Here is a 55,008-nt window from a genome sequence, read left to right on the forward strand (position 1 = left end):
GTGTCTTCCTCGGCCTTCGCGGCCGTGGTCGCCACGAGCGCGGACAGCACCGCGCCGGCCACCAGCAACTTGGAAATGCGCATCGGTCGGAACCTGGACGGAGAGGGAACGGGTTGCCCGCAGGACTACCACCCCGCCCACCGCCTGTGGCGGCGAGCCGGGACGATCCGCGGGGACGAGTGACTCTGATCCCTTCGACGATGCCGCCGCCGCACCGGGCGATCAAGCCGGATGTCGGGCGGTTTCCCCCCGTCCGGGAGCTTGCCGCCGCGGTGTTGCACATCCGCAACGCCGCGTACGTCCCCGCGATTCCCGAGTGTTGACGAAGGGTTGACGAATGGTTGACGACGGGTTGCCGTTTGGTCGGCGGCGCGCCGGACGCGTCGGATTTCCGAGCCCTCGGATCTCGCGCCCGGGCCCGTGCGTTCCCATATGCGAGATCGCGCCCGGTCGTCCCGGGCGCATCGAGAGGAACGACGTCCGAGATGCTCTTCACCCGTTTGCGCGCGCTGCCGGCGCTTCTCGCCCTGGCCCTGACGCTCACCGTCGTCGCGGTCGACCACGCCGAGGCCCGGCGCGGCGGCAGCTTCGGCAGCCGCGGCACGCGCACCTATGCCGCTCCCCCCGTCACCTCCACCGCCCCGCGCGAGGTCGCGCCGGTCCAGCGCACCATGACGCCGCGCCCGGCCCAGGAGCAGACCGGCTCGACGCTCGGCGCCCAGCAGACCCGTCGTCCCGGCCTGCTCGGCGGCTTCGGCGGATCGCTGCTCGGCGGCCTCGTCGCCGGCGGCCTGCTCGGCATGCTGCTCGGCCACGGCTTTGGCGGCGGCGCCGGCTTCCTCGGCATGATCCTGCAGCTCGGTCTGCTCGCCCTCGGCGCCATGCTGTTGATGCGCTTCCTGCGCGGACGCCGGTCGCAGCAGCCGTCCTACGCCGGCCCGGCCGGCGGCGCCTACGGCTACGGCCGCGTCCCGGACGTCGACGTCCGCGGTCCCGCCGCCGGCGCCCATGCCGGCGCCGCCGCGTCCGCCCCGCGCCAGGGCGGCTCGGACGAGATCGGCCTCGGCGCCGACGACTTCGACGCTTTCGAGCGCCTGCTCGCCGAGATCCAGGATGCCTACGCCCGCGAGGACTTTGGCGCCCTCCGCAGCCGCACCACGCCCGAGGTGATGGGCTTCTTCTCCGAGGAGCTCGCCGCCAACGCCACCCGCGGCCTGCGCAACGACGTCTCCGGCACCCGCCTTCTCCAGGGCGATCTGGCCGAGGCATGGCGCGAGAACGGCGCCGACTACGCCACCGTCGCGATGCGCTGGGAGAACGTCGACGTCATGCGCGACCGCTCCACCGGCCGCGTCGTCGAGGGCGATCCGGATCGTCCGACCGAGGCGACCGAACTCTGGACCTTCGTCCGCGCGCGCCCCGGCGAGCCCTGGAAACTCTCGGCCATCCAGGAGGCGTGACCGTCCGGGACGCGGCGGAGCTACTTGCAGCCCCGCCGCGCCTGGTTCCGCGTCACTGCGTGACGGTCGGCAGCTTGACGACGATGTCGGCGGGCTTGCCGACCGTCAGCTTGTCGAACTCGTAGCAACCAGTGGCGTCCGTGGTCGTGGTCTGGGTCGTGAGACCGGTCTGGCGTGCCTCGACGGTCCGGCCCACGACGGGATTGCCGTTCATGGTGATGCAGCCGGCGACCTTGGAGATCTGGCCGACGATCGAGCCCGAACCGAACCGCGTCCGCGTCACGTAGGTCGCGGTGGCACCGGCGCGGATGGTCATGTTGTTCTGCTGGATGATGCCGGCGTCGAAGCCGTGGTCGGTGATGCGGTCGGCGTTGGCGTCGTCGTGGATCTTGTTGCGGATCTCGGTCGGGACCCTTCCCGCCGCGACGACGGCGTCGGTGAAGCGATAGGGCTGGATCGAGTATCCCGCCGCGGTGCCGCCGGTGGCGTTGATGCCCACGAAGGTCGTCGGCGCGCTCGGATCGTCGCCGGTGTCGAACTGGTAGACCGTCCGGCCGTCGCCGCTGACGCCGCCGAAGTCGTTGCCGAAGCTGCCGACGAAGTAGAGGTCGCCCTCGACGTAGCGCGACAGCGCGATCGTCTGCGAGCGCCCGGTCCGGTTGGTGATCTTGTAGGTCTGGACCAGCGTCGAGCCGTTCGGCGCCGGCGGCAGTACCTCCTGGCGCAGCGTGAAATCGAAGCCGCCGACCGAGAAACTGCTGGTGGCGATGCGGTTGCCGCTCCGGGTGATCTCGACGGGCGGCAGGCCCTGACCCACGTGCATGCTGCCGGTCGCCAGGAACTGCTTCGTCGGCGAGAACATCACCGCCGATTCCCAGACCGCGCCGGCCGGGCCGATCGCTCCGACCGGATCGTAGGAGACGTCGCCGGCGGGTGTCGTGCTGCCGAACGAGCCGTAGCCGTCGACCTTGACCGTCAATCGGCCATCGCCGGTGCCGTTGGTCAGCGTCAACGGGTCGGTCGCCCGCTTCTGCCGCGCCATCGCGGCGAGCTCGGCCGTCTTGTCCTCGAAGGCCCCCGCCGTCGACACGCAACCGACCACCGCCGCGGCCGCGATAACGACCACCGCCGAAATATTCTTGCCGACCATGATGCTTCTCCCCGTTCAATGCCTCATCAGGCACCGCGCGGGAGCGATAAGCAACATGAATCGCGCATGCATCGCCGCGGCGGTGTCCGGACCGCCGCGGCGGGCGCACTCAGCCGAGGTTCAGTTCCTTGAAGAAGTCGTTGCCCTTGTCGTCGATGACGATGAAGGCCGGGAAGTCGACCACGTCGATCTTCCAGATCGCCTCCATGCCGAGTTCGGGGAACTCGACCACCTCGACGTGCTTGATGCAGTCCTGGGCGAGCCGGGCGGCCGGACCGCCGATCGAGCCGAGGTAGAAGCCGCCGTGGGTGGCGCAGGCGTCGCGGACCTGCTTGCCGCGATTGCCCTTGGCCAGCATCACCATCGAGCCGCCGGCGGCCTGGAACTGGTCGACATAGGCGTCCATGCGGCCGGCCGTGGTCGGGCCGAACGAGCCGGAGGCGTAGCCGGTCGGGGTCTTGGCCGGGCCGGCGTAGTAGACCGGGTGGTTCTTGAAATACTCCGGCAGACCTTCGCCGCGCTCCAGCCGCTCGCGCAGCTTGGCGTGGGCGAGGTCGCGCGCCACGATCACCGGGCCGGTCAGCGACAGCCGGGTCTTGATCGGGTGCTTCGACAGCGTCGCGAGGATCTCGGCCATCGGCCGGGTCAGGTCGATCTTCACCACGTCGCCACCGAGGCTGGCCTCGTCGACCTCCGGCAGGAAGCGAGCCGGGTTGTGCTCGAGTTCCTCGAGCCAGATGCCCGACTTGGTGATCTTGCCGGTCGCCTGCCGGTCGGCCGAGCAGGACACGCCGATGCCGATCGGCAGCGAGGCGCCATGGCGCGGCAGGCGGATTACCCGGACGTCGTGGCAGAAATACTTGCCGCCGAACTGGGCGCCGACGCCGGTCGCCTGGGTCGCGGCGAAGATCTCCTCCTCGAAGGCGAGGTCGCGGAAGGCGTGGCCCTGCTCGGAACCCTGCGTCGGCAGGCCGTCGAGATAGCGCGCCGAGGCGAGCTTGACGGTCTTGAGGTTCATCTCCGCCGAGGTGCCGCCGACGACGACCGCGAGGTGGTAGGGCGGGCAGGCCGCGGTGCCGAGCGTCAGGATCTTCTCCTTGACGAAGGCGAGCAGACGGTCGTGGGTGAGGAGCGAGGGCGTGCCCTGGAACAGGAAGGTCTTGTTGGCCGAGCCGCCGCCCTTGGCCATGAACAGGAACTTGTACGCGTCCTCGCCCTCGGCGTAGATGTCGATCTGCGCCGGCAGGTTGTTGCGCGTATTGCGCTCCTCGAACATCGACAGCGGCGCGAGCTGCGAATAGCGCAGGTTCTTCTTCTGGTAGGCGTCGAGCACGCCGCGCGAGATCGCCTGCTCGTCGCCGCCCCGCGTCCAGACCCGGCGGCCCTTCTTGGCCGACACGATCGCCGTGCCGGTGTCCTGGCACATCGGCAGTACGCCGCCCGCGGCGATGTTGGCGTTCTTCAGGAGGTCGTAGGCGACGAACTTGTCGTTCGCCGTCGCCTCGGGATCGTCGAGGATCTTGGCGAGCTGGGCGAGGTGGCCCGGCCGGAGCAGGTGGTTGATGTCGGCGAAGGCTGCCTCGGCGAGCAGCCGCAGCCCCTCCGGTTCGACCTTCAGGATCTCCTCGCCCTCGAAGGTCGTCGTCGAGACGAAGTCGCCGGAGAGCTTGCGGAAGGGCGTCGCATCGGGCGCCAGCGGGAACAGGCCGGTGTCGACGAGCGGCTCGGACATGACGGATCGGCTCCAGAACGGGGAGGGTCGACCGCCCTTGTAGTCCCGCGGGCGGGCCCCGCCAAGCACGGCGCGCCGCGACCTTCGACGGAGCGCGGCGAGGCGGGGCGGGGTGCCACGGTCTTGCATTCGCCATCGTCGCGGGACAGTGTCGCGCCGTCAGGGATTTGCGAAAACCGTGCGCCTTCTCCGCTTCGTCCTGTTGGTCGCCGCCGTCGTGCTCGGGCTCACGCCCGCGGCCCGTCCCGTCGCGGCCGGCATCCTCGAGGCGCACTGCCCGGTGGCGATGGCCGCGGCTGCGACCGCCGCGCACAGCGAGCACGTCCTCGCCGATGAGGGCGACTCACGCGACACCGCCGGAGCGCCGGCCGCCCATCACGTCCCGGCCGATTGCTGCCTCGGCGGCCTCGCGGTGCTCGCCCCGTTCGACGGCGGCCTGCCGCCGCGCGACCGTCCCGCGCCGCCGCGGGGGCTGACGAAGGTCGACCAGCTCGTCGGCCTGTCGCATCCGCCGGCCTCGCCGCCTCCCGAGACGACGGTCTGAGCCCCCGCCGCGCCGGGTCCCCGGCGCGTGCGTGCCCATGGACCCCATCGTTTCGAGGACCACGTCATGACCAACCGCATCGCCGTCGCGGCTTTCGCCGCCATACTCTTCGCCGCCCCCGCCATGGCGGAGGACGCCATGCCCATGAACCACGGCGCCATGGACCACGGTGCCATGGACATGGGCGCCAAGGCCCCCGCCTCGCCCGCCGACGCCGCCCCCTCGTCGGTCGCCTTCGCCGCAGCCAACGCCAAGATGCACGAGGCGATGGCGATCCCCTTCACCGGGGACGCCGACGTCGACTTCGTCCGCGGCATGATCGGCCACCATCAAGGCGCGATCGACATGGCGAAGATCGAGCTCGAGCACGGCAAGGATCCCGAGATCCGCGCCCTCGCCGAGCGGATCGTCGCCGCCCAGGAGGGCGAGATCGCCATGATGCGCGCCTGGCTCGCCGCCAAGGGCGAGTGAGGGGTTGCCCGCATGCGCTCCGCCGGCTCCGGCCGGCGGAGCGCCGTCGACAGCCTCGCGCCGCCGGGGCGAAATCCCGTGCGCCGCCCGGGAGATGGCGGGCCGTGGCGGTCCGCGCCGGCGGCCTCCGCCGTCGCGACCGGGCGGGTTTCGCATAGAATATTGGTCGAAATGCCTAGGTAATAGGTCTCTCCCCCGCCGGGTCCGCGCCCTCTTCCTCGTTTATCGTCAAGGCATTATCTATGAATGAGCCGGCTTGCTCGCCGGCCGTCCGCGCCTCGCGCGGGAAAGGGTTTCGATGCGGGTCAAGGATCTCAGGATCGTCGTCGCGATATGCCGGACCGGGTCCTTCTCGAAGGCTGCCGAGGCCCTCCGCATCACGCAACCGGCGGTTTCGCAGGCGGTCAAGCGGGTCGAGACGGATCTCCAGATCCGCATCTTCGAGCGGGCGTCGTCGCCGATCACGCTGAGCAACGAGGGTACGGCGGCGGTCAAGTCGATCGAGAAGGTGATCGAACTGATCGACGGCATCCGTGCCAACGGCCGTGACGGCGCCCGGACCCGGCTCGGCGTCACGCCGCTCTTGTCCGGCCGCGACGTCGCCCGGCTGCTGAACCGCTCGTTCGAGGCCCACCGCCAATCCTTCGACGTCGAGTTCCTCGACAGCTCGATCCTGTCGAGCCGCGCCGACTTCGACGCCAAGATCGTGATGCCGAGCCTCAGACGGCGCTCGTCGCTGTTCATCGACCTGATGACCGTGTGGATCGGCGTGCGCAACGGCGTCTTCATCTACTCCCGCCAGGAGGCCGACGTCTGGGAACAGGCGCGCCTCGTGCTGCAATCCTCCTCGATCCCGGTCGAGCGCGTCATCGAAGTCAACGACTGCGGCTACGCCTATCACATGGCCGCGTCCGGGGCGGGCTTCTCGCCCTGCGTGCTCACCGCCGAGAACGGCTTCCGGGAGCACCAGATCCCCGACATGCCGGCGCTGCCCAACATCCGCCTCGACATCTTCGCCTCCCACGACTTCGGCCGCGAGCTCAAGGCCAACCTGCTCGGGTCCTGACCGCGCCGGCCGTCACCCGATCCGGGCAGCGAGCGCCGCGAGGTCGGCCGGACGTTCGCCACGCGCGGCGTAGAGATGCCGATCGAGCACGGCGAGGGCGGTGCGCGCCCGGTCGGCCGAGGCGTCGTGCCCGGCCGCGAAGACCTCCAGCAGACGCCTGACCGTGGCGACGTCGCCGGCCCGCGCCGCCCGGCGCAGCCGCAGCCGCCGCGCGCGCCGGCCGAGCGCCGCGGCGATGGCGCGACCGATCCCGCCGATCGCCCCGGGCCGGACGAGGTGCAGCGCCGCCGTCAGGGTGACCGCGAAGACCGCCGCGCCGGTGAGCGTCGCCAGCCACGGCCGCCGCCCCGCCGGCACCGGCCGCGCGATCCCCGGATCGATCCCGAGCGCGGCCTCGAGGCGGGCCGCCTCGGCGTCGCCGGCGGCGGCGGCGAGCGCCACCACCCGGCCGGGCAGCACGGCCTCGCGCAGGGTGCGGCTCTCGGTGTCGAACCAGGGGATGCGGATCTCCGGAATCTCCACCGGCGCCGATGTCGCGGGACGGAGGTCGAAGGTCCAGTCGGCCGACGCGATCGGGCCGAGGAAGGGCGTCGCCACCTCCTCGAGCCGGCCCTTGCGCCGTAGCGCCTGCTCGCGCAGCGGCAGCATCTCGGCGGGACGGCCGAGGCCGATCCGGGTCGAGCGCGTGGTCGGCCCGGCGAAGGCGATCAGGCCGGGCACGGCGAGGGTCGGCGGCGGCGGCAGCTGATCGTCGAACACCCCGTCGGCGGCGACGGTGACGACCCGCCGGGTCGATTCGCCGATGCCGAGCGCCGCCGGGTCGCGCGTCCAGGTCTCGGTCAGGCGGAGGTTGCGCGCGGCGATCCACCAGCTGCCCGCCGGCGCCGGGGCCGGCACCACGTCGATCGCCACCGGTGCCGTCGCGACCGTGATCTTGACCTGCCGCATGGTGCCGTCGAGCACCGTCAGCGCGTGCACGAACGGCGGCACCACCAGCCGTCCGCTGTGCTGCGGGAACACCGCCACCACCCGCTCGAACGCGCGCCGGGTCAGGCCGTCCTCGAACACGTCGCGCCAGCGGTCGTGGTCGATCCGCAGCGCGCGGAAGCCGTCGAAGGTCGGGTCGGTCATCTTCTCCAGCGTCACCGGCACCGTGAAGCGGCCGTGGACGCGCAGGATCACCATCTCCTGCGGATGGATCGGGCCGTCGTGGTCGACCTCGACCCAGAGCTTCACGCCATCGCGCGGATCGGTCGCCGCGGAAGCCGGTGCCAGCGCCGCCGCCAGGGCGACGAGGACGACGACGAGCGCGCCGAGGAGCCTCGAAACCACGCGAACGGATTTGCGCACCGTCTCTGCGCAACGCGGATTTCGATTGGGCGCCAAGAGGTTGGCCGCGGTCGCGGACTCGGTTTCGCAGCCCGGCGCGATCCCGTGCCCGAGGCGGGCCGCGTCCGTCCGGATCGCCAGCGCGGACGCGGACTTGGCGGGTCGGGCGGAATCGCGCTCGCAGCCGCCGCCGCGCCGCTCGACCGACGTCTCGGCGGCATGGCGATCCCGCCGCCGCGCCAACGACTTCGCCGCCGCTGTGGACTCGACGCCGCAGCGGCTTCGCGCGCCGTCTCGGCAGGCGGCGGAATCGCCGTCGCAACGGCTTGCGACCGTGTCGCCGCGCCGGCCGGCAAGTACGCCCGTCGTCACCATTCCTCGCCTCCGGTGCGCGCGGCGGTGCCCTCGCGCAGACGCCGTTCGTGCTCGATCGCGATGCGCAGTTTCAGGAACCGGCCGGGGTCGTCGGGGATGGCGGCGAGCCACTGCAGCGTCGCCTGCCGGGTCTCGTCGACGCCGGGTTCGGCGGCCTTGCGCCCCGGCGGCGGGGCCTCGCTCTCGGCGACGTCGGTGGCGCCGCCGCCACGGCCGGCCCGTCCGGCGGCGTCGGTGGCCGAGCCCTTGGTCGAGCCCGCGCCGCCGGCGCTGTCGTCGTCGCGCGCCGCGCCCTTGCGGCCGACCTTGGAACTGCCCTCCGCCGAGGTGGTCGATCCCGCCTCGCGGTTGCCGACCATGCCGTCGCCGAGGGCCGACTGCACACCGCTGTCGTCGGCGGTGTCGGTGTCGTCGGCGCCGGCATCGTGCTCGATGCGGGAGCCCGAGTTGGCGAGCCCGGCGCGGTCGCCGCCGTCCGCCGGCTTCGCCCGTGCCGCCGCGCGGGCAGCTTCGACGACGGAACGGTTGGCCTTGGCGTCGGCGTCGTCGGGGTCGCGCAAGAGGGCGAGGTCGTAGGCGCGGACGGCGCCGTCGAGGTCGCCGAGGGCGGCGAGGGCGTTGCCGAGGTTGTAGGCGGCCTCGACGCTGCCGCTCTGCCGCAGCGCAGCCGCCGCCTCGTCCGGCCGGCCGGCGCGGAGCAGCGCGACGCCGCGCCAAGCCGGATCGTCGAACACCGCGGCGGCCGCGCCGGGCAGGCCGGCGACGAGGAGCAGCCGGCCGGTGTGGAAGCTGCCGGCGGCGGCGAGCGCGGCGGCGCCGATGGCCGCGGCGGCGAGGAGGGCGGCGACCGTCCTCACGCCCGCCTCCGGAATGCCGCGACGAGCAGCAGCAGGCCGGCGAGCACCAGCAGCGGTCGGCCGAGGTCGAACCAGCCGAGCGGCACGAAGTCGCTCGCCGCGAGCCGCGACGCCGCCGCCGCGCCGACGACGGCGGCGACCGGTGCGGGATCGGCGGCGTCGGCGGTCGTGCCGCCGCCGGCGGCGGCCAGACGGGTCGCGGCGGCGCGGCCGTCGGGGGCGGGGCCGCCGCCCGGGGCCGTGCCCGGAGTCGTCACGGCGTGGACGCGATGGCCGGCGGCGGCGAGCTTGGCCGCGGCGGCGATCGCCGCGTCGCCGATGCCGCCGCCGTCGCCGATCAGCACCACGTCGCCGGCCGGGATGCCCGCCGCCGCCAGCCGCTCGCCGGCGAGGGCGAGCGCGCGCGCCGGGTCGCTGCCGCCGTCGGGCACGATGTCGGGGCCGAGCGCGGCGATCAACTGCCCGAGGGCGGCGCTGTCGGCGGTGAAGCTCTCGGCGAGATAGGCGTCGCCGGCGTAGACCACCAGCGCGGTCTGGCGGGCGCCCGCGGCGGCGGCGAGCGCCTGCGCGGCGAAGCGGCCCTCGGCGAGGCCGCCGCCGGCGGTGGTCGAGCGCGACACGTCGACCGCCAGCACCATGCCGTCGAGGTTGCGCCACGCCTCCGTGCCCGGCCGCCGCACCGCCGGCCCGGCCAGTGCCACCGCGACGATCGCGAGTGCGGCGAGCAGGGCGTCGACCCGCCTACCGCCGCCGTCGTCGCCGGAGACCGCGCCGAGGCTCGTCAGCGCCGAGAACAGCGGGGCGTCGATCGCGCGGCGCCAGTCGCCGAGGCCGCCGCGCGGGCGCAGCAGCAGGCCGGCCGCCGCCAGCGCCGGCAACAGCAGCAGCGCCGCCGGGCGCAGGAGGGCGACGTCGCCGATCGCGATCACGGCCGCCTCCGGTCGAACACGAGCAGCGCGCAGCCGGCCGCCAGCGCCGCCGCCGCCGCGAGCGGCCACAGCGGCTCGGCCACCACCACCGGCGGCGCGTCGGTCGGAGCGGTCTCCAGCGTCTCGATGGCGTCGGCGACGGCGCGCAGGTCCTCGGTGTCGCGGACGCGGAAGGCCTTGCCGCCGCTCGCCGCCGCGATCGCCTCCAGTGTTTTCGTGTCGACGAGGCTCGCGACGCCGGCCGAGCCGTCGAGCTCCTCGGTGGTGCCGAGCGCGATGGTGTGGACGCGGATGCCGAGTTCGCGCGCCAGCGCCGCCGCCGCGGCCGGCGCGACCGCGCCCGCGGTGGCGGTGCCGTCGGAGAGCAGCACCACGACCCGGCTCGGCGACGCCGAGTCCTTCAGCCGTTTCACCGCGAGGCCGAGGCCGTCGCCGATCGCGGTGGAGCGTCCGAGCACGCCGATCTCGGCCTCGGCGAGGGCGGCGTCGACGGCGGCGAGGTCGAAGGTCGGCACCGCCGCCACCTCGGCCTGATCGGCGAACAGCACGAGGCCGACGCGGTCGCCGGCGCGCCGGCGCACGAAGTCGCGCGCCACCGCCTTCACCGCCTCGATCCGGCGCACCGGCCGGCCGTCGAGCACGAAATCCTTCTGCTCCATGCTGCCGGAGAGGTCGAGCACCAGCACGATCTCGCGGCCGGAGGCCGGAACCGCCGCCGACGGCAGCACCCGCTGCGGTCCGGCGAGCGCCAGCACCAGGAACAGCCACGCCGTCCAGGCGAGCGCGAGCCGGATCCGCCGTCCACCGGTCGCCGCGGAGACGGCACCGGCCGCGCCGAGCCGCGCCGCCACCGCCGCCGGCACCCTGACGCTGCCGCGCGGCGGCCGGCGCGGCGGCATCAGCCGGCTCGCCAGCAGCGGCAGCGGCAGGGCGGCGAGCGCCAGCGGCGTCGCGAACAGCGCGTTCATCGCCCGATCACCCGGAGCGCCGCCGCGCTGCCGCGCCGGGCCGCCGCCTCGTCGGCCGGGGCGTAGAGCCCGTCGGCCAGCGCGGCCAGTCCCTCCGCGACGTCGGGCGAGCCGCGGAAGTCGGCCACGAAGGCCGTCAGGGTCGCGCCGGGCGCGAGCCGTCCGCGCGCCACCAGATGGTCGCGCAGGACCGTCGCGACCGCCGAGATGCGCTCGTCCGGCGGCAGCGCCGCCGCCGCGCGCACCCGCGCCGCAGCGGCGGCTGCCGGCGAGCGCCCACGGGCGAGGAGCAGCGCCAGCCCGACCAGCGCCAGCGCCGCGACGATGCCGACCGCCACGGCGAAGCCGAGATCGTCGGCGGCGACGGCGGTCGAGACCGCCGGCAGGTGCGGCGGCCGGAGGCCGGCGAGGGCGGGCGCGTCAGCCATGGAGCGCCTCGACCGCGGCGAGTTGGGCCGCCGGCGGCTCCTCGGTCCGCACCACCGCCGAGCGGACGCCGAGGCCGGCGAGCCGCGCCGCGGTCGCCTCCGCGCCGCCGACGCCGCGCTCCGCGCCGCGCACCGCGCCGAGCCCGCGCCGGCCGTCGGCGGTGACGAAGGGGTAGACGCCCGCCGGTGCGGTGCGCTCGAAGGCGTCGGAGATCACCGCGGCGGCGACGTCGACCCGCACCAGCGCCTCGGCGATCGCCGCCGCGAAGCCCGTGTCCGCCCCCTCGAAGACGTCGTCGAAGCCGGAGGCGAGCACCAGCGTGCCGCCGCTCGGGATCGAGCGCGCCGCCGCGGCGAGCTGCGGGCCGATCGCCGGGGCGTCGTGGCCGGCGCCGGCCAGCGCCTGCCGATGCGCCTGGACGAGGCCGCCGACCACCGCGATCATCGCGCGTTCGCCGACCGCCGGGCGCACGTGCACCGGCTCGCCGCCGGCGAGTGCCAACAGTCCGACGCGGCCGCCCTCGGCGGCGACCCACCAGCCGGCCAGCGCCAGGATCTCGGCCGCCGCCACCGACATCAGCGCGCGGCGGGTGCCGAACAGCATCGCCGGCCGGAAGTCGGCGACCAGCAGCGTGGTGCGCTCGCGCTCGTCGCGGAAGGTGCGCACGTGCGGCTCGCCGGTGCGGGCGGTGGCGTTGCGGTCGACGTGGCGGGGATCGTCGCCGTGGCTCCACAGGCGGACGTCGTCGGTCTCGCTGCCGCGGCCGCGCCGCCGCGTCACGAAGGGCCCCGGCCGCGACGACGTGCGCCGCACGCGCCGGCGCCGCGCCTCCGCCGCCAGGAAGCGCAGGCGGATCAGGGAGTCGGGGTCGACGACGGCGCCGGGGTCGGCGGGAATGCCCATGGGCGGCCTCGGTCAGGGCGTCAGAGCGGGGCGATGCGGTCGAGGATGCGGGCGACGATGGCGCGGGCGTGGTCGCCCTCGGCGGTGGCGCGCCACGTCGGGATCAGGCGGTGGGCGAGCGCGTCGGCCGCCTGGCTGCGCACGTCCTCGGGCGTGGCGTAGTCGCGGCCGGCGAGCCAGGCGCGCGCCTTGGCGGCGGCGGCGAGCGCCAGCGTGCCGCGCGGGCTGACCGGGTGCTCGATCGCGGCGCGCACGTCCTCGCCGGCGCCGCCGTCGCGGGTGGCGGTGACGAGGCGGACGATGTGGTCCTTGAGCGCCGGGGCGAGATGGGTCCGCGCTGCCGCCGCCCGCGCCGCGCGCACCTCGGCCATCGAGAGCCGCGGTCCCGGCGCGGCCGGCTCGGCCACGGTCTCGCGCTCGACGAGGTCGAGGATGGCGCGCTCCTCGGCCGGGCCGGGCATCTCGACCAGCACGTGGAACAGGAAGCGGTCGAGCTGCGCCTCGGGCAGCGGGAAGGTGCCCTCGTGTTCGATCGGGTTCTGCGTCGCCACCACCATGAACGGGTCGGGCAGGGCATGGGTGGCGCCGCCGGCGGTGACCTGCCGCTCGGCCATCGCCTCGAGCAGGGCCGACTGCACCTTCGGCGGCGCCCGGTTGATCTCGTCGACCAGCACCAGCGAGTGGAACACCGGCCCGGCCACGAACTCGAAGGCGCCGCGGTCGGGGCGCCAGACCGGCGTGCCGGTGAGGTCGGCGGGCATCAGGTCGGGCGTGCACTGGATGCGGGCGAAGCTGGAATCGAGGCCGTCGGCGAGCTGCTTCACCGCCCGCGTCTTGGCGAGGCCGGGCGCGCCCTCCACCAGCACGTGGCCGCCGCAGAGGAGGGCGGTCATCAGCCGCTCGACCAGCGGCGTCCGCCCGATCAGCGCCGCCTGCAGGCGCTCGGTCAGCGCCGCGACCCGCGCGCGCAGGTCGTCGGCCGCGCCGGTGGCGGCGTCCTCGCCCATCTTCATGCCGTCTCCTCCCGGTGCCCGCGTTCGGCGCGCGCTGTCCGGTCCCGCCTCCACCCGGGAAGAAGTCTATGCCGGAGCACGCGACGGGCTCAACCGGCCACCGCGGTCGGCCGTCGTGACATCTCGCCCCGGGGGGGATCGCCCGGAACCATGCCGGTGCGGATCCGTTGACCCACTGGCAACGAAATCAAGGAGAAGCGCGATGCCGACCGAACTACCGACGCCGAAGCCTATCAATCCGGGCACCGAGAAGGAGCCCGAGAACCCCGGCGACGCCGCCATCGAGGAGCACCTGAAGGGCGAGCCGCAGAGCGACATTCCGAGCCCGCTGCCCGACCTCGTTCCCGAGCTGATTCCCGGCGTGCCAACCGTGCGCTGACGCTCACGCGGCCAGGATCTGGACGCCGGCGCGCGCCGCCGCGGCCGCGAACTCCTCCGGCGGATCCAACGCGACGACGGTCGTCGTGGCCTCGAACGGCGCGATCCGCCACGGCGACACCGCCGCGATCTTCTCGGCCGAGGCGAGCACCACGCAGTCGGCCGAGGCCGCAATCATCGCCCGCTTGATCCGGGCTTCCTCGTAGTCGCCGGTGGTGAGCCCGTGCTCCGGGTGGATGCCGGTGACCCCGAGGAACACCGTGTCGGCCCGCACCTCCGCGATCGCCGCCGCGGCGGCGGCCCCGACCGCGACGACCGAATGCCGGAACAGCCGGCCGCCGACCAGCACCACCTCGATTCCCGGCTTGTCGAGGAGCTCGAGCGCGACGCTCGGCGCATGGGTCACCACGGTCGCGGCGAGATCGGGCGGAAGGTGCCGGGCGAGCCGGCCCGCGGTGGTGCCGCCGTCGACGAACACCACCGACCCCGGCCGTACCAGCGCCGCCGCCGCCCGGCCGATCCGGTCCTTGGCGTCGGTGGCGATCGACTGCCGCGCGGCGAAATCCGCCAGCGCCGGCGAAGCGGGCAGCGCGCCGCCGTGGACCCGCTGCAGCAGTCCCTCCGCCGCCATTTCGCGCAGGTCGCGCCGGATCGTGTCCACCGACAGCCCGAATCGCTCCGCCGCCACCTTGGCGACGACCTGACCCTCGCGGGCCAGCGTCTCTAGGATCAGGGCGCGGCGTTGGCTGGCGAGCATGACGAGAGCCTTCACGAAAATTCTTGTCTCTGCACGAAATATCCCGTATCCGTGCCCTGAAGGCAAGCAAGAACGGCAATTTCGTTCTCGTTCGTGCGATTTCATGAAGTGTGAGGTGTGCGATGACGGTGGCCGACCGGGTCCGGGTTCACGACGTCCGGGTGCTCTCCGACGACTGGTACGTCCTCCGGAAGACCGTCTTCGACTTCCGCCGCGCCGACGGCGTCTGGCAGCGTCAGTCGCGCGAGACCTACGACCGCGGCAACGGCGCGGTCATCCTGCTCTACGACCTCGACCGCCGCACCGTGGTGCTGACCCGGCAGTTCCGCTACCCGGCCTTCGTCAACGGCTGGGACGACCTCCTGATCGAGGCGCCGGCCGGCCTGCTCGACGCCGCTTCGCCGGAGGAGCGCATCCGCGCCGAGGCCGAGGAGGAGACCGGCTTCCGGGTGCGGGCGCCGGTGAAGGTCTACGAGGCCTTCACGAGTCCCGGGTCGGTGACCGAGCGGCTGCACTTCTTCGTCGCGCCCTACGAGCCGGCCGACCGGGTCTCGGACGGCGGCGGCGTCGCCGCGGAGGGCGAGGACATCGAGATGATGGAAGTCGGCTTCGACGAGGCGATGGCGATGGTCGCCGACGGCCGCATCGCCGACGCCAAGACGATCATGCTGCTGCAGCACGCCGCGCTGGCGATCTTCCCGCACGCGGGCTGACCGGTGGGGCGCCCGCGGCCTGCCGGTCCACCACGAACTCGCCAAGGTGCCGGCGGCCCGACGGCCGCCCTCAGCGCTGCTTGGCGAACTGCTCGTTGAAGGAGTAACCGGCGCCGCGGACGGTGCGGATCGGGTCCTTCGAGGTGCCGCGGTTTATCGACTTGCGCAGCCGGCCGATGTGGACGTCGACGGTGCGCTCGTCGACGTAGACGTCGTGGCCCCAGACGCCGTCGAGCAGCTGTTCGCGGGTGAAGACCCGGCCGGGCGCCCGCATCAGGAATTCCAGCAGCTTGAACTCGGTCGGGCCGAGATGGATCTCGCGGCTGCTGCGGCGGACCCGGCGGGTCTCGCGGTCGAGTTCGATGTCGCCGGAGACCAGCACCGACGTCAGCGTCTCGGGCTTGGCCCGGCGCAGGAGCGCCTTCACGCGCGCCACCAGCTCGGGCACCGAGAAGGGCTTGACGATGTAGTCGTCGGCGCCGGTCGCGAGGCCGCGCACGCGCTCGGATTCCTCGCCGCGCGCGGTCAGCATGATGACCGGCGTGCGCTGGGTCTCCGGGCGCTGGCGCAGCCGCCGGCACAGCTCGATGCCCGAGAGGCCGGGCAGCATCCAGTCGAGGATGACGATGTCCGGCACGATCTCGCGCAACCGGATCTCGGCTTCGTCGCCGCGGAAGCTCTGCTCGACCTCGAAGCCCTCGGCCTCGAGATTGTAGCGCAGGAGCAGGCTGACCGGCTCCTCGTCCTCGATGATCAGGACCTTGGTCATGGATCGCCCCGCGCCGGCTCAGGCCGGCGTCACGGTTTCGATGGCGCTGAGGTCGGCCTTCGGGCGTTCCTCGCCGTAGGGCGCGCCGGTCAGCGCATAGTGCACGGTTTCGGCGATGTTGGTGGCGTGGTCGCCGATGCGCTCCAGGTTCTTGGCACAGAACAGCAGATGGGCGCACTGCGAGATGTTGCGCGGATCCTCCATCATGTAGGTCAGGAGCTCGCGGAAGATCGAGGTGTAGAGCGCGTCGATCTCGGTGTCGCGCAGGCGCACCGCGCGGGCGGCGGCGTCGTCGCGCTGGGTGAAGGCGTCGAGCACGGCCTTCATCTGCTCGAGCACGATGTCGGAGAGGTGCTCGACACCGACCCACAGGCTCTTGTGCAGGCCGGCGCCGTTGATGGCGGCGACGCGCTTGGCGATGTTCTTGGCGAGGTCGCCGACGCGTTCGAGGTCGATCGAGATGCGCAGGGCGGCGACGATCTCGCGCAGGTCCGAGGCCATCGGCTGGCGGCGCGCGATCAGGAGGACGGCCTCCTCCTCGATGCGGCGCTGAAGTTCGTCGAGGCGGCGGTCGGCGTCGACGACGCGCTGGGCCTGGAACTGGTCCAGCCGGGCGAGGGCGGCGACGGAATCGGCGACCAGCCGCTCGGCGATGCCGCCCATCTCGGCGACGTGGCCGGCGAGATCGCGCAATTCCTGGTCGAAGGCGGTGACGGTGTGCTCCATGGAACCCTCCCGAAGCGTGCCTGGCGTTGCGGCGCGGCTCAGCCGAAGCGGCCGGTGATGTAGTCCTGGGTCCGCTTCTCGATCGGGTTGGTGAAGATGTGATCGGTCGGACCCTCCTCGACGAGCACGCCGAGGTGGAAGAAGGCGGTGCGCTGCGACACGCGGGCCGCCTGCTGCATCGAGTGGGTCACGATGATGATCGTGAAGTTGGTGCGCAGCTCGTCGATCAGTTCCTCGACCTTGGCGGTCGCGATCGGGTCGAGCGCCGAGCACGGCTCGTCCATCAGGATCACCTCGGGCGACACCGCGATGGCGCGGGCGATGCAGAGGCGCTGCTGCTGACCGCCGGAGAGGCCGGTGCCCGGCTCGTGCAGGCGGTCCTTGACCTCGTTGAACAGCGAGGCCTTCTTCAGCGAGGTCACCACGATCTCCTCGAGGTCCGCCTTGGAGCGGGCGAGACCGTGGATCTTCGGGCCGTAGGCGACGTTCTCGAAGATCGACTTCGGGAACGGGTTCGGCTTCTGGAACACCATGCCGACGCGGGCGCGCAGCTCGACCACGTCGAGATCCGGGTCGTAGATGTCCTTGTTGTCGATGGCGATCCGGCCCTCGACGCGGCATCCGGCGATGGTGTCGTTCATCCGGTTGATGCAGCGCAGGAAGGTCGACTTGCCGCAGCCCGACGGGCCGATGAACGCGGTGACCGCGCGCTCGGGTATGTCGATCGAGACGCCGTGCAGCGCCTGCTTCTGGCCGTAGAAGACCTTGACGGTGTCAGCCTTGACCTTGACCGGACGCGCCACGGCGTCGGGCGTGCGGATGGTCTGGTGCTTGGGCGCTTCGGCGAGGACGGCGGTCATCGGAAATCCTCCGGACGATACGGGGGGGCGGCGGGTCACCAGCGGCGCTCGAAGGCGCGGCGCAGGACCACGGCGGCGGCGTTCATGACGAACAGGAAGGCGAGCAGGATCATGATGGCGGCCGAGGTGCGCTCCACGAAGGCGCGCTCGGGCTCGGTCGCCCACATGTAGATCTGGGTCGGCAGCGCGGTCGCCGGCTCGAGCGGCGAGGTCGGGACGTCGGCCACGAAGGCCTTCATGCCGATCATCAGCAGCGGCGCCGTCTCGCCGAGGGCGTGCGCGAGGCCGATGATGGTGCCGGTCAGGATGCCCGGCATGGCGAGCGGCAGCACGTGGTGGAAGATGGTCTGCATCTTCGAGGCGCCGACGCCGAGACCGGCCTCGCGGATCGACGGCGGCACCGCCTTCAGCGCGGCGCGGGTGGCGATGATGATCGTCGGCAGGGTCGACAGCGTCAGCACCAAGCCGCCGACCAGCGCCGCCGAGCGGGGCAGGTGGGCGAAGTTGATGAACACCGACAGGCCGAGGATGCCGTAGACGATCGAGGGCACCGCCGCGAGGTTGTTGATGTTGACCTCGATCAGGTCGGTCAGCCGGTTCTTCGGCGCGAATTCCTCGAGGTAGATCGAGGCGGCGACGCCGATCGGCAGCGACAGCACCAGCACCACCAGCATCATCCAGAACGAGCCGACGATGGCGACGCCGACACCGGCGACCTCGGGACGGGTCGAGTTGCCGAAAGTGAACAGGCCGGTGTTGAAGGCCTTGTGGACGTGGCCGTCGGCCTGGAGTTCCTGGAGCACCTTGATCTGGGCGTCCTTGACGACGCGCTGCTCCTCGGGGACGTCGGCGCTGATCGCGCCCTTCACGAAGGCGTCGATGTTGCCGTCGGCGTAGAACTCGACGTCGCGTTTCTGGCCGATCAGCGACGGGTCCTCCGCGATGGTCCGGCGCAGCAGCGGCACCGAGCCCTTGGAGAACAGGTCGAGGGCGTCGTAGAGGCCATCCTCGTCGTCCGGGTCGAGCGAGAGCGTCGTGATCACCGCGTTCTGCATCAGCGTGTCGAAGCGGAAGGCGTCGCCCGACATGATGCCCGCGGCCGTCCGATCCCCGTTCGGGGCGATGATCGCCGGGTCGAAGTCGACCGTCAGCGTGATCCGGGTCTGCTGGAAGGCGGTGTAGCCCTTCGAGACGATCGAGGCGAACAGCGCCACCAGGAACACGAGGCCGATGGTGATCGCCGCGATGCCGAAGGCGCGGAACCGGCGTTCGGCGGCGTAGCGACGCTTCAGGCCGATGTCGCGGCCGGCGATCGAACGCATCGCCGGCGCGGGCTGGGAGAGGGCCGCGTCGCTCATTCGTACTGCTCCCGGTACTTGCGGACGATGTGGAGGGCGATGATGTTGAGGCCGAGCGTCACGGTGAACAGCGTGATGCCGAGGGCGAAGGCCACCAGCGTCTGCGGGCTGGTGAACTCGAGGTCGCCGGTCAGCTGGTTCACGATCTTGACCGTGATCGTGGTCATCTCCTCGAACGGGTTGGCGCTGATCCGCGCCGCCACGCCCGCCGCCAGCACCACGATCATGGTCTCGCCGATGGCGCGGGAAGCCGCCAGCAGGATGGCGCCGACGATGCCCGGCAGGGCGGCCGGCAGCACCACGCGCTTGATCGTCTCCGACTTGGTGGCGCCGAGGCCGAGCGAGCCGTCGCGCAGCGCCCGCGGCACGGCGGTGATGATGTCGTCGGACAGCGAGGAGACGTAGGGGATGATCATGATCCCCATCACGAGGCCGGCGGTGACGACGTTGTTGCCGGACTGGCCGAGCCCGAGCGGGATCGCCAGGAAGTCGCGGATCGCCGGGCCGACGGTGACGAGGGCGAAGAAGCCGTAGACGATCGTCGGGATGCCCGCGAGGATCTCGAGCAGCGGCTTGGCGACGCTGCGCACCGTCGAGGAGGCGTATTCGGCCATGTAGATGGCGGCGAACAGGCCGATCGGGACCGCGACCAGCAGAGCGAGCGCCGAGATGTAGAGCGTGCCCCAGGCGAGCGGCAGCAGGCCGAACTGGCCCTGGCTGCCGCCGGAGCCGGCCGCGGCGAAGCGCGGATCCCACACGGTGCCGAAGAAGAAGCTCGCCGGCGAGACCTGGCTGAAGAAGTGCAGCGCCTCGAACAGCATCGAGGCGACGATGCCGATCGTCGTCAGGATCGCCACCGAGGACGCGGCGATCAGCACGCCGAGGATCACCGTCTCCACCGATCCGCGGGCGCGCAGGCGCGGCCGGATCTTCAGGAAGGCGAACACGAAGCCGAAGCCGGCGAGCGCGATCACGGCGGTCTCGAGGATCACGCCGAGCGTGCCGTCGACCGAATTGCGCGTCTGCGCCGCGGCGATCATGTAGGGCGGCACGTCGGAGGCGAGCGCGATGCCCTTGGAGGCGAACAGCGGCCGGGCGGCGACGAGGCCGAGCTTGAGGTTGTCGAGCTCCTCGGTGCTCAGCACCTTCAGCCCGCGCGACACCTCCTCGATGACGCCCATCGTCAGCGACAGGTTGGCGCCGTCGGCGGTGGCGGCCTCCGGCAGCTGCTGGCGCACGGCGGTGTCGACGATGATCGGCCGGACGATCGCCAGCACCACGAGCAGCACGACCGCGGGCAGCGCGGTCCAGATCGCGAGATAGCTGCCGTAGTAGGCCGGCCTGGAATGGGGCGGCGTACCCGAGGATTTCGCGAGCGTGCCGACGCGGATGCGGCCGGCGACGAGGCCGATCGCCGCGAGCGCCGCGACGACGACGAGGAGCCAGAACGAGCCCATGGAACCCCCGAGTTCGTGAAAACCGCGCCCGGCTCGCCGGGCGCGGTGATGGTGCGGACCGACCGGACGGCCGGAGGATCGCGGAGCCCGGACGGAACCGGCCTCCGCGACGACGGCGTCAGAGCGTCTTGCCGGCCTGGAAGTCGGCGAGGAACTGCTTGCGCTCGGTCTTCGGCGCCGGGACGAGGCCCTTGGCGGCCGACGGCGAACGCGGGCCGATCATCTGGTCGGCCAGGAAGTACTCGACGTATTCCTTGAGGCCGGGGATGACGCCGAGGTGCGCCTTCTTGACGTAGAAGTACAGCGGACGCGACACCGGGTACTCGCCCTTGGCGATCGACTCGGTGGTCGGGACGACGCCCTCGAAGGTCGCGACCTTCAGCTTGTCCTTGTTGTTCTCGTAGAAGGCGAGGCCGAACACGCCGATGCCGGTCTTGTTCGAGTCGATGCGCGACAGCGTCTCGTTGTACTCGCCGTCGATGTCGACCGCCTTGCCGTCCTTGCGGACCTTGGCGCAGGCCTTGGCCGCGTCGTCCTTGGACAGGCCCGAGGCGATGAAGGCGTCGAGCGCGCCGGTGGCCTTGCAGCCGGCCTGCAGGACCTTGGTCTCGAAGACCTCGCGGGTGCCGTGCTTCTCACCCGGGATGTAGGCCGCGATCTCCCACTCGGGGAACGAGGCGTTGACGTCCGACCACTTGGTGTTCGGGTTGTCGACCAGCTTGCCGTCGACGACGACCTGGGCGGCGAGGGCGAGGAAGACGTCCTTCGGGGTGAAGGCGAAGTCGGGGCCCTTGGCGTCCGAGGCGAAGACGATGCCGTCGTAGCCGAACTTCACTTCCTGGATCTCGGAGACGCCGTTCGCCTTGCAGTTGGCGACTTCCTCGTCCTTGATCTTGCGCGAGGCGTTGGCGATGTCGATGGTGTCCTCGCCGGCGCCCTTGCAGAATTCCTTGAGGCCGGCACCCGAGCCGCCGCCCTCGACGATCGGGGTCTTGAAGGACGGGTTGGCCTCGCCGAACGACTCGGCGACGATGGTGGCGTAGGGCAGCACGGTCGACGAACCGGCGATCTTGATCTGGTCGCGGGCCTCGGCGGCGGAGCCGGCGGCGAGGGCGGCGAGGAGCGCCAGGGCGCTGGTGGTGGCGAGCTTCAAGGGGACTCTCCCTGTCTGGAACGGCGTCATCGAGGGGCGCCCGCGGCGCCGGCCCGTTCTTGCAAGGCCGTTGGTAGGCCCCGTGCCCGACACTTGGATGACGTTTCCATTACAGTTTGATGACGGCCCCGCGCCTTGGCGGCGCGCGCGAAAACGGCCTTCGCCGCACTGCGGCAGGCTGCCGCGGACGGGGCTTTCGTGACGGTTCGTGACAGTGAGCCGGAAAACGAAAAACCCGGCGCGGCGGCCGGGTTCTCGGAAGGCGGGACCGAGGGATGGTGGGCGGCACAGGGATCGAACCTGTGACCCTTCGCGTGTGAAGCGAATGCTCTCCCGCTGAGCTAGCCGCCCCAACCGTCCGGTCGTGGCGCGGTATAGAGGCGGTCGGGATCCAAGTCAAGGCGGTCGGGAGTTTCGATCGCAGGGCCGCCCGTGCGGCCTCCGCCGGGCGCGCTACTCGCCCCTCGACAGACCCGTGATGGCTCCCGCGGCGACCATCTCCTCGGCCGTGACGAAATAGAGCTCGTCCGGCCCGAAGCCGTCCGCCTCGGCCAGGACATCGTCCGGTACTCCGTGTCCGCGCAGGTAGGCCGTCGCCTGCTCGATGGTCGCCGCCCCCACGTACGCCGCGATCTCCGAGGAGAGTTCGACCGCGGAATAGCCGCGGTGGAACCCGAACACGGCGTCCGGATCCGCGAGCGTCCGGCGTGCCCCGACGGCGAGGAGCACGCAGGCGCTCAGGCAATGGTCGCGCACGGTCACGGGGACACCGCTCGCCTCGAGGAACGCGGCCGCGTCCAGCGCCTGCTCGAGCAGCCCGCCCGGGCTGGTCAGTTCGATCGCGGCGGGCGGCGTGGCGCGCTCGACGGCCGCCCTTAGGTCGGCGGCGAAGTGCGGCCCGATCTGACCGTCCACGACGATCGTCCCGTCCTTGCGCGTGAAGATGGTTGCGTCGGGCTCGGCTTCCATCGCGACCCGGACGGCGTAGAAGTCTCGGCCGGCCAGGACCCACGTCGCGGCGTGGGCAAGTTCCACCACGGCGAAGAGTCCGGCGACGACGACGACGGCACCATGCCCTCCGGCGCGCCGGCGCCAGAGATACGGAAGGACGGCGACGCCTGCCGCTGCGGCGAGCGCGGACGCGACCGCCATCGCGGGAACGGCGAGCGCGTAGGTCAAGTGCGCGCGCAGGGCCGTCAGCGCCTCGTCGGCACGGACCTGGAGCAGGACGGAGGCGACGAGCGGTACCGGCACGAACATCCAGGGTACCCAGGACCGCACCCGAAGCCTCGCGTCGGGTGGCCCCTTCGGCTCCCGGCCGAAGACCTCCGTGGCCGGGCGCCATTGCGGCATGCCCCTGGTCCACAGCAGCGTGTCGGCGCCGATCGTTCCGGCGGCCAACTCGCGCCGGACGGCTTCCGCCGTCAGCCTGTCCCGGACGCCGTCCGCCCTGTGCACGTGCCAGTCGGTCATGAAAGTTTGAAGTACAGCGCGGTGAAGTACGACGCGGCAAAGATGACGATCCCGAGCGTCGTCAGGATGCGGCCCTTGCCGGCCGGCCGATAGAGCACGACGAATCGTCCCTCGTCCCACACCGTCGTCCGCGCCTTCACAAGTCGCCTCCACGCGATCAGGTTGAGCAGGATCGTGACCAAGGGAATCCCGAATCCGAGGCCGCGGACCCAGATGTCGAGTTCGCGCCGCCATGCCGCGACCGCACCGAGCGGGCGCAGATCGCGATCGAGGACACGCACGCCGAAGAGGAACTTGCCGAGCGTCGTGCCCGCCGTACCCATCAGCAGCCCGTTCAGGGCGCCGACCAGAACGGTGACGCCGACGGGCTCCAGAAGGCGCGGAACAATCGTGGAGAGCGTCGATTGGGCGGAGAGCCAAGCCAGGGCGCGCTCCGTCGACTGCGGCGCCAGCAGGAATCCGACGTAGCCGAACAGCGCCGAAGCGAGATAGAAGTTCACGGTGGTGTCGATGAAGCGGGCGCCGAAGCGCCGCCGCGGTCGCACCGGTTCGGGCGCCCAGCCGTCGACCACGGTCGGACCCGCCGACCCGGCGGGCTGACCGCTTCGCGCCTCGGCCGCTTCGTTCGGGGTTCTCGCCGCATTCGGTTGCCCGTCCGGCAATGGTGGCGGTTCGTCGTCGGCCAACGCGCCGAAGGCATCGGAGAGCGCGGTCCAGGTCTCGCCGTCGCTTCGTCGGACGGGTGTGGATTCGTGGATCGTGCGCTCGGCTTCGAGTTCCGCGAGCCGCTGCCGCGAGACGGGGCCGACGGTCGTCTCGCCGTCACGATAATACCAGCCCGCACCGTCCATGAAGCCACCCCCGGCCGTCGTGCCGATGCACGATACCCGGTGCCCGTATGTCGGGAAAGTCTCTTGTTTCGGTTGGTCCCGTGCAATCGACGGTGAAGGCCGTCCTCGCGACTTCCCGCCTCACACCACGTCCGGCGCCTTGCCCGTGAGGCGCTTCGACCAGTCCTCGACGGCGCCGGCGTCGAGGCGGCGCAGCAACGTGCGCTTCCAGCTGTCGGCGAGTTCGGGTAGGGCGGCGAGGTCGGCGAGGGCGGGGCGGTCGATCGTGCGGTTCCAGAGCACGCCCTGGGCGCGCGAGAGCGACCAGTCGGGGTGCGGCCGGTCGACGAGCGCGATGGTGTCGCCGACGGCGATCCGGCCGCCCTCGAGCACGCGGTAGTACCAGCCGGTCCGTCCGGTCTTCTGCACGGCGTGCGACATGTCGGTGCGGCCGTGGAACAGGTTGAGCTTGAAGCAGGGCTGGCGGCCCTGGCTGACCTGGAGCAGCACGGCGCCGATCCGCACGACGTCGCCGACGTGGACGTCGGCCTCGGTGACGCCGGTCGAGGAGAGGTTCTCGCCGAAGGCGCCGGCGGCGGCCAGCCGGTCCGGGTCGCCGTGGCCCTCGGCGAGCCAGGTGGCGTAGTGGTCGCGCGCGTAGTGAAGCAGCGCCTTGTCCAGCCCGCCGTGGACGGAGCGGTCGGCCTGGGCGTCGATCGTCAGGCCCTCCGGCCCGACCTCGGCGGCGGCGCCCTCGACCGGGGTCTTGCCCATGGCCGAGGGCGTCCTGCCATCGGCGAGCAGGGCAGGGGCGCCAGCGAGCAGGGCGTCGAGGCGGACGGCGAAGGCGGTCATCGGGCGAACTCCGCGTGGAAAGGAGCGATCGGCGGCGTCGGCGCGGGCGCGGCCGCCATCGGGGTCGGGCGAGGTTAGGGCCTCCGCGAAAGTCCCGCCACCCGCTTCACCGCCCGGTCACCGCGCCCATCACCGCGGTGATGGCGGCGTCGAGGTGGTCGTAGTGGTCGATCACCGCGTCGGGGCCGAGGGCGGCGACGTCCTCGGTGTAGCCGAACGAGACCGCGATCACCGGAACGCCGGCGCCGCGCGCGGCGGCGACGTCGGCGTCGCTGTCGCCGATCATGACCGATCGGGCCGGGTCGCCGCCGGCGGCGGCGATGGTGCCGACGAGATGGTCCGGGTGCGGCTTGCGCACCGGCAGGCTGTCGCCGCCGAGCACCGCGTCGAAGCGGTCGGCGAGGCCGAGGGCGGCGAGCAGCGGTACGGCGAGCGCCGCGCGCTTGTTGGTGCAGACGGCGAAGCGGTGGCCGGCGGCGGCGAGCCGGTCGAGGGCGGCGTGGAGCCCGGGATAGGGCGTCGTGTGCGCGCCCGGCCGTTCGGCGTAGACCGCGAGGAAGCGCGCCGTCATCGCCTCCAGCCGCTCGACCGCGACGGTCCGGCCGGAGATCCGCAGGCCCTCGACGATCAGCGCCCGCGCGCCGTGGCCGAAATTGTAGCGCACCGCCTCGCGCGCCAACGCCGGCAGACCCTCCTCGGCCAGCACGACGTTGAGGGCGCCGAGAAGGTCCGGCGCGGTGTCGAGCAGGGTGCCGTCGAGGTCGAACACGACGAGGGGGGCGGTCATGGCGGCTCCGGTCACGGCCCCCGGGATGCGGCTGCGGTCGGGGCGGAAGTCCCCCGGATAGGGCCGTTCGCGGCGCCGGGCAAGGCCGGCCGAACCGGCCGCGCTTGACCGCGGGATTCCCTGTGATAATGACCCGCCGACGCCACGACCGCCGCGAACCGGAGCCGCCATGTCCGCCGACGCCATGAAGAGGGCCGCCGCCGCCGCGGCGCTGGACTTCGTCGAGCCCGGCATGCGCCTCGGCCTCGGCACCGGCTCCACCGCGGCCTGGTTCGTGCGCCTGCTCGCCGAGAAGGTCACCGCCGGCCTCGACGTCGTCGGCGTGCCGACCTCCGAGGCCACCGCGACGCTCGCCCGCGAAGTCGGCGTGCCGCTGACCAGCCTCGACGCGGTCGCCGGCCTCGACCTCACCGTCGACGGCGCCGACGAATTCGACCCGGACTTCAACCTGATCAAGGGCGGCGGCGGTGCGCTGCTGCGCGAGAAGATCGTGGCGGCGGACAGCCGCCGCATGGTCGTCATCACCGACGAGAGCAAGGCGGTCGCGCGCCTCGGCGCCTTCCCGCTGCCGATCGAGGTGACGAGCTTCGGCGCGGTCGCGACCCTGCGCGCCATCGCCGAGGCGGCCCGCCGGACCGGCCACGCCGGGGCATTGACCTTCCGCGCCGCGCCCGGCGGCGGTCGTTTCACGACCGACCAGGGCAATGCCATCGTCGACGCATCATTTCGCCAGATTTCGGACCCACAAGCCCTCGCCGACGCGCTGGTGCGCATTCCGGGCGTCGTCGAACACGGATTGTTCATCGGCTACGCCTCCACGGTGATCGTGGCCGGCCGCGACGGCATCCGCCGCCTCGACAAGCCCGCGAACTGACCTCTTTCCGGAGATCCCAGATGTATCGGACCTCGTCCCGCCTCCGCCGCACGGCCGGTGTGCTGATCACCCTGGCCCTGCTCGCCGGCCCCGCGGCGGCCGAGGACTACGCCGCCTCGCACATCGCGGCGGCGCGCGAGGCGATCGCGGCGGCCCACGCCTCCGAGCAGTTCGACGCCATCCTGCCGGTGCTGGCCGACCAGGCCAAGGCGCTGTTCCAGCGGTCCAACCCGGCGCTGGTCCAGGAGATCGATTCGGTCGTCAACGACGTCGCCCTGTCGCTCGCTTCGCGCCGGCCCGAGCTGGAGCGCGAGCTGGAGCGGGTCTGGGCCGCCCGCTTCACCGAGGAGGAACTCAAGGCGATCACCGCCTTCTACGAGTCCCCGGTCGGCAAGAAGTTCGGCGAGAACATGCCGCTGGTGATTCAGGACTCGATGCGCTCCGCCGGCATCTGGCGCGACGCCATCTCGACCGAGCTGGTCACCAAGTCGCGCGACGAGCTGATCAAGCGCGGCCACCAGTTCTGAACGCCCGTCGCCGGGCATCGACGACATCGCGGCCGCCCCTCCGGGCGGCCGTTCGCGTTTCGCGCGGGCGTGATCGGCGGTGAACGGAAGCTGTTGTCCATCCGCCGCCGTTTCGCGCTAAGAACGGGCTCAGGTTCACCGCGGAGCCCTTCGAGATGGAATCCTTCGACTACGACCTCTTCGTCATCGGCGCCGGCTCGGGCGGCGTGCGCGCCGCGCGCATCGCGGCCGGCTACGGCGCGAAGGTCGCGGCCGCCGAGGAGTTCCGCGTCGGCGGCACCTGTGTCATCCGCGGCTGCGTGCCGAAGAAGCTGCTGGTCTACGCCTCCCGCTTCGCCTCGGCCTTCGAGGACGCCGCCGGCTTCGGCTGGGACGTCGGCGACACCCGATTCGACTGGCCGCGCCTGATCGCCGCCAAGGACCGCGAACTCGACCGCCTCGAGGGCGCCTATTGCGGCAACCTCGAGCGTGCCGGCGTCGAGATCCTGCGCACCCGCGCCACCCTCGCCGGCCCGAATGCCGTCGCGTTGGCCGACGGACGCACCGTCTCCGCCCGCCACGTGCTCGTCGCCACCGGCGCCCGGCCCTTCCTGCCCGACGGCGTGCCCGGCATCGAGCACGCGATCACCTCCAACGAGGTGTTCGACCTGCCGGCGCTGCCCGAGCGCGCGGTCGTGGTCGGCGGCGGCTACATCGCCGTCGAGTTCGCCGGCATCTTCGCCGGGCTCGGCGTCGAGACCACCCTGGTCTACCGCGGCGACCACGTGTTGCGCGGCTTCGACGTCGAGCTCGCCGGCCGCCTCGCCGCCGCCATGGAGAAGCGTGGCGTCCGTATCCTGACCCGCACCGAGGTGACCGCGATCGAGAGGACCGCCGACGGTCTGCGCCTCGCGCTCACCGGCGGCGGCACGCTCGACGCCGGCCTCGCGCTCTACGCCACCGGCCGCGTGCCCAACACCGCCGGCCTCGGCCTCGAGGCCGCCGGCGTCGAACTCGACGCCCTCGGCGCCGTCCGCGTCGACGCCCGCTCGGGCACGTCGGTGCCGTCGGTCCACGCCGTCGGCGACGTCACCAACCGCGTCAACCTCACGCCGGTGGCGATCCGAGAGGGCCACGCCTTCGCCGACACCGTGTTCGGCGGCCGCGAGGTGATCGCCGACCACGGCCTGATCCCGACCGCGGTGTTCTCGACGCCCGAACTCGGCACCGTCGGCCTCACCGAGGAGCAGGCGCTGCGCCACCATGCGGCGGTCGACGTCTACAAGGCCGAGTTCCGCCCGATGGCCAACGTGCTCGCCGGCCGCGACGAGCGCATGTTCATGAAGATCCTGGTCGACGCCGCCTCCGACCGCGTGCTCGGCGTCCACCTGATCGGCGACGGCGCCGGCGAGATGATCCAGCTGCTCGGCATCCCGATGGTGATGGGCGCCACCAAGCGCGACTTCGACCGCACCATGGCGGTCCACCCGACCGCCGCCGAGGAACTCGTCACCATGCGCAGCCCGAGCGTCCGGCATCGGCGCTGAAGCGGGGAGGTCGGACAGGCGGGCGCGTTTACGGCTCGTTCATCCCCGCTGGCCATAACGGGTCTTCGACCACGGCCGGAGCGCCCCCGTGATCACCAAGCTGGTCCTCCTGCGGGCGCTGCTGGCGGCAGGCGCCGTCGGGTTCCGTTCCGACCGGCCGACCTTTTCCGTGTGCGTCTCGTCCGACTTCGACGACGACGCCCTGTGGGACCGCTGGTCCGCACTCGAAGCTGCCGGCTGCGCCACCGCCTTCCAGTCCCGCGCCTTCGTCGAGCCGCTGACGCGCCGCCTCGCTCCCGCCCTCGGGGCGGAACCCTTCGTCGTCGAGGTCGCCGACGGCGACGGTCCGATGCTGGCCGCCGCCTTCGTGCGCCGCCGGATCGGCGATCTCAGGGTCGTCGAGTTCGCCGACCTCGGCTATGCCGACTACGCCGCGCCGATCTTCCGTCGCGGCCTGAACCTCGACCCCGCCGCCGCGGCGGCGATCGAGGCCGCCGTCCGCAAGGCGCTGCCGCCGCACGACGCCCTGTTCCTGCGCAAGATGCCGGACCGGGTCGACGGCGAACCCAATCCCTTCGCCCTCCTGGCCGGCGCGCGTCCGGTCGGAACCGGGCCGCGCGTCGTCAACCTCGGTGCCGCGGACGTTCGCGACCTCGGCGTCGTCAGGCACATGCGCACCAACCTGCGCCGGCTCGAACGCCGCGGCGGAACGATCCGCTGCCTGACCACGCGTGCCGAGGCCCTCGCGGCCCTCGACCGGTTGTTCGCGCTACGCGAGGTCCGGTCGGCGGCGCTGGGCGAGGTCAGTTCCTTCGCCCGACCCGAGGTGCGCACCTTCTACCGCGCGGTGGTCGGGACCGGCGTCGAGACCGGATTCGCGCCCGTCTACGAGGTCGACTTCGAGGGTGAGATCCTTGCCGTGCTCCAGGGCTTCGCCCACCGCGGCCGGTTCAACGTCACGCTGGTGGCCTTCGATGTCGCCAGTCGTGCGGCCAAGACCTACTCCCCCGGCCTCGTCACCTTCGTCCAGGCGCTCCTCGATCACGCGGGCGCCGGCGGCGCATGCTTCGACCTCGGGCCGGGCGAGCACGCCTACAAGGAGCGCTTCGGCGGCACGATCGTCGAGCACGTCGAACTGCTGCGCGCCGGTGGCGCCGGCGGCGTCGTGCCGGTGGTGCTGGAGACGGCCCGACGCGAGGCGCGCGCCTTCCTGCGCGACCGGCCTGTGCTGCGCGACGGCGTGCGCCGCCTGCGCGGGCGCTGAAGCGACGCCGCGGTGGACGATCGCGCCGGCGTGCTTTGACGACGACGCGGCGAGGGGTCATATGCGGGGTCCCCGTCACGCGAAGGTCCGGGCCGCCATGCCGCTCCACATCATCAAGCTCTGCGTCGGCGCCGAGAGTGTCGAGGACCTCGACCAGTGGATCCGGCTGCGCCTGCTCGACCTCGCCGCCGCCGGCCTCGAGCCGGAGCAGACCCATACCACCCGCATGTACCCGAAGCGCGCCGCCGAGATCGTCGGCGAGGGCTCGCTCTACTGGGTGATCAAGGGCGTGGTGCAGGTGCGCCAGCGCATCGTCGACATCCGTCCGGCCAAGGGTGCGGACGGCATCGAACGCTGCGACATCGTGCTCGACCCCGAGCTGGTGCGCACCGAACCGCGCGCACACCGCCCGTTCCAGGGCTGGCGCTACCTCGCCGACAAGGACGTCCCGCCGGACCTGCGCCGGATCACCGGCGCCGAGGACATGCACCCGGAGATGCGCCGCGCCCTCGCCGAACTGGCGCTGATCTGAGCAGCCGCGACCGCCCGCCGCATTTTTCCGCGCCAGCGCACGGCGCGTGCGCGATCTCGTGTATGGCGCGGAACGGGGGCGCCGTGTATAACCGCGCACCCGATCCATCGGGAGCATCGCAAGGGGAAGAACAACCTCACGCGCCGCAAGTCGTCGAAAGAGCAGGAACATGACCACCGCCTGGAAGCCCGACAGCTGGAGAGCCAAGCCCGTCCAGCAGGTCCCCGAGTATCCCGATCCGGCCGAACTCGCCGCCGTCGAAGGACGTCTGGCGACCTATCCGCCGCTGGTCTTCGCGGGCGAGGCGCGCAAGCTGAAGAAGCAGCTCGCCAAGGTGGCGGCCGGCGAGGCGTTTCTGCTCCAGGGCGGCGACTGCGCCGAGAGCTTCGCCGAGCACGGCGCGGACAACATCCGCGACTTCTTCCGCGTCTTCCTGCAGATGGCGGTCGTGCTGACCTACGCCGCGGCGCAGCCGGTGGTGAAGGTCGGCCGCATCGCCGGCCAGTTCGCCAAGCCGCGCTCCAAGCCGACCGAGACCGTCGGCGGCGTGACGCTGCCGGCCTACCGCGGCGACATCGTCAACGGCACCGAGTTCACCGCCGAGTCGCGCATCCCCGATCCGCAGCGCCAGGAGATGGCCTACCGGCAGTCGGCGGCGACGCTGAACCTCCTGCGCGCCTTCGCCCAGGGCGGCTACGCGAACCTCGACAACGTGCACCAGTGGATGCTCGGCTTCGTCAAGGGCTCGCCGCAGAGCCACCGCTATGCCCAGCTGGCCGACCGGATCACCGAGTCGCTCGCCTTCATGCGCGCCTGCGGCATCCATCCGGACACCGTGCCGGACATGCGCACGACCGACTTCTACACCAGCCACGAGGCGCTGCTGCTCGGCTACGAGCAGGCGCTGACCCGGGTCGATTCGACCACCGGCGACTGGTACGCGACGTCGGGCCACATGATCTGGATCGGCGACCGCACCCGCCAGCCGGACCACGCCCACGTCGAGTACTGCCGCGGCATCAACAACCCGATCGGCCTCAAGTGCGGCCCGTCGCTGCAGCCGGACGAGCTGATCCGCCTGATCGATCTCCTCAACCCGGAGAACGAGCCGGGCCGGCTGACGCTGATCGCCCGCTTCGGCGCCGACAAGGTGTTCGAGCACCTGCCGGGTCTCGTCCGCGCGGTCAAGCGCGAGGGCCGGTCGGTGGTGTGGTCCTGCGACCCGATGCACGGCAACACCATCACCGTGAACGAGTACAAGACCCGCCCGTTCGACCGCATCCTGCGCGAGGTCGAGGCCTTCTTCGCGGTTCACCGCGCCGAGGGCACCCACGCCGGCGGCATCCACGTCGAGATGACCGGGCGCGACGTCACCGAGTGCACCGGCGGCGCCGTGGCGATCTCGGCCGAGAACCTGTCGGACCGCTACCACACGCACTGCGACCCGCGGCTCAACGCCGATCAGGCGCTCGAACTGGCCTTCCTGGTCGCCGAGAACCTGAAGAAGGAGCGCGACGGCCGCGAGCCGGTCCGCTTCGCCATCGCCGGCGAGTGATCCCGGCGGCGGCAGCGACCGCCGCACCGATGTCGACCGCGAGAGGCGTCCCCCGAAAGGGGGGCGCCTCCGTCATTTTGGACGGAACTCGCCATTTTCGGCCGACAAATGCGGGTGACAATTATCATTCGCCTTATGTGTCATCTGGACTTTTATGTGATTCTTTCCGACTACTCTGCTACCTGGGGACGGTGAGGCTCCATCGCGCTCCGCAGCGCGACGGCGATCGGCTCGCACGGCGAGGCCGGGCGCCCGACAGCGAGGTCGAGGTATGACGACGAGCGTCTTTGTCGCGCTGGACCAGCTCCGCGTCGCGGTGGTCGACGACAACGCCTATTTCCGCCGGCTCGTCCGAACCATGCTGACCGGCCTCGGCGTCCGGCAGGTCGTCGAGGCGGCCACGGTCGAGGAGGGCTGGCAGGTCGCGACCCAGCAGACCCCCGACGTCCTCCTGGTCGACTGGAACCTCTCGGGGCAGGAGGGCGGCACGCTGCTCGACCGCATCCGCACCCACCACGACCTCGGCGTCGCCACCATGGCCGTGGTCTTCGTCAGCGCCCACACCGACAAGCGCCACGTCCTCGCCGCCGCCCGGCTCGGCGCCAACGACTTCATCGTCAAGCCGCTGTCGCCGCGGGTGCTCTACGAGCGCCTGAAGCGGCTTTCCACCAACCGCATCGAATACGTCCGCGTCGGCGGACGCCTCGTGCCGGGCCGCAGCGCGCCGGGCCGTGCCCCCGCCCAGCCGACCGCCGACCGGCGCCGCAAGGCCGGCGGCGGCGATCCGGGCGTCGTGTTCCTGTGAAGGCGCCGACCGTTGCCGCCGGTCCGGCGACGGTCTAAACGGGTGGCATGACCGCACCCGCTCCCATCGCCGACACCCTCCGGCTCGCCCTCGCGCAGCTCGATCCCGTCATGGGCGACGTCGACGGCAACCTCGCCCGCGCCCGCGCCGCCCGCGCCGAGGCCGCGGCGGCCGGGGCCGATCTCGTCGTCTTCTCCGAGCTGTTCGTCTGCGGCTACCTGCCGGAGGACCTCGTCCTCAAGCCGGCGCTGCAGCGGGCCTGCCGTGCCGCCGTCGAGGCGCTTGCCGCCGACACCGCCGACGGCGGCCCGGGCGTGCTGATCGGCACGCCCTGGGCCGAGGGCGGCCGACTGCACAACGCCGTCGTCCTGCTCGACGCCGGCCGCGTCGAGGCGGTGCGCTTCAAGGTCGACCTGCCCAACTACGGCGTCTTCGACGAGAAGCGCGTCTTCGCGCCCGGCCCGATGCCCGGCCCGGCGGTGTTCCGCGGTGTCCGCCTCGGCCTGCCGATCTGCGAGGATATCTGGGGCCCGGACGTCGTCGAGTGCCTGTCCGAGACCGGCACCGAGATCCTGGTGGTGGTCAACGGCTCGCCCTACCGCCGCACCGTCCACGACGAGCGGCTCCAGGTCGCCGTCGCCCGGGTCGTCGAGAGCGGCCTGCCGCTCGTCTACGTCAACCAGGTCGGCGGCCAGGACGAGCTCGTATTCGACGGCGCCTCCTTCGGGCTCTCGGCCGACCGCTCGCTCGCCTTCCGCATGGCCGACTTCCGCGAGGAGATCCGCCTCGTCGAGTGCCGGCGCCACGCCGACGGTGCCTGGGACCTCGTCGCCGAAACCGTTGCGGCGGCGCCCGAGCCGCTGGAGGCGATCTGGCGCGCCTGCGTGCTCGGCCTTGCCGACTACGTCGACAAGAACCGCTTCCCCGGCGTGGTCCTCGGCCTCTCCGGCGGCATCGACAGCGCGGTGGTCGCGGCCATGGCGGTCGACGCGCTCGGCGCCGAGCGGGTGCGCTGCCTGATGCTGCCCTACCGCTACACCTCGATGGACAGCCTCGAGGACGCCGCCGCCTGCGCCGCCGCCCTCGGCGTCTCCTACGACGTCGTTCCGATCGCCGATCCGGTCGAGGGCTTCCTGCAAGCGCTCGGGCCGCTGTTCGAGGGCCGGGCGGCCGACATCACCGAGGAGAACCTGCAGTCGCGCGCCCGCGGCACCATCCTGATGGCGGTGTCGAACAAGTTCGGGCCGATGGTGCTGACCACCGGCAACAAGTCCGAGATGTCGGTCGGCTACGCCACGCTCTACGGCGACATGAACGGCGGCTTCAATCCGATCAAGGACATCTACAAGACCGAGGTCTACCGCCTCGCCGCCTGGCGCAACGCCCACCGCCTCGCCGACCTTAAGGGCCCCGGCGGCGTCGTGATCCCGGAGCGGATCATCACCAAGGCGCCGACCGCGGAACTGCGCGAAAACCAGACCGACCAGGACTCGCTGCCGCCCTACGACGTGCTCGACGGCATCCTCGAATGCCTCGTCGAGCACGAGATGCCGCTCGCCGACGTGGTCGCGCGCGGTTTCGACCCCGCGACCGTGCGCCGGATCGAGCACCTGCTCTACATCGCCGAGTACAAGCGCCGGCAGGCGGCGCCGGGCGTCAAGATCACCACCCGCAATTTCGGCCGCGACCGTCGCTACCCGATCACCAACCGCTTCCGCGACCGCACCTGAACCGGTCCCGCGCGCCGTTCACGGCGTCGCGGTCGCCGGCGGGGCGAGCGGCGCGGCGGCGGTGTCGGCGCCGTCCTCGGCCGGGGCGGGCACCGTCGAGGCGTCGGCGTCCGGGATCTGCCAGTCCTCCGGCCGTGTCTCCGTCGCCGCGTCGGGCCGCGGCGTCGGCAGGACGTCGGGCGACAGCGCCGCCGGGATCACGCGCGGGCGACGGTCGGGCAGCGGCACCGCGCCCGGAACGGCGGTGCGCACCATCACGGTCGACGGCCGCGCGGGCCTCGCCGGCTTCACGCTCGCGCGGCGCGGCGTCGTCGCGGGAGGCGTGCAGGCGGCCGCGCGCATCTGTGCCAGGATCTCCTTGCGCCGTGTGCTCGCCGCGCCGGCGCTGCGGGCGGCCATGGCTTCCAGCGAGTCGAGGTTGGCGCGCATCCTGAGAATGGTGTCGAGCAGCACGAGGCAGCCGCCGCGGGACTGGAAGTCGCAGCCGGCGCGCTCGGACTCGGCGATCGCCCGTTCCAGCGCCTCGCGCTGGCGCGCCGCCGAGGCGCGGTAGCGCTTGGCGCCGTAGCCGCCGGCGTCGAGCCGGCCGAGTTCGCGGCCGAAGCCCGAGCACAGGCCCGCCGGGCCGGCCGCCTCCGCGGCGGGCGCGGCGAACAGCGGTGCGACGAGGGCGACGACGAGGAGGGCTCTACGCATGGGACGGGGGCCTCGGGCGCGACGGGAACGGACGGGGCTGACCGGGCCGACCATTGACCGCGCCCCCTCGAGGACGAGTTACACCACGCCGGCGCCGCGGTCGAATCACGGCATCTGGTAAATGCCGTATGAGTGCGGCGAGCGCCGCCCCTTTCCGATCGGACCCGCCGTGCCTACGTGAGCCTCGCGGCAGCGACGCCGCCCGTTCCGAGAGGTCGAGAGTTGAAATCCTTCGCCCGTGCCGCCGTCACCGCCTTCGCCCTCGCGCTCGGGGCCGCGAGCGCGGCCGCCGCCGAGGATCCGGACCTGATCTTCAAGCGCTCCACCGTGTGGAAGCTGCTGACGCCGGACCACAAGCTCGCCGTCTACGCGATCGACGATCCCGTGGTCGACGGCGTTGCCTGCCATTTCACCGTGCCTGAGAAGGGCGGCGTCGAGGGCATGCTCGGGCTCGCCGAGGAGACCTCCGACATCTCGCTCGCCTGCCGCCAGATCGGCCCGATCGCCTTCAAGGACAAGTTCGAGCAGGGATCGGACATGTACCGCGAGCGCCGTTCGCTGTTCTTCAAGAAGATGCAGATCGTCCGTGGCTGCGACGTCAAGCGCAACGTGCTGGTCTATCTGGTCTATTCCGACAAGCTGATCGAGGGCAGCCCGAAGAATTCCACCTCCACCGTGCCGATCATGCCCTGGGGCGACGCCCCCGCCCCGAAGTGCGCCGACTATCTCGACGACTGATACCTCTCCCGTGACGTCCCGACTTGTCGGGATCTCACGGGGTTTCGGCCATGCGGCCGGCGTCCGGTCGGACGCTCCTCGCCCGCAACGTTCCGACCATGGGGCGGAACGTTGCGCACTCGGTACGTCCCCGGCGCGAGCCAAGGCGCCGACGGTCTCGCCTTCAGGGCCGCGGCTTCGCGGCGTCGATCTCCGCCAGCAGCCGGTCGAGCCCGCCGGCAAGCCACGCGGGATCGACCTCGTGGCCGCGGTCGTGGATGCAGACGGCGATCGGACCGCGGGCGCAGCCCGGCGTTTCGTCGCAGACGACGCCGGCGATGGTGACCCGCCGCGGCGGCTCGGCGGCGCAGCCGGCCTTCTCGCGCGCGATCGCGAGGCTGGCGAAGGCGTCGCCCTGATGCCAGCGGTTGCCGATCGCCCGTCCCGCCAGCGGAAAGGTGCGGTCGGCCGTGCCGTGGAAGTGGACGATCGGCGGTGGCGTCGCGGCACAGTCGGCCGGCGTCGGCAGCGGGTTCCAGAACACGCCGGAGAAGGTGACGGCGCCGGCGACCCGGTCGCCGGAATGGCAGACCGTGTACCATGCCATCGAGGCGCCCTGGGAGAAGCCGCCGACGATGGTGCGGTCCGGGCCGATGCCGAAGCGTTCGTCGAGGTCGGCCAGGATCTGGCGCACGTAGGCGGTCTCGTCGCGGTAGCGGCCGGGGGCGTTCTCGTGGCTCCACGTGCCGTAGAGTCCGTCGGGCGCGACGAAGGCGAGGCCGCGGTCGAGCGCGACCCTGACCAGCGCCGTCTTGCGCATCTCCTCCCGCGCCGACGCCATGTAGCCGTGGAAGAACACCAGAGCCCCGCGCGGCGCGGCGCCCTCCGGCAGGGCGATCCGGTAGTCGCCGAGCGGCAGCCGGCAGGGCACGTCGCCGCCGCAGGCGAGGTCCGCCGCGGCGACGCTCGGCGCGAGCAGCGCCATCGATGCCGCGAACGCCGCGCCGGCGACGCGGAGAGCAATCGTCGAACGGATCCGGTCCGGACGGGTCGTCTGCGGCATCGGTCAACCTTTCCAGGGTGCGGACTTGAACCAGCCGGCCACGTGGGCGACGGCGGTGAGCACGGCGAAGCCGAGGAGATTGGCCGCGGCGGTGGCGATCGGCCCGCGGCCGAGGTGGTCGAGCAGGATGCCGAGCGCCTGTGCCACCACCATGCCGGCGACGAACACGGCGAGCGACTGCTGCCCCACCCGCCGCACCACGCCGGCGCCCCGGCCGGCGAGCAGCCGGCTCGTCGGCGGCACCAGCGCCCAGGCGAGCCAGGCGACGGCGAGGAAGTGCACGAGCCGCAGCGCGCCGAAGTCGGTCTTGCGGGTCAGCGGTTCGATCGCGGCGGCGGCGGCGGCGAAGGTCGGCGACGCCTGGAGCACGGCGTACCACGCGAACGGCACCGACAGCACCACCACCGCCACCGCCGCCGCCACCAGGGCCGGCCGCGGCGCCGGCGGCCGCAACAGGCCGCGGCGAATCGAGAAGCCGAGGAAGAACAGCAACTGCCAGCCGAACGGATCGAAGAACCAGGGCCGGTCCGACCACGGCTCGGCCGGCAGGTCGAGCAGCCCGAACTGGGCGAGCAGCCAGAGCTGGAACGACACCGCCAGCGGCACGTGCGGATCGATCCGCTCCAGCGCCAGCATCGCCGGCATCATCGCCAGCATGACGAGGTACATCGGCAGGATGTCGAAGTAGTTCGGCACGTAGGTCAGCGTCAGGAACCGCGCCGCGAGCCCGGCCGGGTCGGCCGCGAAGCGCTGCAGGTTCAGCGTCGCCACGTAGCTCTGGCCGCTCGGCGTCGTGCCGGCGGCACCTAGAAGGGCGAGCACGGCGACGAAGACGCAGACGTGCGCCCAGTAGACCTGCCAGATCCGCTGCGCCACCCGGGCGACGCCGAGGCGGAAGCCGGCGCGGTCGAAGGTCGAGCCGAAGGCGATCGCCGAGGCGATGCCGGACAGGAACACGAAGATCTCGGTGGCGTCGGAGAAGCCGAAGCGCGCCGGGATCCACAGCGTCCACTGGTTCTCCGGGATGTGGGCGACCAGGATGATGTACATCCCGACGCCGCGGAAGAAGTCGAGCCGCGGGTCGCGCACGCGGCCCGCCCGAACGGGCGGCAGCGGGACGGCGCCCGCGGCGAGATCAGAACGCACCGTCGTATTCATCGGCGTCGAACCGGCAGGCGAGGAGGGAGAAGCGGTCGCGGACCCTGGCGTCGTCGAGTTCGCGGGCGAGCGCCGCGGCGTCGGTGACGGTGGCGCCGTGGCCGCCGAAGGCGCGGGCGAGCGCGGCGAAGTCGGTCGGGCCGATGTCGACGCCGGCACGGGCGAGGCCGGCGGCCTTCTGCTTCAGAGCGATCAGGGCGAGGGATTCGTCCTGGAACACCACCACGGTCAGCGGCAGGCCGCAGTCGCGCAGGGTGGCGAGTTCGCCGAGGCCCATTTCGAGCCCACCGTCGCCCATCACCGCCACGACCCGACGCTCGGGCGCGGCGATCTTGGCGCCGATGGCGGTCGGCAGCGCCGTCGCCATGGTGCAGAAGCCGGCCGACTGCAGCAGCGTCACGGGTCTCCGTGCCGTCCAGAGCTGCGACAGCAGGATGCGGTGCGCGCCGCTGTCGACGGTGACGACGTCGCCGTCGCCGACGTGGGCGCGCAGCGTCGCGACGATGGCGTGCGGCCCGAACCGGTCGGGGCCTGCGAAGCGGGCCGCGAGACGGGCGCGGAGCGCCTCGACCTCGCCGCGCGGCCAACCCTGATGGCCCCCGATCGTCGCGACCAGCGCGGCGGCGGTCGCGGCCACCGGCGCCTCGAGGCGCAGCGCGGCGCGGTGCATGCCGTGGTCGAAGCGGTGCGGCGCGATTTCGACGGTGCGGGCGGGGTCAAAGGCGTCGAGCCAGCCGACCCGCATCTCGATCGGGTCGTAGCCGATGAGGATGACGAGGTCGGCGGCGCGGACCGCCTCCATCAGGATCGCGTCGGCGGCCGGCGACAGGCCGGCGGCGCCGAGCGCCAGCGGGTGGTCCTCCGGAATCGCGCCCTTGGCCTTGTAGGTGGTGACCACCGCCGCCCCGATCGCCTCGGCGAGGGTGGCGACGGCGCCGCCGCCGTGGTCGAGCGCGGCGGCGAAGCCGGCGACGATCAGCGGCCGGCGCGCGGTCGCAATCCGGTCGGCGATCCGGCCGACGGCGGGGTCGCCCGCCCGCGGCGAGAGGTGGAGTACCGCGGTCGGGCCGGGCGCGGCGGTATCGGCGGGGCGGTCGACCACGGTCGCGGCGACGCCCGGCGAGAGGTCGAGGTGGACGGGACCGGCCGGTCCGTCGAGCGCGGCGGCGAGGGCGCGCGCCACGGTGGCGCCGGCACCCTCGGCCTCGATCTCGACGCTCGTCTTGACGAGCGGGGCCAACAGTGCGCGATGGTCGATCACCTGATGGGTGAAGCGGCCGCGGATGGTGCGGTCGACGACGCCCGACAGCACCACCAGCGGTACGCGCTCCTGCGCGGCGTCGGCGATGCCGTCGACGGCGTTGGCGAGGCCCGGGCCGATCGTGGTGACGAGGAGGGCGGGCCGCCCGGTTGCAGCCCAGGCGCCCGCCGCCATCGCGGCGGCGGCGGTCTCGTGGCGGGCGAGCGTGAAGTCGATCCCGGCGCGCCCGAGCGCGTCGACGATTTCGACCACCTCGCCGCCGGGCATGCCGAAGACGTGGCGGACGCCGTGCGCCGCCAGCGTACGGGCGACGACGTCCGCCACCCGCGTCCGCGCCGGATCGGCCGCGGTCATCGGCCGGCCTCGCGCCATGCGACGACCAGCGCGACGGTGACGCCGAAGATCAGGTGTCCGGCGAGCGAGGCCCACGCGAGCGGTACGAAGCCGAGGAAGGGCGGCAGCCCGGCGATCAGGTGGGCCATCACGTAGAGCGCGAAGACCCAGAGGCCGATGCCGAAGCCGAGGCCGGTCGGCAGCAACGGCAGCGTCGGGAGCAGCAGCCGCTGCAGCGGCCGGGCGACAAAGAGATAGCCGATCGGATAGGCGACCACGCCGACCAGGGCGTGGACGACCTCGGCCGCGAAGCGGCTCTGCCAGCCGAACACCGACTGCACCAACGCGGCCGGCTCCAGCGGCCCGCCGACCAGCATCGGGGTGATCAGGCGCGCCCACCCCTCCCAGAGCAGGTCGGCGGCGAGGCCGGCGAGGAGGATGGTGCGCCAGAGGCGGCCGTCGAGGGCGGGGAAGAGCGGCACGTGGCGGGGCATGTCCATGGACGACATGGATCGGATCTCCTGGCGAGGAACGGGCGATGAGAAGACGAGGACCGGCCGCTCAGGCGAGCGGGCGGTGCGGACGGTCGGCGCGGGCGCGGCGGTCGACCGCCGCGATCAGGTGATCCTCCGCCTTGAGGCGGTGGCGGGTGCGGTGGATCGCGGTCCGCGCGCTCTCGTCGCCGCGCCGGCCGGCGATCTCGGCGAGATGGAGCACGAAGAGGTCGCGCTGGGCGTTGCTGCCGCCGATGCGCGGCAGGTCGACCGCGAGGCGATCGAGCGCGCCGGTGCCGCGGCCGTCGGCGAGGCCGGCGATCACGCGGGCGACCGGCAGGCCGACGTCGCGGGCGACCCGGGCCTGATCGCCGGTGCCGGCGGCGCGAGCCTCCATGGCCGCGACGAGATCGGCGACGCCGACGGAGTCGCCGAGCGCGGCGAGCGCCACCAGCGTGTGCAGCATCGCGAACACCAGCGTCGAGTCGGTACGGCGACGGCGGGCGATCTCGGCGAGGTCGGCCCAGCGCTCGCCGACGTCGACGCCGGAGCGGTCGAGCCGCCACAACAGCGAGACGGCGTTGGCCATGTCGCGGAAGTCGTCGGTCGGCTGCGGCCGGACCTCGTCGTCGTAGAGCGCCAGCACGGCGTCGTGCTCGCCGCGTTCGAGCCGCAACAGGGCGACGTGCCAGGCCATGTGGAACGAGAAATTGTTGCAGCGCGACCAGTGCGGCCGGCCGGCTTCGAGCCAGTCGATGCCCTTCTGCGTCTCGCCGCGCATCTCGAACACGTGGCCGACGGCGTGCAGGCCCCAGGCGTCCTCGGGCTGCAGCGCTACGGCGCGGCGGCCGTAGTGCTCTGCGGCCTCGTAGGCGCCGTGCTCCTCGAGCGCGAAGGCGTGGCAGCCGAGCAGGAAGCCGGCGGCCGGGTTGGCGGCGTCCCAGGCCGGCAGCATCCGCTCGGAGGCGGCGAGCATGCCGGCGGCGTCGCCCGCCATGAAGCGGAGCGCGTGCCCGATCTTGAACGGCAGGAACACCGCCGGACGGTCGGCGAAGCCGCGGTCGAGCACGTCGATGGCGGCGCGGAAGCTGCCGCCGACGGCGGCGCGGAGGGCCGCGACCAGGACACGCTCGTCGGCGGTGCCGCCGTCGCGCGCCCCGAGCGCCCGCTCGGCTTCGGCGGCGGCCGCGGCGGCGGGGAACTCGAGCTCCTCGCGGGCGAGGATCAGGTTGGCGAAGCCCTTGAGGACGTGGGCGGCGACGTCGTCGGGATCGGCCGACAGCGTACGGGCCAGCGCGGCGCCGACACTGGGGCGGTGGGCGCCGAGGCCGTGCACGGCCTCGGCGAAGGCCGAGCGCGCCGCGGCGTCGGTGGTGGAGGTGTCGAGGCCGTAGTGGTCGGTCGTCATCACGGGGCGCCCTTGCCGGTGTCGGTGGAGGGACCGTCACCGAGACCGAGCCGCGTCACCACGGCGTCGGGCGCTTCCGTGCGGAAGCTCGCGGCGGCGATGCGTCGGGTGAGACGCAGGCCGCGCACGTATGTCCGGCAGTTCGAGCACATGGCGATGTGCAGCGCCACGCCGAGACGGTCGCCCACGGGACCGTCGCGGTCCACGTAGTCGTTCGCCTTCTCGGGAATGTCGCGGCACTTGATCGTCACGTCGCGTCCTCGGCTCTGTCGGACCGGTGCGGTTCCGCCGATGGGACGCCGCAGGGACCGCGGACGTTACTATGCCTGGACTTCACGCTTTCGCGAGCGCGGAATTCCTTTCCGTCGCGGCGAGATCCTCGAGAAAGCCGCGCAGCTTGGCGCGGGCGCGGTGGAGCAGCACGCGCTGGTTCTCGGGCGTGATCTCGAGCAGGCTGCAGGTCTCGTCGGCGTCGCGGCCCTCGACGTCGCGCATGATCAGGACGGCGCGCTGGTTCGGCGGCAGCGTCTCGATGCGCGCGCGCACGCTCCGCCACAGCTCGCGGCCCATCACGATTCGTTCCGGGCTGAGACCGTCGAGCGGTATCGGCGGGTCGGCCCAGTGCCCGTCGGGCGCGAAGCGAGCGGGATCGACCAACGCGCCGTCGTCGCCGCCGCTCTCCCTGTCCTCGTCGAGCTGGACGAAGTGGCGCTGCTTGCGCAGGTGCGAGCGCGCCTTGTTCATCAGGATGGCGATGATCCAGGTCGACAGCGCGGCGCGGCCGTCGAAGCCGTCGATTCCGGCCATCACGGCGATCCAGGTGTCCTGCGCCACGTCCTCGGCGACGCCGGCGTCCTTCACGACGGTCCGCGCCAGCGAGACCAGCGCGGCGTGGTGCCGCCGGACGAGGTCCGTCACGGCCGCCGGGTCCTTGGCCTTGAGCCGGCCGAGGAAGATCCGGTCCGCCGCGATGCGGATGCCGAAGCCGGCCGCGGCGATCCAGAACGAGATCGAAGCCATCGCGCACCCTGTCGCGTCTCTCGCCCGTGCACCGGCACGGCCCGACGGCCGGCGCCGAGACCCGGCACCGACCGGCCGGCCCCCGCCGGCGGACGCTCTTCCCACCACACCCTGGCTAGCACGGCGCGTGCCGGGGCTGAACCGACATCGACGCGATCCTGCGGCCCGGCGCCTTCACGCCGTAGTGAAACGGATGGCTCACGCGGGCAGCTTCACCTCCGCGGCGAAACCGTCGGGGCGGCCGGGGGCGGGCGAGCGGAGGGCGAGGGTGGTGCCGGCGCCGCGGGCGACGGCGTCGACGATGGCGAGGCCGAGGCCGGTGCCGTCGGCGCCGGTGGCGCCACGCTCGAACGGGCGCGACAGCCGGGCGAGCACGTCGGCGGGCACGACCGCGCCGCCGTTGACCACCGCGAGCCGGCCGTCCGGATCGAGCCGAACCGAGACGGTCTCGCGCGCGTCGCCGTGCTTCAGCGCGTTCTCGACGAGGTTGCGGACGAGGATCGACAGGGCGTCGGGATCCATGCGCGTCGACACCGCCCCGTCCGGCAGGGCGAGCGCCAGCCGCCCGGCGGCGTCCGGTGCGCGGGCGACGTCGGCGCAGACGAGGCGGACGATCGGGCCGGCGTCGTAGGGCGCCTCGGCGAGCAGGCGGCCGCCCTCGGCGCGGGCGAGCTGCATCAGCTTCTCGGCGAGCCGCGCCAGCGTCTTCAGCGTCGCCTCGATGGTGCGTGCGCGTTCGGCCGTGCGTGAATCGCGCGTCTCGGCGAGGAGGCGCTGGGTCTGGGCGAGGGCGGAGGCGATCGGGGTCCGGAGCTCGTGGGCGCTGTTGGCGGTGAAGCTGCGCTCGGCCTCGAGGGTGCGGCGGAGCCGGTCGAGCAGATGATTCACCGCCGCGGCGATCGGCTCGATCTCGGACGGCATCGGTCCGGCGGCGAGCGGGGTCATGTCGCCGGCACCACGGGTCTCGATGGCGGCGCAGAGCCGGCGGATCGGCCGCATCCCGGCCCGCACCGCCAGCCAGACGCCGGCGAAGGACAGCGGCACCAGGAGCGCGATCGGCAGCGCCAGCGCCTCGGCGGCGTGGTTCACCGCGGCGCGGCGGACGGCGATCGGTTCGGCGAGCAGGATGGTCAGCGAGCCCTTCAGCGCCGCCTCGGCGTAGATTCGGTGCGTCGCGGTGGTGGAGAAGCCCGCGGGCACGGAGGCCGGAAAGATCGCGGGATCGGCGTCGTGCGAGGCGAGCACGATCGTGCCGGCCTCGTCGCGCACCACGTAGGTCAGCAGCTCGTGGTGCGGCCGGACCGGGGCGACGCGTTGCAGGTCGGTCGGCTCGCGGTCGATGATCTCCATCACCGCCAGCGGCAGGATGCGCTGGGCGGTCTCCTGGATCGCGCTGTCGAACACCTCGCCCATCTCGTGGCGCATCACCGCGTAGGCAGCGGCCGACGCCGCCAGCCAGACCAGCGCGAGCCCGATCGAGAGCGCCGCGGCCAGCCGCGCCTGCAGGCTCCGCGGCGCCGTCACGGTACCCCCAGCCGGTAGCCGAGGCCGCGCACGGTCTCGATCGCCGTCGGCCCGAGCTTCTTGCGCAGGCGGCTGACGTGGACCTCGATCGTGTTGCTGTCGACCTCGCGGTCGAAGGCGTAGAGCCGTTCCTCGAGCTGACCCTTGGAGAGGATCGTGCCCGGCCTCTGCACGAGGCCCTCGAACAGCGCCCATTCGCGCGCCGTCAGCGCCACCGGCCGGCCGGCGCGGCGGACCGCCTTGGCGGCAAGGTCGACCTGGAGGTCGCCGACGGAGACCAGCGGGTTCGGGTTGCCGTGGTAGCGCCGCGACACCGCCGAGAGCCGCGCGCCGAGTTCGTGCAGGTCGAAGGGCTTGACGAGATAGTCGTCGGCGCCGGCGTTGAGCCCGGCGATGCGGTCGGAGATCTGGTCCATGGCGGTGAGCACGATCACCGGCGTGACGTCGCCGGCCGCCCGGAGCGCCTTCAGGAAGTCGAGGCCGCGGCCGTCGGGCAGCATCAGGTCGAGCAGCACGAGCTCGTAGGGCGCGGCGGCCATGTGGTCGCGGGCGTCGGCGAGCCGCGTCACCCAGTCGACCGAATGGCCGTCGTCGGCGATCTGGTCGCGCACCGCCGAGCCGAGCCCGCGGTCGTCCTCGATCAACAGCACCCGCACGCCGAGCCCCCTTGTCCCTCGACTTCTTCTGCCCGTCGGACCTGACGGGAAGCTGAAGCCGATCCTGCACCGTCTTCAGGCCGCCGTCAGCTTCGGGGCCGAGCGTATGCGGCGTGGAACGAGCCGGGGAGTGCCCGAGATGAAGACGAGAACCTGGATCGCGGCGATGGCCGTGGTCGTGTCCGGCGCCGGCGCGGCGCTCGCCGACGACGACGGCTGCGAGGCCCGCGTCGGCGACTGGCAGCCGCGCAGCGCCGTGGTGAAGATGGCCGAACAGCGCGGCTGGACCGTCCAGCGCATCAAGACCGACGACGGCTGCTACGAGATCGTCTGCACCGATCGCGAAGGCCGCAGCTTCGAGGCCATCGTCGATCCGGCGACGCTCGAGGTGATCGCGACCGAGAGCCGCCGCGGCGGCCACGACCGCCACGGCGACGGCCGGGACGCCCGCGGCCACGGCGACGACGACCACCGCCGGAGCGCCGAATCCGGCCGCCGCGGTCACGACGACGAGGACGACGAGGACGACGACGAGGGCGGCCGCCGCACCCCGCCGGCCGGTCCGAGCGACCCGAACGCGCCCGTGCCGGACAACGGCCTCTTCAACGGCAAGCTCCGCCCCAAGGTCCAGGTGCAGTGAGCACCGGCCGCAACGAAGATCCGAGGACGACCTTGATGAAGATCACCACCACCGCCCTCGCGGCCGCGACGGCGCTCGCCGTTCCCGGCCTCGCCGAGGCCCGCGAGATCACCTTCGAGACCACGCTGAAGAACTACGGCGGCGACGGCGCCTACGTGGTGATCTACGTCGTCGACGCTTCGGGCGCCTACAAGGGCACGCTGTGGATGGCCGGCGGCAAGGCCAAGTACTACCGCCACCTCTCCGACTGGGAGGCCGCCTCCGGCGGGGCCCGCGCCGAGATCGACGGCATCACCGGCGCCAGCGTCGGCGCCGGCCGCACCCTGAAGATCACCGCCGACCTCGCCGACGCGCTGATCGACGGCGGCTTCGAGATCCGCGTCGACACCGCCGTCGAGGACATGCGCGACAACCCTTCCGACGTCGTCGCGCCGCTGACCTCCGCCGGCAACGGCAAGCCGGTGGCCGGCCGCGGCTACGTCGAGAGCTTCACCTACAGCTTCTGAACCGGACGCATGCCCATGTTCCGCAAGATCCACTCGATCCCCGGCCTCGCCGCCGCGCTGCTCGTCGCCGTCACGGCGGCGACGGGGGCGGTGCTGTCGGTCCAGCCGGCGCTGCAGCGCCTCGAGGCCACCGTGCCCGCCCGTGGCGAGGTCACCGTGGCGGCGCTGGCCGAACGGGTGCAGGCCGCGCTGCCGGGCGTCGAGTCGATCGAGCGCAAGCCCTCGGGCCTGATCGTCGCCACCTGGTTCGACCCGGACAGGCCGGGCATGGCGACGATCGATCCGCGGACCGGTGCGGTCACCGGCGCCTACGAGCCGTCGGGCACCGTGCGCTGGATCACCAACCTGCATCGCAAGCTGCTCGCCGACGACACCGGCCGCGCCGTGGTCGGCTTCGGTGCCGCGGCCATGCTGCTGCTGACGCTGTCCGGCACCGCGATGCTGGCCCAGCGCCTCGGCGGCTGGCGCCGGCTGTTCGGTCCGATTCGCGGCTCGGCGAGTGGCCGCCTCCACGCCGAACTCGGCCGTGCCGCGGTCGCCGGGCTGGTGCTGTCGGCGGCCACCGGTCTCCTCCTGTCGGCGACCACCTTCGAGTTCCTGCCCGACGGCGCCCCCGCCGAGGCGGCGCCCGCCGAGGCCTCCGGCGGTCCGGCCCTGCCGGTCGGCGAACTCGGCGCCCTGAAGGCGGTCGACCTCGCGGATCTGCGCAAGCTCGCCTTCCCCGATCCGGGCGATCCCACCGACGTCGTCACCCTGACCACCGCCTCGGGCGAGGCCACTGTCGACCCGGCCACCGGCGCCGTCCTGACCGCGGCCGAGAACGACGCCTGGCAGACCGCGTCGCAATGGATCTACGCCCTGCACACCGGCGAGGGCCTGTGGTGGCTGGCGCTGGTGCTCGGTGCGAGTTCGGCCGTCGTCCCGGTCCTCACCGGCACCGGCCTCGTGATCTGGGTCGCCCGTCGCCGCGCCCGGCCGCGGATCGCCCACGACGCCGGCGCCCAGTCTGCCGACACCGTGATCCTGGTCGGCAGCGAGGGCAATTCGACCTGGGGATTCGCCGCCACGCTGCACGCCGCGCTGACCGCCGCCGGCCATCGCGTCCACACGAGGGCGATGAACGACGTCGCCGTCTTCCGCCACGCCCGTCGCGTCGTCGTGCTGACGGCCACCTACGGCGACGGCGAGGCGCCCGCGTCGGCGCGGCGCTTCGCGGAGCGCTTGGCGCGGCTGCCGGCCGCCCCGGCGCCCGCCTTCGCGGTGCTCGGCTTCGGCGACCGCGGCTTCGCGCACTACTGCGGCTTCGCCGAGACCGTCGACGCGGCGCTCGCCGCGACCGGCATGGCACGCCTGCTCGACCTCGGCCGGATCGACCGCCAGTCGGCCCAGGCCTTCTCCCAATGGGGCGCCGACCTCGGCGCCGCGCTCGGGATCGAGCTTGCGCTCGCCCACGTCCCGTCGCGGCCCCGGACGTCGCGGCTGCGTCTCGTCGCGCGCGAGGACTACGGCCTCGCCGTCGACGCGCCGACCGCGGTGCTGCGCTTCGCGCCGGCCGAGCCGGGTCCGTCGCTGCACGCCCGCCTGTTCGGGGCGCGCCTGCCGAGCTTCGAGGCCGGTGACCTCGTCGGCGTGCTGGCGCCGGGCAGCGACGTCGCGCGCTTCTATTCGCTCGCCTCGGCGACGCGGGACGGCGTGCTCGAGATCTGCGTCCGCCGCCACCCCGGCGGGCTCTGCTCGGGCTTCCTGAACGATCTTCCCGTCGGCGGCGAGATCGACGCCTTCGTGCGCGCCAACCCCGGCTTCCGCCCGGCGCCCGGCTCCGCGCCGGTGATCCTGGTCGGCGCCGGCACCGGCATCGGCCCGCTCGCGGGCTTCATCCGCCACAACGACCACCGCCGGCCGATGCACCTCTGGTTCGGCGCCCGCAACCCGGCCTCCGACTTCCTCTACCGCCAGGACCTCGACCGCTGGCTGGCCGAGCGCCGCCTCACCGGGCTCCACACCGCCTTCTCCCGTGTCGCCACGCGCACCCACGTCCAGGACCGCCTCGAGGCCGACGCCGAGACCGTGCGGACGCTGGTGGCGAAGGGCGCGCAGGTCATGGTCTGCGGCGGTCGCGACATGGCGGCGGGTGTCGCCGAGGTGATCGGTGCGGCGCTGCGCCCGCTCGGGCTCACCGTCGAGGCGCTGAAACGGGAGGGACGCTATGTCGAGGACGTCTACTGAAGCGGCCTGCGGCCTTCGCCGGGTCGCGCTCGACGGCCCGACCATGGGCAGCCGCTGGACCGCGGTCTGGCACGACGACGGCGCGGTCGACGCCATGGCGGTCGGCCGCGCGCTGGCGGCCGCGGTCGGCGCGGTCGACGACGCGATGTCGACCTGGAAGCCGGAGTCCGACCTGATGCGGCTGAACCGTGCCGCGGTCGGGCCGTGGCATCCGGTGCCGGCGAGCCTCGCCGTCGTGCTCGACACCGCGCTCGCGATCCGCCGTGCCAGCGCCGGCGCCTTCGACGTCGGCGTCGGCCGCCTCGTCGCCGACTGGGGCTTCGGCGCCCACGCCGGCAAGGCGGACGGCCTCCCCGCCGCGCCCGGCGGTCTCGACGTTGCGACCCTCGAGGTCGACGTCGCCGGCGCGCGCGTCCGCAAGCTCGCCCCGACGGCGCTCGATCTCTCAGGCATCGCCAAGGGCTTCGGCGTCGACGAACTCGCCCGCGTCCTCGACGCGGCCGGCATCGAGAACCACCTCGTCGGGATCGACGGCGAGATGCGCGCCCGCGGCCGCAAGCCCGACGGCGCGCCGTGGGCGATCGCCGTCGAGCGGCCGGAGCCGGGCGTGCGCGCCGTCCACGGCGTCGTCGCGCTCGAGGACGTCGCGGTCGCCACCTCCGGCGACTACCGCCACTTCCGCGGCGAGGGGGCCGACCGGATCTCCCACACCGTCGACCCGCGCAGCAGCCGTCCGGTGCGGAACGCCGTCGCCTCGGTGACGGTGCTGGCGTCGACAGCGATGGTCGCCGACGCCGCCGCCACCGCGATCACCGTGCTCGGTTCCGACGAGGGTCTCGCCTTCGCCGGCCGTCTAGGTCTCGACGCGCTCGTCCTCCTGCGGCGGCCCGACGGCACGCTCGAGGAGCGCGCCGGCGGGCGCTTCGCCGCTCAGGCGGACGTCGCCGCCTCCGCAGGCGAGGCGTCCTCGGTGGGTGGCGTCTCGTCGGGCGCCTCGATCCGGAACCACGCCACGTAGAGCGCGGGCAGGAACAGCAGCGTCAGCACGGTGCCGACGATGATGCCGCCCATCATCGCGTAGGCCATCGGGCCCCAGAAGATCTCGCGCGAGATCGGGATCAGCGCGAGGCTGGCGGCCGCGGCGGTCAGCATGATCGGCCGCATCCGGTGCTCGGTCGCCTCGCGCACCGCGTGCCAGGCTTCCATGCCCTCGGCGAGCAGGGTCTCGATCTGGTCGACCAGGATCACCGAGTTGCGGATCAGGATGCCGATCAGCGCGAGGATTCCGAGGATGGCGACGAAGCCCATCGGCGCCCCGCTCGGCAGCAGGGCCGCGACCACGCCGATCAGCGCCAGCGGCGCCACCGCGAACACCAGGACGAGCCGACTGAAGCTCTGCAGCTGGATCATCAGGATGGTCGCCATCACGAACAGCATCAGCGGCGCCACCGCGACGATCGGGCCCTGGCTCTTGGCGCTCTGCTCGACCGTGCCGGCGACTTCGACGTGGTATCCGGCCGGCAGGCTCGCCCGGAAGGCGTCGACCGCGCCGGACAGCCGCTCGACCACGGTGGCGGGCTGGAGGTTGTCCGAGATCGCGGCGCGCACGGTCACCGTCGGCACCCGAGAGCGCGTCCACACCACCGGTTGCTCGACCTCGTAGTGGAAGGTCGCGACGGCGGCGAGCGGCACCGAGCGGCCGTCGCCGGTCGGCAGCTGGAGGTTCGACAGGCCCTCGATCGAGCCGCGCTCGGCCGCCACCGCCCGGCCGACCACGTCGATCAGGTAGACGTCGTCGCGCAGCTGGGTCGCCGTGGTGCCGCCGACGATGCCGTTCAGCGTCGAGGCGATCGTCTCCGAGGAGATGCCGAGCTGGCGCGCCCGGTCCTGCAGGACGTCGACCTTCACGACCCGCGCCGGCTCGTTCCAGTCGAAGGTGACGACGCCGAGATGCGGGCTGGTCGCCATCACGTTGCCGAGGGCGAGCGCGAATTCGCGCACCTTGTCGATGTCCGGTCCGCCGACGCGGTAGGCGACCGGCCGGCCGACGGGCGGGCCGATGTCGAGCAGCTTCACGTAGGCGTCGGTGTTGGGGAAGGTCTTCGCGAGATAGTCCGAGAGCTGCGCCCGCAGCCGGTCGCGGGCCGCGATGTCCTTCGTGACGATCACGGTCTGGCCGAAGGCGGGGCTCGCCGGCTGGACGTCGAAGCTCAGCACGAAGCGCACGGCGCCCTGGCCGACGTAGCTCGACCAGCGTTCGACGTCCGGATTGGCGTCGAGCTGCTCCTTCTCGAAGCGGGCGATCTGGTCCGAGGTCTCGGCGATCGAGGCGTTCTGCGGCAGGTTCCAGTCGACGATCAGCTCGGTGCGGTCGGAGGAGGGGAAGAACTGCTGCTGGACGAACTGCATGGCGTAGACGGACACCGCGAACACCGCGAGCGTCGCACCGATCGTGACCCAGCGCCAACGCATGCACCACCCGAGCATCGCCGAGAACACGCGCCCGAACACGCCCTTCGAGCCGTGGTGCTGCTTCATCGTCTTCGGCAGGATGGCGACGCCGAGCAGCGGCGTGAACAGCACCGCCACCACCCAGGACAGCACCAGCGACGTCGCGATCACCACGAACAGCGTGAAGGTGAATTCGCCGGCGGCGCTGTTGTTGAGGCCGACCGGGATGAAGCCGGCGACCGTCACCAGCGTGCCCGTCAGCATTGGGAAGGCGGTGGAGGTGTAGACGTAGGTCGCCGCCTTCCGGAGGCTGTCGCCGGCCTCGAGCCGCGCCACCATCATCTCGACCGCGATCATCGCGTCGTCGACGAGGAGGCCGAGCGCGATGATCAGCGCGCCAAGCGAGATCCGCTGCAGCGATATGCCGGCGTATTCCATCACCACGAAGGTCATGGCGAGCACCAGCGGAATCGCCACCGCCACGACGAGACCGGCGCGGAGGCCCAGGCTGACGAAGCTGACCGCGAGCACGATCGCCACCGCCTCGAACAGCGCCTTGGTGAAGCCGGACACCGCCTCCTCGACCACCTTGGGCTGGTCGGAGACGAGGTGCACGCCGATGCCGACCGGGAGCTCGGCCTCGATGCGGTTCATCTCCTCCTGCAGCGCCTCGCCGAACACGAGCAGGTTGGCGCCGGCCTTCATGCCGACCGCGAGGCCGATCGCCGGCTCGCCGTCGAAGCGGAACAGGGAGGACGGCGGATCGGCGTAGCCGCGGGTGATGGTGGCGACGTCGGTGAGGCGGAAGAAGCGGTCGTTCACGCGCAGGTTGATGTCGCGCAGGCTCTGCTCCGAGGTGAACTGGCCGCCGACGCGCACGGCGACGCGCTGCGGTCCGGCCTCGACCACGCCCGAGGGCGCCACGGCGTTCTGCGCCTGCAGCGTGTCGACCACCGTCTGCTGGGTGATGCCGTAGGCGGCGAGTTGGCGCGGCGAGAACTCGAGATAGATCACCTCGTCCTCGGCGCCGATCAGGTCGACCTTGCCGACGTTCGGCACCGTCAGGATCTTCGAGCGGGCGTCCTCGACGTAGTCGCGCAGCTCGCGCTTGCCGAAGCCGTCCGAGGTGAAGGCGTAGATGTTGCCGTAGACGTCGCCGAAATCGTCGTTGAAGCCGATCCCGGTCACCCCGCTCGGCATCTCGCCGCGGATGTCGCCGACCATGTTGCGGACGCGGACCCAGACGTCGGCAACCTCTTTCGCCCTGGTGGTGTCGCGCAGGTCGACGAAGATCGTGGTGCGCCCCGGCACGGTCATGCTGCGGGTGCGGTCGAGCTGCGGCAGTTCCTCGAGCTTCTTCTCGATGCGCTCGGTGACCTGCTTCATCGTCTCCTCGACGGTGGCGCCGGGCCACGCCGCCGAGATCACCATCGTCTTGATGGTGAAGGCCGGATCCTCCTCGCGGCCGAGATTCATGTAGGAGAACAGGCCAGCCACCGAGAAGACCAGCATGAAGTACCAGAGCAGGGACCGGTGGTTCAGCGCCCACTCGGAGAGGTTGAACTTCTTCATCGTACCGCTCCGTCGATCCTGACGCGCTGCCCTTCGGCGAGGCTGTTCACGCCGGCCGTCACCACCCGCTCGCCCTCGGCGAGACCGTCGAGCACGACCCATTGGCCGTCCGGCGCCGGCCGCACCGTCACCGGCCGCGTCGCCACGCTGGCGCCGTCGGCCGACACCACCCAGACGCGCCGCGCCCCGTCGGCCCCGAACACCGCCGCCTGCGGCAGCGCCAGGAAGCCGGCGTCGTCGCCGGGCAGCGCCACGGTCACGATCGAACCGAGCCGGAACCGATCGTCGGGGCTGTCGAGCGCGATCTTGACGCGCCGCGTCCGCGTCACCGGATCGGCCAGCGGCGCGATCTCGCGAACGGCGCCTGCCGCCACGATCGCCGGGGCGAGTTGGAGGCGCACCTGCAGCGCCGTGCCGAGCGCGAGGCGCCCGGCCATGGCGTCCGGCAGGTCGACGACGGCGTCGCGCCGGTCGGGGCTCGCCACCGTCACCACCGACTGGCCGGCGGCGACGACCTGTCCGGGCTCGGCCGACACCGCGGTGACGACGCCGTCGAACTCGGCGACCAGGCTGGCGTAGCCGAGCTGTTCGCGCGCCTTGGCGAGCGCGGCCATCGCCTGGGTCGCCGCCGAACGCGCCGCCTCCAGCGCCTGGACGGCGTTGTCGAGGTCGGCCTGGGTCGCCGTGTTGCTCTGCCGGAGCGCGCGCTGGCGCGCCTCGACGCCGACGGCGTTGGCGAGCGTGGCGTTGGCGCCGGTGGCCGCGGCCTCGGCGGAATCGACCGCCTGCTGCAGCACGGTGGTCTCGAGGGCGGCGAGCCGCTCGCCCTTGCGCACGAGGTCGCCGACGTCGACGTCGCGGGCGACCATGCGGCCGAGGATGCGGAAGCTGTAGTCGGTGCTGACCCTGGGATCGACGACGCCGGTGAACACCGGCGCCTGATCGCGGAACGGGCGGATCTCTACGGACTTGACGGGCCGCGGCGGCGCCTCTGCGGCCGGTTCGTCCGGTTGGCAGGCGGCGAGCGGCAGGGCGAGTCCCGCGGCGAGGAGGAGGCGGATCATCGGGACGCGGTCTCCTCTGCGACGGTGACGGCCTCGCCGGGCCGGAGCAGCGTGGTGCCGCCGACGACCACCCGGTCGCCGGCCGCGAGGCCGCCGTCGACGACGACGGCGTCGGTCCGGTAGGAGCCGACCACCACCGGCCGGGGCGTCACCACGCCGCTCGCCGGATCGAATACCCACACCGCGGGCTTGCCGCCGGCGGTCGTCAGCGCGGCGGGCGGTACCACGACGACGTCGGCGCGGGCGACGGTGCCGGTGCCGCTGACCGCGGCGCCGAGGGTCATCGCCGCCGGTGCGTCGTCGAGACCGATCTTGACGCGCACCGTACCGGTGCCGGCGTCGACGCTCGGCGCGATCTGGCGCACCCGGCCGCTGGTCGCGACCGAGGGATCGCTCACCAAGGCCACCGCGATCGTCGCCGGTTCGCCGGCGGTCTGGTCGAGCAGCAGGCCCTCGTAGATGTCGAACAGGGCGTCGCGCGGGCCGTCCCAGGCGATCGTGAACACGGTCGCCGCCGCCTGCGCGGTCTCGCCGACGTCGAGCAGCCGCTGGGTGACGACGCCGTCGGCGTCGGCGGCGAGATCGGTGTAGGTCAGCGACTCCTCGGCGCTGGCGAGCTGCGCCCGCGCGGACTCGGCCCCGGCCACCGCGACCTTCAGCGTCCGATCGGCCTGTTCGAAGTCGCGGCGCGTGGTGAAGCCCTGGTCGAGCAGCGCCTTCGAGCGGTCGAAGGCAGCCTTCGCCTGCCGGACCTGCGCGTCCGCGGCGTCGACGCCCGCCCGGGCCGACTGCACGTCGGCGGTCTGGGTCTCGACGTCGAGCCTCGCCAGCACCTGCCCCTTGCGGACGCGGTCACCGACGTCGACCAGCCGCTCGACGATCCGTCCGCTGGTGCGGAAGGAGAGGGCGGTCTCGGTGCGGGCCGCGATCGTACCGGTCAGCGTCACGGTCCGGTCGAGCCGGGTCGGCACGACCTCGACCACCTGGACCGCCGGCCGACGCGGCCCCGGGCCGGACGACTCCGGCTGGCAGGCCGCCAAGAGGGGAACGAGTGCGGCCGTGGTGAGGCCGAGGAGGAATGGTCGCCTTGTCACGGTTCGCCTCGAAGCTCCGGGTTTCCGCGAATGTCCAATCTTACGTCGGAGTGCCTAACGAACCGACGACCGAGTTGCGAAACCAGTGGGTTTCCGTATTGACAGGAAACGGATCGGTTTCCAAATGTCAAGCCATGACGACCCGACCGCCATCACGACTTCCGGAGCGCCGTCCCGCCGGCCGTCCGCCGACGCTGCCGGACGACGAGCGTCGTGCGCGCATCCACGCCGCAGCCGAGACGCTCTTCGTCGAAAAGGGCTACGCCGCCACCAGCATGGACGACGTCGCCCGCGCCTGCGGCATGTCGAAGAAGACGATCTACCGCCTGTTCGACCACAAGCAGTCGCTGTTCGCCGCCATCGTCGACGAGGCGATCGACGGCCTGCCCGCGCACGATCTCGGCGAGGACGCCTCCCGGCTCGACGGCGCGGCGCTGCTCGGCCGCGTCCTCCTCGACCTCGCGACCATGCTGCTGCACCCCCGTCGCATGGCGATCGCCCGCCTCGTCGTCGCGGAGGGGCCGCAGGCGCCGGAACTCGCCGAGAGTCTCGAGGCGCGCGGGATCGTCCGCGCCGACGCCGTGCTCGCCGACGCCCTGGCCGCGCTCCACCGGCGCGGGTTGATCGCCGGTCCCGTCGACGACGAGCTCCGCGACATCCTGCTCGGCGCCGTCGTCGGTGACCTCGCCTTCATGGTGATGGCCGGGCTCGCCGCGCCGCCTGCGGCGGACGTCCTCGAGGCCCGTGTCGCCCGCGTCCTCGCGCTGGTGGGACCTGCGCTGTTCGGTCGATCCCGGACGCGGGCCGGGGGGGCCGTCAGGTGGCGAGTTCGGGCAAGTCGCGGAAGAGCTCCAGCGCCTCCGGGTTCGCCAGCGCCTCGCGGTTCTTGACGGTGCGGCCGGCGACGACGTCGCGCACGGCGAGTTCGGTGATCTTGCCGGACTTGGTCCGCGGGATGTCGGCGACGGCG

Annotated in this window: 54 protein-coding genes, 1 tRNA gene and 2 pseudogenes (2 of these 57 cut by a window edge); 20 read left to right on the forward strand and 37 right to left on the reverse strand. The window is 72.6% G+C overall.

The window, feature by feature from the left end; translation table 11 throughout:
* Window positions 1-83 carry the start of a L,D-transpeptidase gene (locus EDD54_RS00430; RefSeq protein WP_126537612.1) on the reverse strand. Its footprint begins 520 nt before the window's first position, so only the first 83 of its 603 coding nucleotides appear in the window; its start codon is at window positions 81-83; its stop codon lies beyond the left edge, outside the window.
* A gap of 402 nt (window positions 84-485) precedes the next feature.
* On the opposite strand from EDD54_RS00430, the gene EDD54_RS00435 reads away from it, so the two are divergent.
* Entirely contained in the window at window positions 486-1,460 is a 975-nt protein-coding gene (locus EDD54_RS00435; RefSeq protein ID WP_126537610.1) for a Tim44 domain-containing protein, read from the forward strand.
* Between the two features lie 52 nt (window positions 1,461-1,512).
* Here the strand turns inward: EDD54_RS00435 and EDD54_RS00440 are convergent, their stop codons facing one another.
* Entirely contained in the window at window positions 1,513-2,610 is a 1,098-nt protein-coding gene (locus EDD54_RS00440; protein ID WP_126537608.1) for a hypothetical protein, read from the reverse strand.
* Between the two features lie 109 nt (window positions 2,611-2,719).
* Window positions 2,720-4,342: a fumarate hydratase gene (locus tag EDD54_RS00445; RefSeq protein WP_126537606.1), complete on the reverse strand. Its 1,623-nt coding sequence runs from the start codon at window positions 4,340-4,342 to the stop codon at window positions 2,720-2,722.
* 178 nt (window positions 4,343-4,520) lie between these two features.
* Here EDD54_RS00445 and EDD54_RS00450 point away from each other — a divergent pair, with 178 nt between their 5' ends.
* From EDD54_RS00450 to EDD54_RS00460, 3 genes are all read left to right on the forward strand, one after another.
* A complete protein-coding gene (locus EDD54_RS00450) occupies window positions 4,521-4,886 on the forward strand; it encodes a hypothetical protein (protein WP_126537604.1) in 366 nt (121 codons plus the stop codon).
* A 66-nt stretch (window positions 4,887-4,952) separates the two neighbouring features.
* Window positions 4,953-5,357, forward strand: coding sequence for a CopM family metallochaperone (copM, locus tag EDD54_RS00455; RefSeq protein ID WP_126537602.1), 405 nt, complete (start codon window positions 4,953-4,955; stop codon window positions 5,355-5,357).
* Window positions 5,358-5,655: 298 nt separating this feature from the next.
* Entirely contained in the window at window positions 5,656-6,423 is a 768-nt protein-coding gene (locus EDD54_RS00460) for a LysR family transcriptional regulator (protein ID WP_126537600.1), read from the forward strand.
* Between the two features lie 12 nt (window positions 6,424-6,435).
* Here EDD54_RS00460 and EDD54_RS00465 read toward each other — a convergent pair whose 3' ends face one another.
* The 7 genes from EDD54_RS00465 to EDD54_RS00495 form a co-directional block, all read right to left on the reverse strand.
* A complete protein-coding gene (locus tag EDD54_RS00465) occupies window positions 6,436-7,755 on the reverse strand; it encodes a BatD family protein (protein ID WP_166653415.1) in 1,320 nt (439 codons plus the stop codon).
* Window positions 7,756-8,120: 365 nt separating this feature from the next.
* Window positions 8,121-8,984: a tetratricopeptide repeat protein gene (locus EDD54_RS22815; protein WP_166653416.1), complete on the reverse strand. Its 864-nt coding sequence runs from the start codon at window positions 8,982-8,984 to the stop codon at window positions 8,121-8,123.
* On the reverse strand, window positions 8,981-9,913 hold the full coding sequence (locus EDD54_RS00475; protein WP_245515603.1) for a vWA domain-containing protein: 933 nt from the start codon (window positions 9,911-9,913) through the stop codon (window positions 8,981-8,983). Before EDD54_RS00475 ends, EDD54_RS22815 begins: the two co-directional genes overlap by 4 nt.
* Window positions 9,910-10,881, reverse strand: a complete 972-nt coding sequence (locus EDD54_RS00480) for a VWA domain-containing protein (protein ID WP_126537596.1) — start codon at window positions 10,879-10,881, stop codon at window positions 9,910-9,912. Before EDD54_RS00480 ends, EDD54_RS00475 begins: the two co-directional genes overlap by 4 nt.
* Entirely contained in the window at window positions 10,878-11,309 is a 432-nt protein-coding gene (locus tag EDD54_RS00485) for a hypothetical protein (protein WP_126537594.1), read from the reverse strand. The genes EDD54_RS00480 and EDD54_RS00485 overlap by 4 nt, the downstream gene beginning before the upstream one ends.
* Window positions 11,302-12,213 (reverse strand): DUF58 domain-containing protein, encoded by a 912-nt coding sequence (locus EDD54_RS00490; RefSeq protein WP_126537592.1) that lies wholly within the window; start codon window positions 12,211-12,213, stop codon window positions 11,302-11,304. The genes EDD54_RS00485 and EDD54_RS00490 overlap by 8 nt, the downstream gene beginning before the upstream one ends.
* A gap of 20 nt (window positions 12,214-12,233) precedes the next feature.
* Complete coding sequence (locus EDD54_RS00495) at window positions 12,234-13,226, reverse strand: AAA family ATPase (RefSeq protein ID WP_126537590.1); 993 nt, start codon at window positions 13,224-13,226, stop codon at window positions 12,234-12,236.
* 202 nt (window positions 13,227-13,428) lie between these two features.
* Here EDD54_RS00495 and EDD54_RS22820 point away from each other — a divergent pair, with 202 nt between their 5' ends.
* On the forward strand, window positions 13,429-13,605 hold the full coding sequence (locus EDD54_RS22820; RefSeq protein WP_165644394.1) for a hypothetical protein: 177 nt from the start codon (window positions 13,429-13,431) through the stop codon (window positions 13,603-13,605).
* A 3-nt stretch (window positions 13,606-13,608) separates the two neighbouring features.
* Here the strand turns inward: EDD54_RS22820 and EDD54_RS00500 are convergent, their stop codons facing one another.
* Window positions 13,609-14,361, reverse strand: a complete 753-nt coding sequence (locus EDD54_RS00500) for a DeoR/GlpR family DNA-binding transcription regulator (protein ID WP_126541757.1) — start codon at window positions 14,359-14,361, stop codon at window positions 13,609-13,611.
* A gap of 122 nt (window positions 14,362-14,483) precedes the next feature.
* On the opposite strand from EDD54_RS00500, the gene EDD54_RS00505 reads away from it, so the two are divergent.
* Entirely contained in the window at window positions 14,484-15,074 is a 591-nt protein-coding gene (locus EDD54_RS00505) for an NUDIX domain-containing protein (RefSeq protein WP_126537588.1), read from the forward strand.
* Between the two features lie 70 nt (window positions 15,075-15,144).
* Here EDD54_RS00505 and phoB read toward each other — a convergent pair whose 3' ends face one another.
* The 12 genes and pseudogenes from phoB to gph form a co-directional block, all read right to left on the reverse strand.
* Window positions 15,145-15,843, reverse strand: a complete 699-nt coding sequence (gene phoB, locus EDD54_RS00510) for a phosphate regulon transcriptional regulator PhoB (RefSeq protein ID WP_126537586.1) — start codon at window positions 15,841-15,843, stop codon at window positions 15,145-15,147.
* A gap of 18 nt (window positions 15,844-15,861) precedes the next feature.
* Window positions 15,862-16,569 (reverse strand): phosphate signaling complex protein PhoU, encoded by a 708-nt coding sequence (gene phoU / locus EDD54_RS00515; RefSeq protein WP_126537584.1) that lies wholly within the window; start codon window positions 16,567-16,569, stop codon window positions 15,862-15,864.
* Window positions 16,570-16,607: 38 nt separating this feature from the next.
* The gene (gene pstB, locus EDD54_RS00520) at window positions 16,608-17,429 is read right to left on the reverse strand and encodes a phosphate ABC transporter ATP-binding protein PstB (protein WP_126537582.1); all 822 of its coding nucleotides are present in this window, start codon (window positions 17,427-17,429) and stop codon (window positions 16,608-16,610) included.
* A 35-nt stretch (window positions 17,430-17,464) separates the two neighbouring features.
* A pseudogene (pstA, locus tag EDD54_RS00525) lies at window positions 17,465-18,328 on the reverse strand (phosphate ABC transporter permease PstA); the annotation flags it as partial.
* Window positions 18,326-18,787: pseudogene (locus EDD54_RS23760) on the reverse strand (DUF3333 domain-containing protein); the annotation flags it as partial. The pseudogenes pstA and EDD54_RS23760, both read right to left, overlap by 3 nt.
* Window positions 18,784-20,244 carry a phosphate ABC transporter permease subunit PstC gene (gene pstC, locus EDD54_RS00530; RefSeq protein WP_126537578.1) on the reverse strand — a complete coding sequence of 487 codons (1,461 nt, stop codon included), beginning with the start codon at window positions 20,242-20,244 and terminating at the stop codon, window positions 18,784-18,786. The gene pstC and the pseudogene EDD54_RS23760, both read right to left, overlap by 4 nt.
* A gap of 118 nt (window positions 20,245-20,362) precedes the next feature.
* Window positions 20,363-21,397, reverse strand: a complete 1,035-nt coding sequence (locus EDD54_RS00535; protein WP_425374976.1) for a substrate-binding domain-containing protein — start codon at window positions 21,395-21,397, stop codon at window positions 20,363-20,365.
* Window positions 21,398-21,673: 276 nt separating this feature from the next.
* Window positions 21,674-21,748 (reverse strand) — tRNA-Val (locus EDD54_RS00540).
* Window positions 21,749-21,850: 102 nt separating this feature from the next.
* The gene (locus tag EDD54_RS00545; RefSeq protein WP_126537574.1) at window positions 21,851-22,870 is read right to left on the reverse strand and encodes a GYF domain-containing protein; all 1,020 of its coding nucleotides are present in this window, start codon (window positions 22,868-22,870) and stop codon (window positions 21,851-21,853) included.
* Window positions 22,867-23,721 (reverse strand): RDD family protein, encoded by an 855-nt coding sequence (locus EDD54_RS00550; RefSeq protein ID WP_126537572.1) that lies wholly within the window; start codon window positions 23,719-23,721, stop codon window positions 22,867-22,869. The genes EDD54_RS00545 and EDD54_RS00550 overlap by 4 nt, the downstream gene beginning before the upstream one ends.
* Window positions 23,722-23,841: 120 nt before the next feature.
* Window positions 23,842-24,555: an MOSC domain-containing protein gene (locus EDD54_RS00555; protein WP_126537570.1), complete on the reverse strand. Its 714-nt coding sequence runs from the start codon at window positions 24,553-24,555 to the stop codon at window positions 23,842-23,844.
* A gap of 106 nt (window positions 24,556-24,661) precedes the next feature.
* Entirely contained in the window at window positions 24,662-25,342 is a 681-nt protein-coding gene (gene gph, locus EDD54_RS00560) for a phosphoglycolate phosphatase (protein ID WP_126537568.1), read from the reverse strand.
* A 169-nt stretch (window positions 25,343-25,511) separates the two neighbouring features.
* On the opposite strand from gph, the gene rpiA reads away from it, so the two are divergent.
* From rpiA to EDD54_RS00600, 8 genes are all read left to right on the forward strand, one after another.
* Window positions 25,512-26,216, forward strand: coding sequence for a ribose-5-phosphate isomerase RpiA (gene rpiA, locus EDD54_RS00565; protein ID WP_126537566.1), 705 nt, complete (start codon window positions 25,512-25,514; stop codon window positions 26,214-26,216).
* A 20-nt stretch (window positions 26,217-26,236) separates the two neighbouring features.
* A complete protein-coding gene (locus EDD54_RS00570) occupies window positions 26,237-26,743 on the forward strand; it encodes a DUF2059 domain-containing protein (protein ID WP_126537564.1) in 507 nt (168 codons plus the stop codon).
* A gap of 155 nt (window positions 26,744-26,898) precedes the next feature.
* Window positions 26,899-28,269 carry a glutathione-disulfide reductase gene (gene gor / locus EDD54_RS00575; protein WP_126537562.1) on the forward strand — a complete coding sequence of 457 codons (1,371 nt, stop codon included), beginning with the start codon at window positions 26,899-26,901 and terminating at the stop codon, window positions 28,267-28,269.
* Between the two features lie 88 nt (window positions 28,270-28,357).
* The gene (locus EDD54_RS00580; protein WP_126537560.1) at window positions 28,358-29,533 is read left to right on the forward strand and encodes a GNAT family N-acetyltransferase; all 1,176 of its coding nucleotides are present in this window, start codon (window positions 28,358-28,360) and stop codon (window positions 29,531-29,533) included.
* 97 nt (window positions 29,534-29,630) lie between these two features.
* Window positions 29,631-30,065 (forward strand): DUF1489 family protein, encoded by a 435-nt coding sequence (locus EDD54_RS00585; RefSeq protein WP_126537558.1) that lies wholly within the window; start codon window positions 29,631-29,633, stop codon window positions 30,063-30,065.
* A 169-nt stretch (window positions 30,066-30,234) separates the two neighbouring features.
* Window positions 30,235-31,620 (forward strand): class II 3-deoxy-7-phosphoheptulonate synthase, encoded by a 1,386-nt coding sequence (locus tag EDD54_RS00590; protein ID WP_126537556.1) that lies wholly within the window; start codon window positions 30,235-30,237, stop codon window positions 31,618-31,620.
* Between the two features lie 271 nt (window positions 31,621-31,891).
* Window positions 31,892-32,425 (forward strand): response regulator, encoded by a 534-nt coding sequence (locus EDD54_RS00595; RefSeq protein ID WP_126537554.1) that lies wholly within the window; start codon window positions 31,892-31,894, stop codon window positions 32,423-32,425.
* A gap of 47 nt (window positions 32,426-32,472) precedes the next feature.
* Window positions 32,473-34,155, forward strand: a complete 1,683-nt coding sequence (locus tag EDD54_RS00600) for an NAD+ synthase (protein WP_126537552.1) — start codon at window positions 32,473-32,475, stop codon at window positions 34,153-34,155.
* A gap of 18 nt (window positions 34,156-34,173) precedes the next feature.
* Here the strand turns inward: EDD54_RS00600 and EDD54_RS00605 are convergent, their stop codons facing one another.
* Window positions 34,174-34,851, reverse strand: a complete 678-nt coding sequence (locus EDD54_RS00605; RefSeq protein ID WP_126537550.1) for a hypothetical protein — start codon at window positions 34,849-34,851, stop codon at window positions 34,174-34,176.
* Between the two features lie 222 nt (window positions 34,852-35,073).
* Between EDD54_RS00605 and EDD54_RS00610 the strand changes: the two genes are divergently transcribed.
* On the forward strand, window positions 35,074-35,589 hold the full coding sequence (locus tag EDD54_RS00610) for a CreA family protein (RefSeq protein ID WP_126537548.1): 516 nt from the start codon (window positions 35,074-35,076) through the stop codon (window positions 35,587-35,589).
* A gap of 163 nt (window positions 35,590-35,752) precedes the next feature.
* On the opposite strand, the gene EDD54_RS00615 is transcribed toward EDD54_RS00610, so the two are convergent.
* The 9 genes from EDD54_RS00615 to EDD54_RS00655 form a co-directional block, all read right to left on the reverse strand.
* Entirely contained in the window at window positions 35,753-36,631 is an 879-nt protein-coding gene (locus EDD54_RS00615; protein WP_126537546.1) for a CE1 family esterase, read from the reverse strand.
* Between the two features lie 3 nt (window positions 36,632-36,634).
* Complete coding sequence (locus EDD54_RS00620) at window positions 36,635-37,777, reverse strand: OpgC family protein (RefSeq protein WP_245515604.1); 1,143 nt, start codon at window positions 37,775-37,777, stop codon at window positions 36,635-36,637.
* Window positions 37,767-39,404, reverse strand: coding sequence for a thiamine pyrophosphate-binding protein (locus tag EDD54_RS00625; RefSeq protein WP_126537542.1), 1,638 nt, complete (start codon window positions 39,402-39,404; stop codon window positions 37,767-37,769). The genes EDD54_RS00620 and EDD54_RS00625 overlap by 11 nt, the downstream gene beginning before the upstream one ends.
* Window positions 39,401-39,892 (reverse strand): hypothetical protein, encoded by a 492-nt coding sequence (locus EDD54_RS00630; RefSeq protein ID WP_126537540.1) that lies wholly within the window; start codon window positions 39,890-39,892, stop codon window positions 39,401-39,403. The genes EDD54_RS00625 and EDD54_RS00630 overlap by 4 nt, the downstream gene beginning before the upstream one ends.
* A 52-nt stretch (window positions 39,893-39,944) precedes the next feature.
* Window positions 39,945-41,285 (reverse strand): tetratricopeptide repeat protein, encoded by a 1,341-nt coding sequence (locus tag EDD54_RS00635; protein WP_126537538.1) that lies wholly within the window; start codon window positions 41,283-41,285, stop codon window positions 39,945-39,947.
* On the reverse strand, window positions 41,285-41,536 hold the full coding sequence (locus EDD54_RS00640) for an anti-sigma factor family protein (protein WP_126537536.1): 252 nt from the start codon (window positions 41,534-41,536) through the stop codon (window positions 41,285-41,287). The genes EDD54_RS00635 and EDD54_RS00640 overlap by 1 nt, the downstream gene beginning before the upstream one ends.
* A gap of 82 nt (window positions 41,537-41,618) precedes the next feature.
* The gene (locus EDD54_RS00645) at window positions 41,619-42,305 is read right to left on the reverse strand and encodes an RNA polymerase sigma factor (RefSeq protein WP_126537534.1); all 687 of its coding nucleotides are present in this window, start codon (window positions 42,303-42,305) and stop codon (window positions 41,619-41,621) included.
* A 198-nt stretch (window positions 42,306-42,503) separates the two neighbouring features.
* Window positions 42,504-43,829, reverse strand: a complete 1,326-nt coding sequence (locus EDD54_RS00650; protein WP_208112131.1) for a sensor histidine kinase — start codon at window positions 43,827-43,829, stop codon at window positions 42,504-42,506.
* Window positions 43,826-44,485 carry a response regulator transcription factor gene (locus EDD54_RS00655; RefSeq protein ID WP_126537532.1) on the reverse strand — a complete coding sequence of 220 codons (660 nt, stop codon included), beginning with the start codon at window positions 44,483-44,485 and terminating at the stop codon, window positions 43,826-43,828. Before EDD54_RS00655 ends, EDD54_RS00650 begins: the two co-directional genes overlap by 4 nt.
* A 139-nt stretch (window positions 44,486-44,624) precedes the next feature.
* On the opposite strand from EDD54_RS00655, the gene EDD54_RS00660 reads away from it, so the two are divergent.
* From EDD54_RS00660 to EDD54_RS00675, 4 genes are read left to right on the forward strand one after another with little or no spacing between them, the layout of a single operon-like run.
* On the forward strand, window positions 44,625-45,125 hold the full coding sequence (locus EDD54_RS00660) for a PepSY domain-containing protein (protein ID WP_207620344.1): 501 nt from the start codon (window positions 44,625-44,627) through the stop codon (window positions 45,123-45,125).
* A gap of 35 nt (window positions 45,126-45,160) precedes the next feature.
* Complete coding sequence (locus tag EDD54_RS00665; RefSeq protein ID WP_126537530.1) at window positions 45,161-45,631, forward strand: DUF2271 domain-containing protein; 471 nt, start codon at window positions 45,161-45,163, stop codon at window positions 45,629-45,631.
* 15 nt (window positions 45,632-45,646) lie between these two features.
* Window positions 45,647-47,857: a PepSY domain-containing protein gene (locus tag EDD54_RS00670; RefSeq protein ID WP_126537528.1), complete on the forward strand. Its 2,211-nt coding sequence runs from the start codon at window positions 45,647-45,649 to the stop codon at window positions 47,855-47,857.
* A complete protein-coding gene (locus EDD54_RS00675) occupies window positions 47,838-48,875 on the forward strand; it encodes an FAD:protein FMN transferase (protein ID WP_126537526.1) in 1,038 nt (345 codons plus the stop codon). Before EDD54_RS00670 ends, EDD54_RS00675 begins: the two co-directional genes overlap by 20 nt.
* Here EDD54_RS00675 and EDD54_RS00680 read toward each other — a convergent pair.
* From EDD54_RS00680 to EDD54_RS00690, 3 genes are read right to left on the reverse strand one after another with little or no spacing between them, the layout of a single operon-like run.
* Entirely contained in the window at window positions 48,788-51,880 is a 3,093-nt protein-coding gene (locus tag EDD54_RS00680) for an efflux RND transporter permease subunit (protein ID WP_126537524.1), read from the reverse strand. The two genes, EDD54_RS00675 and EDD54_RS00680, sit on opposite strands and share 88 nt — an antisense overlap.
* A complete protein-coding gene (locus EDD54_RS00685) occupies window positions 51,877-52,944 on the reverse strand; it encodes an efflux RND transporter periplasmic adaptor subunit (RefSeq protein WP_126537522.1) in 1,068 nt (355 codons plus the stop codon). Before EDD54_RS00685 ends, EDD54_RS00680 begins: the two co-directional genes overlap by 4 nt.
* Window positions 52,941-54,038 carry an efflux RND transporter periplasmic adaptor subunit gene (locus EDD54_RS00690; RefSeq protein ID WP_165644463.1) on the reverse strand — a complete coding sequence of 366 codons (1,098 nt, stop codon included), beginning with the start codon at window positions 54,036-54,038 and terminating at the stop codon, window positions 52,941-52,943. Before EDD54_RS00690 ends, EDD54_RS00685 begins: the two co-directional genes overlap by 4 nt.
* 134 nt (window positions 54,039-54,172) lie before the next feature.
* Here EDD54_RS00690 and EDD54_RS00695 point away from each other — a divergent pair, with 134 nt between their 5' ends.
* A complete protein-coding gene (locus tag EDD54_RS00695) occupies window positions 54,173-54,928 on the forward strand; it encodes a TetR/AcrR family transcriptional regulator (RefSeq protein ID WP_165644464.1) in 756 nt (251 codons plus the stop codon).
* Here EDD54_RS00695 and EDD54_RS00700 read toward each other — a convergent pair.
* A protein-coding gene (locus tag EDD54_RS00700) for an acetoacetate--CoA ligase (RefSeq protein ID WP_126537516.1) crosses the window boundary here: on the reverse strand, window positions 54,855-55,008 show its 3' portion. It continues 1,808 nt past the right edge of the window; 154 of the gene's 1,962 nt are visible here — the last part of the coding sequence; the start codon falls outside the window, past its right edge; it ends in the stop codon at window positions 54,855-54,857. The two genes, EDD54_RS00695 and EDD54_RS00700, sit on opposite strands and share 74 nt — an antisense overlap.

Origin of the sequence: Oharaeibacter diazotrophicus, from assembly GCF_004362745.1 — a bacterium.
GTDB lineage: Bacteria > Pseudomonadota > Alphaproteobacteria > Rhizobiales > Pleomorphomonadaceae > Oharaeibacter > Oharaeibacter diazotrophicus.

What these genes read in the sequence shown, in the direction of transcription:
- EDD54_RS00630 (WP_126537540.1), bottom strand. Translation starts at nt 39,892, where the DNA reads ATGTCGTCCATGGACATGCCCCGCCACGTGCCGCTCTTCCCCGCCCTC.
- EDD54_RS00570 (WP_126537564.1), top strand. Translation starts at nt 26,237, where the DNA reads ATGTATCGGACCTCGTCCCGCCTCCGCCGCACGGCCGGTGTGCTGATC.
- EDD54_RS00440 (WP_126537608.1), bottom strand. Translation starts at nt 2,610, where the DNA reads ATGGTCGGCAAGAATATTTCGGCGGTGGTCGTTATCGCGGCCGCGGCG.
- EDD54_RS00555 (WP_126537570.1), bottom strand. Translation starts at nt 24,555, where the DNA reads ATGACCGCCTTCGCCGTCCGCCTCGACGCCCTGCTCGCTGGCGCCCCT.
- EDD54_RS00460 (WP_126537600.1), top strand. Translation starts at nt 5,656, where the DNA reads ATGCGGGTCAAGGATCTCAGGATCGTCGTCGCGATATGCCGGACCGGG.
- EDD54_RS00435 (WP_126537610.1), top strand. Translation starts at nt 486, where the DNA reads ATGCTCTTCACCCGTTTGCGCGCGCTGCCGGCGCTTCTCGCCCTGGCC.
- EDD54_RS00490 (WP_126537592.1), bottom strand. Translation starts at nt 12,213, where the DNA reads ATGGGCATTCCCGCCGACCCCGGCGCCGTCGTCGACCCCGACTCCCTG.
- EDD54_RS00660 (WP_207620344.1), top strand. Translation starts at nt 44,625, where the DNA reads ATGAAGACGAGAACCTGGATCGCGGCGATGGCCGTGGTCGTGTCCGGC.
- EDD54_RS00605 (WP_126537550.1), bottom strand. Translation starts at nt 34,851, where the DNA reads ATGCGTAGAGCCCTCCTCGTCGTCGCCCTCGTCGCACCGCTGTTCGCC.
- EDD54_RS00670 (WP_126537528.1), top strand. Translation starts at nt 45,647, where the DNA reads ATGTTCCGCAAGATCCACTCGATCCCCGGCCTCGCCGCCGCGCTGCTC.
- EDD54_RS00445 (WP_126537606.1), bottom strand. Translation starts at nt 4,342, where the DNA reads ATGTCCGAGCCGCTCGTCGACACCGGCCTGTTCCCGCTGGCGCCCGAT.
- EDD54_RS00480 (WP_126537596.1), bottom strand. Translation starts at nt 10,881, where the DNA reads ATGAACGCGCTGTTCGCGACGCCGCTGGCGCTCGCCGCCCTGCCGCTG.
- EDD54_RS00590 (WP_126537556.1), top strand. Translation starts at nt 30,235, where the DNA reads ATGACCACCGCCTGGAAGCCCGACAGCTGGAGAGCCAAGCCCGTCCAG.
- EDD54_RS00615 (WP_126537546.1), bottom strand. Translation starts at nt 36,631, where the DNA reads ATGCCGCAGACGACCCGTCCGGACCGGATCCGTTCGACGATTGCTCTC.
- phoB (WP_126537586.1), bottom strand. Translation starts at nt 15,843, where the DNA reads ATGACCAAGGTCCTGATCATCGAGGACGAGGAGCCGGTCAGCCTGCTC.
- EDD54_RS00685 (WP_126537522.1), bottom strand. Translation starts at nt 52,944, where the DNA reads ATGATCCGCCTCCTCCTCGCCGCGGGACTCGCCCTGCCGCTCGCCGCC.
- gph (WP_126537568.1), bottom strand. Translation starts at nt 25,342, where the DNA reads ATGACCGCCCCCCTCGTCGTGTTCGACCTCGACGGCACCCTGCTCGAC.
- phoU (WP_126537584.1), bottom strand. Translation starts at nt 16,569, where the DNA reads ATGGAGCACACCGTCACCGCCTTCGACCAGGAATTGCGCGATCTCGCC.
- EDD54_RS00550 (WP_126537572.1), bottom strand. Translation starts at nt 23,721, where the DNA reads ATGGACGGTGCGGGCTGGTATTATCGTGACGGCGAGACGACCGTCGGC.
- EDD54_RS00635 (WP_126537538.1), bottom strand. Translation starts at nt 41,285, where the DNA reads ATGACGACCGACCACTACGGCCTCGACACCTCCACCACCGACGCCGCG.
- EDD54_RS00625 (WP_126537542.1), bottom strand. Translation starts at nt 39,404, where the DNA reads ATGACCGCGGCCGATCCGGCGCGGACGCGGGTGGCGGACGTCGTCGCC.
- EDD54_RS00600 (WP_126537552.1), top strand. Translation starts at nt 32,473, where the DNA reads ATGACCGCACCCGCTCCCATCGCCGACACCCTCCGGCTCGCCCTCGCG.
- EDD54_RS00675 (WP_126537526.1), top strand. Translation starts at nt 47,838, where the DNA reads ATGTCGAGGACGTCTACTGAAGCGGCCTGCGGCCTTCGCCGGGTCGCG.
- rpiA (WP_126537566.1), top strand. Translation starts at nt 25,512, where the DNA reads ATGTCCGCCGACGCCATGAAGAGGGCCGCCGCCGCCGCGGCGCTGGAC.
- copM (WP_126537602.1), top strand. Translation starts at nt 4,953, where the DNA reads ATGACCAACCGCATCGCCGTCGCGGCTTTCGCCGCCATACTCTTCGCC.
- EDD54_RS00645 (WP_126537534.1), bottom strand. Translation starts at nt 42,305, where the DNA reads ATGGCTTCGATCTCGTTCTGGATCGCCGCGGCCGGCTTCGGCATCCGC.
- pstB (WP_126537582.1), bottom strand. Translation starts at nt 17,429, where the DNA reads ATGACCGCCGTCCTCGCCGAAGCGCCCAAGCACCAGACCATCCGCACG.
- EDD54_RS00695 (WP_165644464.1), top strand. Translation starts at nt 54,173, where the DNA reads ATGACGACCCGACCGCCATCACGACTTCCGGAGCGCCGTCCCGCCGGC.
- EDD54_RS00545 (WP_126537574.1), bottom strand. Translation starts at nt 22,870, where the DNA reads ATGACCGACTGGCACGTGCACAGGGCGGACGGCGTCCGGGACAGGCTG.
- EDD54_RS00585 (WP_126537558.1), top strand. Translation starts at nt 29,631, where the DNA reads ATGCCGCTCCACATCATCAAGCTCTGCGTCGGCGCCGAGAGTGTCGAG.
- pstC (WP_126537578.1), bottom strand. Translation starts at nt 20,244, where the DNA reads ATGGGCTCGTTCTGGCTCCTCGTCGTCGTCGCGGCGCTCGCGGCGATC.
- gor (WP_126537562.1), top strand. Translation starts at nt 26,899, where the DNA reads ATGGAATCCTTCGACTACGACCTCTTCGTCATCGGCGCCGGCTCGGGC.
- EDD54_RS00505 (WP_126537588.1), top strand. Translation starts at nt 14,484, where the DNA reads ATGACGGTGGCCGACCGGGTCCGGGTTCACGACGTCCGGGTGCTCTCC.
- EDD54_RS00485 (WP_126537594.1), bottom strand. Translation starts at nt 11,309, where the DNA reads ATGGCTGACGCGCCCGCCCTCGCCGGCCTCCGGCCGCCGCACCTGCCG.
- EDD54_RS22820 (WP_165644394.1), top strand. Translation starts at nt 13,429, where the DNA reads ATGCCGACCGAACTACCGACGCCGAAGCCTATCAATCCGGGCACCGAG.
- EDD54_RS00595 (WP_126537554.1), top strand. Translation starts at nt 31,892, where the DNA reads ATGACGACGAGCGTCTTTGTCGCGCTGGACCAGCTCCGCGTCGCGGTG.
- EDD54_RS00665 (WP_126537530.1), top strand. Translation starts at nt 45,161, where the DNA reads ATGAAGATCACCACCACCGCCCTCGCGGCCGCGACGGCGCTCGCCGTT.
- EDD54_RS00680 (WP_126537524.1), bottom strand. Translation starts at nt 51,880, where the DNA reads ATGAAGAAGTTCAACCTCTCCGAGTGGGCGCTGAACCACCGGTCCCTG.
- EDD54_RS00495 (WP_126537590.1), bottom strand. Translation starts at nt 13,226, where the DNA reads ATGAAGATGGGCGAGGACGCCGCCACCGGCGCGGCCGACGACCTGCGC.
- EDD54_RS00500 (WP_126541757.1), bottom strand. Translation starts at nt 14,361, where the DNA reads ATGCTCGCCAGCCAACGCCGCGCCCTGATCCTAGAGACGCTGGCCCGC.